Annotated in this window: 54 protein-coding genes, 1 tRNA gene and 1 pseudogene (2 of these 56 running past the window's edge); 23 read left to right on the top strand and 33 right to left on the bottom strand. The window is 69.1% G+C overall.

Translation table 11 applies throughout. The features are described from left to right. On the top strand, positions 1-598 hold the final stretch of the coding sequence (locus ABD156_RS35495) for a bifunctional 3-(3-hydroxy-phenyl)propionate/3-hydroxycinnamic acid hydroxylase (protein ID WP_344284308.1). 965 nt of this gene lie to the left of the window's left edge; the window shows 598 of its 1,563 coding nt (coding positions 966-1,563); its start codon lies off the left edge, out of view; the stop codon is at positions 596-598. Positions 599-616: 18 nt separating this feature from the next. Beyond that, positions 617-1,690 (top strand): amidohydrolase family protein, encoded by a 1,074-nt coding sequence (locus ABD156_RS35490; RefSeq protein WP_344284305.1) that lies wholly within the window; start codon positions 617-619, stop codon positions 1,688-1,690. A 1-nt stretch (position 1,691) separates the two neighbouring features. Here the strand turns inward: ABD156_RS35490 and ABD156_RS35485 are convergent, their stop codons facing one another. Continuing rightward, a complete protein-coding gene (locus tag ABD156_RS35485; RefSeq protein ID WP_344284303.1) occupies positions 1,692-2,351 on the bottom strand; it encodes a TetR/AcrR family transcriptional regulator in 660 nt (219 codons plus the stop codon). 109 nt (positions 2,352-2,460) lie between these two features. On the opposite strand from ABD156_RS35485, the gene ABD156_RS35480 reads away from it, so the two are divergent. Then, entirely contained in the window at positions 2,461-5,172 is a 2,712-nt protein-coding gene (locus tag ABD156_RS35480) for an MMPL family transporter (RefSeq protein WP_344284300.1), read from the top strand. After that, positions 5,172-7,139, top strand: coding sequence for a YhgE/Pip family protein (locus ABD156_RS35475; protein WP_344284297.1), 1,968 nt, complete (start codon positions 5,172-5,174; stop codon positions 7,137-7,139). Before ABD156_RS35480 ends, ABD156_RS35475 begins: the two co-directional genes overlap by 1 nt. A 343-nt stretch (positions 7,140-7,482) precedes the next feature. On the opposite strand, the gene ABD156_RS35470 is transcribed toward ABD156_RS35475, so the two are convergent. Next, positions 7,483-8,100 (bottom strand): TetR/AcrR family transcriptional regulator, encoded by a 618-nt coding sequence (locus ABD156_RS35470; RefSeq protein ID WP_344284294.1) that lies wholly within the window; start codon positions 8,098-8,100, stop codon positions 7,483-7,485. Positions 8,101-8,215: 115 nt separating this feature from the next. On the opposite strand from ABD156_RS35470, the gene ABD156_RS35465 reads away from it, so the two are divergent. Continuing rightward, complete coding sequence (locus tag ABD156_RS35465; protein ID WP_344284292.1) at positions 8,216-9,595, top strand: MFS transporter; 1,380 nt, start codon at positions 8,216-8,218, stop codon at positions 9,593-9,595. Positions 9,596-9,823: 228 nt separating this feature from the next. Here the strand turns inward: ABD156_RS35465 and ABD156_RS35460 are convergent. Together ABD156_RS35460 and ABD156_RS35455 are read right to left on the bottom strand one after the other, a co-directional pair. Continuing rightward, positions 9,824-10,586: pseudogene (locus ABD156_RS35460) on the bottom strand (helix-turn-helix transcriptional regulator). A gap of 335 nt (positions 10,587-10,921) precedes the next feature. Further along, positions 10,922-11,383: an Lrp/AsnC family transcriptional regulator gene (locus tag ABD156_RS35455; protein ID WP_344284289.1), complete on the bottom strand. Its 462-nt coding sequence runs from the start codon at positions 11,381-11,383 to the stop codon at positions 10,922-10,924. A gap of 69 nt (positions 11,384-11,452) precedes the next feature. Between ABD156_RS35455 and ABD156_RS35450 the strand changes: the two genes are divergently transcribed. Beyond that, positions 11,453-12,349: an SMP-30/gluconolactonase/LRE family protein gene (locus ABD156_RS35450; RefSeq protein ID WP_344284286.1), complete on the top strand. Its 897-nt coding sequence runs from the start codon at positions 11,453-11,455 to the stop codon at positions 12,347-12,349. Positions 12,350-12,406: 57 nt separating this feature from the next. On the opposite strand, the gene ABD156_RS35445 is transcribed toward ABD156_RS35450, so the two are convergent. From ABD156_RS35445 to ABD156_RS35425, 5 genes are all read right to left on the bottom strand, one after another. Next, positions 12,407-12,535, bottom strand: coding sequence for a hypothetical protein (locus tag ABD156_RS35445; RefSeq protein WP_344284283.1), 129 nt, complete (start codon positions 12,533-12,535; stop codon positions 12,407-12,409). Positions 12,536-12,633: 98 nt separating this feature from the next. Continuing rightward, positions 12,634-13,500, bottom strand: a complete 867-nt coding sequence (locus tag ABD156_RS35440; RefSeq protein WP_344284280.1) for a hypothetical protein — start codon at positions 13,498-13,500, stop codon at positions 12,634-12,636. Between the two features lie 822 nt (positions 13,501-14,322). Then, the gene (locus tag ABD156_RS35435) at positions 14,323-14,481 is read right to left on the bottom strand and encodes a hypothetical protein (RefSeq protein WP_344284277.1); all 159 of its coding nucleotides are present in this window, start codon (positions 14,479-14,481) and stop codon (positions 14,323-14,325) included. A gap of 143 nt (positions 14,482-14,624) precedes the next feature. Next, positions 14,625-15,383 (bottom strand): LytR/AlgR family response regulator transcription factor, encoded by a 759-nt coding sequence (locus tag ABD156_RS35430; protein ID WP_344284274.1) that lies wholly within the window; start codon positions 15,381-15,383, stop codon positions 14,625-14,627. Next, a complete protein-coding gene (locus ABD156_RS35425) occupies positions 15,380-16,561 on the bottom strand; it encodes a histidine kinase (protein WP_344284271.1) in 1,182 nt (393 codons plus the stop codon). Before ABD156_RS35425 ends, ABD156_RS35430 begins: the two co-directional genes overlap by 4 nt. Positions 16,562-16,824: 263 nt before the next feature. Here ABD156_RS35425 and ABD156_RS35420 point away from each other — a divergent pair, with 263 nt between their 5' ends. After that, the gene (locus ABD156_RS35420) at positions 16,825-17,511 is read left to right on the top strand and encodes a GntR family transcriptional regulator (protein ID WP_344284268.1); all 687 of its coding nucleotides are present in this window, start codon (positions 16,825-16,827) and stop codon (positions 17,509-17,511) included. Between the two features lies 1 nt (position 17,512). Here the strand turns inward: ABD156_RS35420 and ABD156_RS35415 are convergent, their stop codons facing one another. From ABD156_RS35415 to ABD156_RS35395, 5 genes are read right to left on the bottom strand one after another with little or no spacing between them, the layout of a single operon-like run. Beyond that, entirely contained in the window at positions 17,513-18,643 is a 1,131-nt protein-coding gene (locus ABD156_RS35415; RefSeq protein WP_344284265.1) for an ABC transporter ATP-binding protein, read from the bottom strand. Positions 18,644-18,655: 12 nt separating this feature from the next. Further along, the gene (locus tag ABD156_RS35410) at positions 18,656-20,410 is read right to left on the bottom strand and encodes an ABC transporter permease (protein WP_344284262.1); all 1,755 of its coding nucleotides are present in this window, start codon (positions 20,408-20,410) and stop codon (positions 18,656-18,658) included. A 22-nt stretch (positions 20,411-20,432) separates the two neighbouring features. Then, positions 20,433-21,497: an ABC transporter substrate-binding protein gene (locus ABD156_RS35405; RefSeq protein ID WP_344284259.1), complete on the bottom strand. Its 1,065-nt coding sequence runs from the start codon at positions 21,495-21,497 to the stop codon at positions 20,433-20,435. Positions 21,498-21,502: 5 nt separating this feature from the next. Further along, positions 21,503-22,366 (bottom strand): amidohydrolase family protein, encoded by an 864-nt coding sequence (locus tag ABD156_RS35400; RefSeq protein WP_344284256.1) that lies wholly within the window; start codon positions 22,364-22,366, stop codon positions 21,503-21,505. Between the two features lie 19 nt (positions 22,367-22,385). Further along, the gene (locus tag ABD156_RS35395) at positions 22,386-23,276 is read right to left on the bottom strand and encodes a substrate-binding domain-containing protein (RefSeq protein ID WP_344284253.1); all 891 of its coding nucleotides are present in this window, start codon (positions 23,274-23,276) and stop codon (positions 22,386-22,388) included. 400 nt (positions 23,277-23,676) lie between these two features. Between ABD156_RS35395 and ABD156_RS35390 the strand changes: the two genes are divergently transcribed. Genes ABD156_RS35390 through ABD156_RS35350 form a run of 9 tightly spaced genes read left to right on the top strand, consistent with a single transcriptional unit; the run spans position 23,677 to position 31,873 of the window. Beyond that, the gene (locus ABD156_RS35390; RefSeq protein WP_344284250.1) at positions 23,677-24,249 is read left to right on the top strand and encodes an SRPBCC family protein; all 573 of its coding nucleotides are present in this window, start codon (positions 23,677-23,679) and stop codon (positions 24,247-24,249) included. Between the two features lies 1 nt (position 24,250). Further along, the gene (locus tag ABD156_RS35385) at positions 24,251-25,084 is read left to right on the top strand and encodes an HpcH/HpaI aldolase family protein (protein WP_344284247.1); all 834 of its coding nucleotides are present in this window, start codon (positions 24,251-24,253) and stop codon (positions 25,082-25,084) included. Positions 25,085-25,103: 19 nt separating this feature from the next. Then, on the top strand, positions 25,104-26,150 hold the full coding sequence (locus ABD156_RS35380) for an amidohydrolase family protein (protein WP_344284244.1): 1,047 nt from the start codon (positions 25,104-25,106) through the stop codon (positions 26,148-26,150). Beyond that, positions 26,147-27,796, top strand: coding sequence for a thiamine pyrophosphate-binding protein (locus ABD156_RS35375; protein WP_344284241.1), 1,650 nt, complete (start codon positions 26,147-26,149; stop codon positions 27,794-27,796). The genes ABD156_RS35380 and ABD156_RS35375 overlap by 4 nt, the downstream gene beginning before the upstream one ends. A 29-nt stretch (positions 27,797-27,825) precedes the next feature. Then, the gene (locus tag ABD156_RS35370) at positions 27,826-28,680 is read left to right on the top strand and encodes a hypothetical protein (protein ID WP_344284238.1); all 855 of its coding nucleotides are present in this window, start codon (positions 27,826-27,828) and stop codon (positions 28,678-28,680) included. A gap of 22 nt (positions 28,681-28,702) precedes the next feature. Continuing rightward, positions 28,703-29,677 carry a substrate-binding domain-containing protein gene (locus tag ABD156_RS35365; RefSeq protein ID WP_344284235.1) on the top strand — a complete coding sequence of 325 codons (975 nt, stop codon included), beginning with the start codon at positions 28,703-28,705 and terminating at the stop codon, positions 29,675-29,677. Between the two features lie 12 nt (positions 29,678-29,689). Beyond that, positions 29,690-30,538: an amidohydrolase family protein gene (locus ABD156_RS35360; RefSeq protein WP_344284232.1), complete on the top strand. Its 849-nt coding sequence runs from the start codon at positions 29,690-29,692 to the stop codon at positions 30,536-30,538. Between the two features lie 7 nt (positions 30,539-30,545). Then, on the top strand, positions 30,546-31,208 hold the full coding sequence (locus ABD156_RS35355) for a GntR family transcriptional regulator (protein ID WP_344284229.1): 663 nt from the start codon (positions 30,546-30,548) through the stop codon (positions 31,206-31,208). Then, on the top strand, positions 31,205-31,873 hold the full coding sequence (locus ABD156_RS35350) for a universal stress protein (RefSeq protein ID WP_344284227.1): 669 nt from the start codon (positions 31,205-31,207) through the stop codon (positions 31,871-31,873). The genes ABD156_RS35355 and ABD156_RS35350 overlap by 4 nt, the downstream gene beginning before the upstream one ends. Before the next feature lie 180 nt (positions 31,874-32,053). Here ABD156_RS35350 and ABD156_RS35345 read toward each other — a convergent pair whose 3' ends face one another. From ABD156_RS35345 to ABD156_RS35300, 10 genes are all read right to left on the bottom strand, one after another. Beyond that, entirely contained in the window at positions 32,054-34,060 is a 2,007-nt protein-coding gene (locus tag ABD156_RS35345) for a glycosyltransferase (RefSeq protein ID WP_344284224.1), read from the bottom strand. Beyond that, positions 34,057-34,686, bottom strand: a complete 630-nt coding sequence (locus ABD156_RS35340; protein WP_344284221.1) for a DUF998 domain-containing protein — start codon at positions 34,684-34,686, stop codon at positions 34,057-34,059. The genes ABD156_RS35345 and ABD156_RS35340 overlap by 4 nt, the downstream gene beginning before the upstream one ends. Positions 34,687-34,926: 240 nt before the next feature. Beyond that, a complete protein-coding gene (locus ABD156_RS35335) occupies positions 34,927-36,318 on the bottom strand; it encodes an ATP-binding protein (RefSeq protein WP_344284218.1) in 1,392 nt (463 codons plus the stop codon). Next, the gene (locus tag ABD156_RS35330; protein ID WP_344284215.1) at positions 36,315-37,007 is read right to left on the bottom strand and encodes a response regulator transcription factor; all 693 of its coding nucleotides are present in this window, start codon (positions 37,005-37,007) and stop codon (positions 36,315-36,317) included. Before ABD156_RS35330 ends, ABD156_RS35335 begins: the two co-directional genes overlap by 4 nt. A gap of 144 nt (positions 37,008-37,151) precedes the next feature. Then, positions 37,152-37,742 (bottom strand): hypothetical protein, encoded by a 591-nt coding sequence (locus ABD156_RS35325; RefSeq protein WP_344284212.1) that lies wholly within the window; start codon positions 37,740-37,742, stop codon positions 37,152-37,154. Next, on the bottom strand, positions 37,735-38,502 hold the full coding sequence (locus tag ABD156_RS35320; RefSeq protein WP_344284209.1) for a hypothetical protein: 768 nt from the start codon (positions 38,500-38,502) through the stop codon (positions 37,735-37,737). The genes ABD156_RS35325 and ABD156_RS35320 overlap by 8 nt, the downstream gene beginning before the upstream one ends. 120 nt (positions 38,503-38,622) lie before the next feature. Continuing rightward, positions 38,623-39,237, bottom strand: a complete 615-nt coding sequence (locus ABD156_RS35315; protein WP_344284206.1) for a Crp/Fnr family transcriptional regulator — start codon at positions 39,235-39,237, stop codon at positions 38,623-38,625. Positions 39,238-39,363: 126 nt separating this feature from the next. After that, complete coding sequence (locus tag ABD156_RS35310) at positions 39,364-39,990, bottom strand: hypothetical protein (RefSeq protein ID WP_344284203.1); 627 nt, start codon at positions 39,988-39,990, stop codon at positions 39,364-39,366. Positions 39,991-40,326: 336 nt separating this feature from the next. Next, positions 40,327-40,707: a hypothetical protein gene (locus ABD156_RS35305; RefSeq protein ID WP_344284201.1), complete on the bottom strand. Its 381-nt coding sequence runs from the start codon at positions 40,705-40,707 to the stop codon at positions 40,327-40,329. Then, on the bottom strand, positions 40,704-41,480 hold the full coding sequence (locus tag ABD156_RS35300; RefSeq protein ID WP_344284197.1) for an ATP-binding cassette domain-containing protein: 777 nt from the start codon (positions 41,478-41,480) through the stop codon (positions 40,704-40,706). The genes ABD156_RS35305 and ABD156_RS35300 overlap by 4 nt, the downstream gene beginning before the upstream one ends. A gap of 200 nt (positions 41,481-41,680) precedes the next feature. Between ABD156_RS35300 and ABD156_RS35295 the strand changes: the two genes are divergently transcribed. Beyond that, positions 41,681-42,634 carry a sugar-binding transcriptional regulator gene (locus ABD156_RS35295; protein WP_344284194.1) on the top strand — a complete coding sequence of 318 codons (954 nt, stop codon included), beginning with the start codon at positions 41,681-41,683 and terminating at the stop codon, positions 42,632-42,634. Here the strand turns inward: ABD156_RS35295 and ABD156_RS35290 are convergent. Together ABD156_RS35290 and ABD156_RS35285 are read right to left on the bottom strand one after the other, a co-directional pair. Beyond that, complete coding sequence (locus tag ABD156_RS35290; RefSeq protein ID WP_344284191.1) at positions 42,533-43,105, bottom strand: hypothetical protein; 573 nt, start codon at positions 43,103-43,105, stop codon at positions 42,533-42,535. The genes ABD156_RS35295 and ABD156_RS35290 overlap by 102 nt on opposite strands. Positions 43,106-43,238: 133 nt before the next feature. After that, positions 43,239-43,312 (bottom strand) — tRNA-Ile (locus ABD156_RS35285). A gap of 154 nt (positions 43,313-43,466) precedes the next feature. Here ABD156_RS35285 and ABD156_RS35280 point away from each other — a divergent pair. After that, positions 43,467-43,727: a hypothetical protein gene (locus ABD156_RS35280; protein WP_344284188.1), complete on the top strand. Its 261-nt coding sequence runs from the start codon at positions 43,467-43,469 to the stop codon at positions 43,725-43,727. Between the two features lie 17 nt (positions 43,728-43,744). Here ABD156_RS35280 and ABD156_RS35275 read toward each other — a convergent pair whose 3' ends face one another. Beyond that, complete coding sequence (locus tag ABD156_RS35275) at positions 43,745-44,353, bottom strand: TetR/AcrR family transcriptional regulator (RefSeq protein ID WP_344284185.1); 609 nt, start codon at positions 44,351-44,353, stop codon at positions 43,745-43,747. Positions 44,354-44,397: 44 nt separating this feature from the next. Here ABD156_RS35275 and ABD156_RS35270 point away from each other — a divergent pair, with 44 nt between their 5' ends. After that, entirely contained in the window at positions 44,398-44,847 is a 450-nt protein-coding gene (locus ABD156_RS35270) for an SRPBCC family protein (protein WP_344284182.1), read from the top strand. Between the two features lie 52 nt (positions 44,848-44,899). On the opposite strand, the gene infA is transcribed toward ABD156_RS35270, so the two are convergent. The 4 genes from infA to ABD156_RS35250 all read right to left on the bottom strand — a co-directional run bounded on the left by infA (position 44,900) and on the right by ABD156_RS35250 (position 47,644). Further along, positions 44,900-45,121 carry a translation initiation factor IF-1 gene (gene infA, locus ABD156_RS35265; protein ID WP_344284179.1) on the bottom strand — a complete coding sequence of 74 codons (222 nt, stop codon included), beginning with the start codon at positions 45,119-45,121 and terminating at the stop codon, positions 44,900-44,902. Further along, positions 45,111-45,896, bottom strand: coding sequence for a GNAT family N-acetyltransferase (locus tag ABD156_RS35260; protein WP_344284176.1), 786 nt, complete (start codon positions 45,894-45,896; stop codon positions 45,111-45,113). The genes infA and ABD156_RS35260 overlap by 11 nt, the downstream gene beginning before the upstream one ends. Before the next feature lie 180 nt (positions 45,897-46,076). Further along, positions 46,077-47,009 carry an NADP-dependent oxidoreductase gene (locus ABD156_RS35255; RefSeq protein WP_344284173.1) on the bottom strand — a complete coding sequence of 311 codons (933 nt, stop codon included), beginning with the start codon at positions 47,007-47,009 and terminating at the stop codon, positions 46,077-46,079. Further along, positions 47,009-47,644, bottom strand: a complete 636-nt coding sequence (locus ABD156_RS35250) for a DsbA family oxidoreductase (RefSeq protein ID WP_344284170.1) — start codon at positions 47,642-47,644, stop codon at positions 47,009-47,011. Before ABD156_RS35250 ends, ABD156_RS35255 begins: the two co-directional genes overlap by 1 nt. 96 nt (positions 47,645-47,740) lie before the next feature. On the opposite strand from ABD156_RS35250, the gene soxR reads away from it, so the two are divergent. Next, positions 47,741-48,193 carry a redox-sensitive transcriptional activator SoxR gene (gene soxR / locus ABD156_RS35245; RefSeq protein ID WP_344284167.1) on the top strand — a complete coding sequence of 151 codons (453 nt, stop codon included), beginning with the start codon at positions 47,741-47,743 and terminating at the stop codon, positions 48,191-48,193. Between the two features lie 319 nt (positions 48,194-48,512). Here soxR and ABD156_RS35240 read toward each other — a convergent pair whose 3' ends face one another. Next, positions 48,513-50,765 carry an ATP-binding cassette domain-containing protein gene (locus tag ABD156_RS35240; RefSeq protein ID WP_344284164.1) on the bottom strand — a complete coding sequence of 751 codons (2,253 nt, stop codon included), beginning with the start codon at positions 50,763-50,765 and terminating at the stop codon, positions 48,513-48,515. 375 nt (positions 50,766-51,140) lie between these two features. Here ABD156_RS35240 and ABD156_RS35235 point away from each other — a divergent pair, with 375 nt between their 5' ends. Together ABD156_RS35235 and helR are read left to right on the top strand one after the other, a co-directional pair. Beyond that, on the top strand, positions 51,141-52,247 hold the full coding sequence (locus ABD156_RS35235; protein WP_344284161.1) for an aldo/keto reductase: 1,107 nt from the start codon (positions 51,141-51,143) through the stop codon (positions 52,245-52,247). Positions 52,248-53,374: 1,127 nt separating this feature from the next. Further along, on the top strand, positions 53,375-55,558 hold the full coding sequence (gene helR, locus ABD156_RS35230; RefSeq protein WP_344284158.1) for an RNA polymerase recycling motor ATPase HelR: 2,184 nt from the start codon (positions 53,375-53,377) through the stop codon (positions 55,556-55,558). A 3-nt stretch (positions 55,559-55,561) separates the two neighbouring features. On the opposite strand, the gene ABD156_RS35225 is transcribed toward helR, so the two are convergent. Further along, positions 55,562-56,527, bottom strand: coding sequence for an Lrp/AsnC family transcriptional regulator (locus tag ABD156_RS35225; RefSeq protein WP_344284155.1), 966 nt, complete (start codon positions 56,525-56,527; stop codon positions 55,562-55,564). A gap of 111 nt (positions 56,528-56,638) precedes the next feature. On the opposite strand from ABD156_RS35225, the gene ABD156_RS35220 reads away from it, so the two are divergent. Beyond that, positions 56,639-56,666, top strand: partial view of an amidase gene (locus ABD156_RS35220; protein ID WP_344284153.1) — the 5' portion only. It continues 1,385 nt past the right edge of the window; only the first 28 of its 1,413 coding nucleotides appear in the window; the start codon lies at positions 56,639-56,641; its stop codon lies off the right edge, out of view.

Raw genomic sequence — 56,666 nt, 5'->3', positions numbered from 1 at the left:
CGAATTGCCCGAGACCGTGCTGGATTCCTACGAGACCGAGCGCAAACCGCATGTGCGCGAGGTGACGCGCCGCGCGGTACTGGTGGGCCGGATCATCACCGAACGCCGTCGCCGGATCTGCCAGATCCGCGACACGCTGGTGCGTCCTCTATCGCGGCTGTCGCCGGTTCGGCGACTCCTCGTCAAGCTGTCCTGGCTACCCGCGGCGCGCTACCCACGCGGATTCCTCGGCAGCGGCACCCCCGCTGTCGGCCACAAGGTGCCCCAGCCGTGGGTACTCGACAGCGACGGTGCCCGCAGCAGGCTCGACGACGTCCTCGACGGCAAGTGGACCGTGCTGAGCACCTGCGCCGCCGTCCCGGACCCGGCGTGGACCGCCGCCGCTCGCCTGACGGTCCTCCCGTCCGGAGCACAGCCGGAAAACGGATGCGTGGTCGACATCGACAACGCCCTTCTTGCCTGGATGCGGACGCATCGGGCGCACACCTTGGCCCTGCGTCCAGACGGCTTCGTCTACGCCGCCGCAGACGCCACCACCGCACTCTCCCCGCCGCCAGCCGGACTCCGGCCGCTCGACGCTGATCGCCTGCTGTCCTGAGTTGGAAGGACCACCGCCATGAACCGAAAGTTCACTCGTCGCCGCGCTGTCACGAGCGCCGCGGCACTAGTTGGCGCCGGCTTGTTCAGCACGGCGGCCGGGGTGCCTTCCGGCGCCTATCGCATCGACCTGCACGCACACTTCCTGCCGCCTGGCTACCGGGCTTCCTTGCTGAGCCACGGCTATTTCACCATCGGCGGCTACCCCACCCCCGACTGGTCGCCGGAGTCGGCGCTGGACTTCATGGACCGCTACGGGATCGCCGCCCAAGCACTGTCCATTTCGGACCCCGGCGTGTCGTTCCTCCGAGGTGCGGAGGCGCGGGACATGGCCCGGTACTGCAACACCTACGCCGCCGGGTTGTTCAAGTCCCATCCGACTCGCTTCGGCGGCTTCGCGGTGCTGCCCATGCCTGACGTGGCAGCGTCGATCGCCGAACTCGAATACGCGCTGACCGTGTTGAAACTGGACGGCGTCGTGCTGTTGTCCTCGTACGACGGCGTGTATCTCGGCGACCCGCGCTTCGAGCCGCTGATGGCCGCTCTCGACCGGCACAACGCGTACGTTTTCGTCCATCCCGCGTCAGTGTCCCAGGACTCGAAGCCGGAACTGCCCCTCCCGGATTTCCTCTACGAGTTCACCTTCGACACCACCCGCGCCGCGACCATGCTGATGTACACCGGAACGATGCGCCGCTATCCCCGCATCAGGTTCCAGCTCGCGCACGCCGGCGGCACGATTCCCTTCCTGACCTACCGCTTGGGCGTGCTCTCGAAAACCGGGGCCGCCGATTTGTTCCCGCCCGGCGTGCCGCGGCCGTCGGCGTTCGATGTCGCCGAATTGGTCAAGACTTTCTTCTACGACACCGCATTGAGCCCGGCCGCGACGGACCTGCGCAGCGTGCTCGCGGCCGGGCAGCAATCCCGCGTCGTTTTCGGCAGTGACTGGCCGTTCTCCCAGTTGACCCTCACCGGTTCCGGAGATCCGCAGCCCGAACTCAATCAGACTTTCACCGCCGGCGACCGGCTTGAGGTCGAGCGTGCCAATGCCTTGCGCGAGCTGCCTCGGCTGGCGCAAGCCGTCGGGTCCTAGGTCACCGGCTCGCAGTGGTGAGAGCCGTGAACAGCCGAGGGAGCACGTCGGTCAGATAACGGCTGTCGGCCTTGTCGGGGAGTTCGTCGAGGATCGCGCGTTCGAGCATGGTCTCGTAGAGCGCCACGATCGCGACGACGGCACTGTGCGGATCGACGGTCAGCCGCATCTCCAGGCGGTCGAGCAGGTTGTGCAGGATGTCGGCGAGAGTCTCGTGGAAGCGGCGCTCGGCGGCCGCGACCGGCGCGCGCAGGTCCGGCTGGCGGAGCGCCTGTGCCCGGAACTCGGCGTTGAGCAGGTACCACGTCTCGTCCGCCGCGAGGGACTCCATGAAAAGCAGACCGGCTTTTCGCAGCACCTCGTCGACGGAACCGGGCGCGGCCCGGCCGGCTGCCTCTTCGACGGCCGCGCGCAGCCGCTCGGCGCGCTCCCGCATCTCCACTTCGTAGATCGCCAGGAACAGTTCTTCTTTGCTGGCGAAGTTCGAGTAGAAGGCGCCGCGGGTGAACCCGGCTCGCTCGCAGATCAGCTCGACGGGAGCGTCTCGAATGCCCGTCTCGGCGAACACCTCGTAGGCGGCGGCCATGACGCGCCGCCGCGTTTCCGCACGCCGGCGGGTCATGCGCTTCGGGGTTTCCAGGCTCACGCCGGTCGTCGCCATGTCGCTCACCCTATCTCCGCCGCTCCCCCGACCAGGTGATCGGATACACGTTGCATCGGATGCACACTGCATTACGATACACGTTGTATCCGACCTGTTGGGAGCACCCGTGTCGTCCTTCCTCTACCGGCTGGGCCGCACCGCCGCCCGGGCCCGCGTACTCGTGGTGGCGCTGTGGGTCGTCATCCTGGCCGCGGCCGGCGGCGCGGCGCTCGTGGCCAATCAAGGCACCGACGACGCCTTCGCCATTCCAGGTTCGGAGTCCCAAGACGCCCTCGACCACCTCGGCCGCGTCTTTCCGGAGGTCAGCGGCACGTCCGCGCAACTGGTGCTCGTGGCGCCGGAGGGCGCGAAGGCCGATACCCCGCGGATCCGGGCCGCGGTCGCCCAAGCGGTGAGCCGGATCGGGAAGCTGGACCAGGTCGCCACGGTCGTGAACCCGTTCGACAAAGGCGTCAACGGCGCTGTGTCGAAGGACGGCCGGGCCGCGCTGATCGCCGTGCCGCTGAAAGTGCAGCTCGCCGAAGTCGACCCGGCCACCAAGACGCAGGTCTCCGGGATCGCCGCCGACCTCGCGAAGGCAACCGGCGCGGAGGTCCACACCGGCGGCGACGCGTTTTCCGACCGGGTCCCGAAGCTCAGCCCGACCGAGGGCATCGGCCTGGTCATCGCCTTGCTGGTGCTGGTGCTGATGTTCCGGTCGCTGATCGCCGCGGCGATGCCGCTGGCCACCGCGGTCCTCGGCGTCGGCGTCGCGGGCGGCCTGATCTTCCTGGCCACACTGGTCACTCCGATCTCCTCGACCGCGCCGATGCTGGCGGTGATGATCGGGCTCGCTGTCGGCATCGACTACGCCCTGTTCCTGCTCTCCCGGCATCGCGACCAGCTGGCGGAAGGCCTCGACGTCGAAGAGTCGATCGCCCGGGCCACGGCCACCGCCGGGTCGGCAGTGATCTTCGCCGGGCTGACCGTGGTCATCGCCTTGCTGGGGCTGGCGGTCGCGGGAATACCTTTTCTGACCACCATGGGCGTTGCCGCCGCCGTCGCCGTCGCGTTGGCCGTCGCGATCGCCGTCACGCTGGTGCCTGCTCTGATGTCCTTTGCCGGCAAGCGGTTGCGGCCGCGGGTCAAGAAACCGCGGCGGCGGACCCGGCAGCGTCAGAAGCCGCAGATCGCGCGCGGGTGGGTCCGGCTCGCGACCAAGGCGCCACTGGTCACCGTGCTGGTCGTGGTGGCCGGTCTGGCGGTCTGCGCGATCCCGGCCCTGTCGTTGCGCCTGGCATTGCCGGACAGCGGAACCGAAGAACACGGCAGCCCCGCGCGCGACACCTACGACGTCGTCAGCGACCATTTCGGGCCCGGCTACAACGGCCCGCTGATCGTCACGGCGGACATCATCACCAGCACCGATCCGATCGGGCTGATGAACAAGCTCGCCGAGGAGATCCGGCACGTGCCCGGCGTCGCCTCGGTGCCGCTGGCCACGCCGAATCCCAAGGGCGACACCGGCATCGTGCAGGTCATCCCCGCGACCGCGCCGGACTCCGTGCAGACCGACGACCTCGTCGCCCGGCTGCGCGGGATGGAGCCGCACTTCCGGGAAACCTACGGCGCGCAGACCGCGGTCACCGGGATCACCGCGGTCGGGATTGACGTGTCCGCGCAACTCGGCGACGCACTTGTGCCGTTCGGGATCCTGGTGGTCGGTCTCTCGCTGATCCTGCTGGCCATGGTGTTCCGGTCGATCTGGGTTCCGATCAAAGCGACCGCGGGCTATCTGCTTTCCGTCGCCGCGGCTTTCGGCGCGACGTCGTTCGTGTTCGTGCAGGGACATCTCGCGGACGTCCTCAACGTGACTCATGTCGGAAGCGTGATCAGCTTTCTGCCGATCATCCTCATGGGTGTCCTTTTCGGACTGGCCATGGATTACGAGGTCTTCCTCGTCTCGCGAATCCGCGAGGACTACGTCCACCAGGGCGATCCGCACCACGCCATCGAATCCGGGTTCGTTTCCGCGTCGCGGGTGGTCGTCGCGGCCGCGGTGATCATGCTCGCGGTCTTCGCCGCGTTCGTGCCCGACGGCAGCGCCACGATCAAGCCGATCGCCTTCAGCCTCGCGGTCGGCGTCTTCATCGACGCCTTCATCGTCCGCATGACCCTGGTGCCCGCGGTCCTCGCGCTGCTGGGCCGCCGAGCCTGGGGGCTGCCGCCGAAGCTCGACCGCGCCCTGCCGGTATTCGACGCGGAAGGCGACGCGCTCGTCCACGAACTGCGCCTGGCCGACTGGCCCGAGCCGGGCAGCACTGAGGCGGTCAGCGCCCGCGCTCTCCGGCTCGAAGACGACCGGGGCGCTCCGGTCTACTCAGGAATCGAGCTGCACCTCCAGAGCGGAGAAGTCCTTGTGCTGCACGGCACCGGCGCTTGCGGCAAAACAGCATTGCTGTACACGCTCGCCGGACGGGTCACGAAGTTCACCGGCGACCTGAAGGTGCTCGGGCGCGTCCTGCCGCAGCACGCACACGCCCTCCGCCGCGACGTCGCCGTCGTTCCCTGCCGCGACGAGGAAAACCCGGCGCGCCAGATCGCTGAAGCTCTTCGGAGCGACGCCGGGCTCATCGTCGTCGACGACGTCGATCTCGTGCTCCGCACGGATATCCGAGACCAGGTGCGCGCTCTGCTCGGCGATCGCCGCACCCGCTCCGGCGAAGCCGCCACCTTCGTGCTCACCTGCCAGGATCCCGACCGCATCCGGGACCTGCTGCCCGCTGGAGCCACCCGCCTCCACGGTCTCACCGCCGCCAAGCCCGCCGAGGTCCGCTGATGCTGAAGCCGTTCGCCAACTCTGCCCGCGCACTGGCCGCCGGGCCGCTGACCTGGCGCACCTGGGCCGGTCTCATCGCCGTGCCGCTGATCGTCATGGGCTTGCTCACCTGGGCGTTCTGGACGCCGGACGCCAATCACGGCACCGCGAAGGCGGCCGTGGTGAACAACGACGAACCGGTGCAGGTCAACGGCCAGACCATCCCGCTCGGCCGTCAGCTCGCCGGATACCTGACCCACAGCGAGGATTCCGCGTACACGTGGGTGCTCACCGATGCCGACGACGCCGCCTCCGGTCTGGCCGACGGCAGCTACGCGGCCACCGTCACGATCCCGAAGGACTTCTCGGCCCGCGCCACCTCCAGTGCCACCGGCAAACCGCTCGACGCACGGCAGGCGCGGCTGCAGGTGCAGACGTCCGACGCCGCCGGGGTCACCGATCCCAGCCTGGCGACGCACATCGCCAAGGCCACCCAGCAAACTCTCAATCAGCAAGTCGTGGAAACCTATCTGGACAACGTGTATGTCGGGTTCACGACGCTGCACCAGCAGGTCGGCCAGGCGGCCGACGGGGCGGCCCAGCTGGCCGACGGGAACCGGCAGCTGGCCGAGGCCGCCGGTCAGCTCAACGAAGGCGCGGGCCAGCTCGCCAACGGGACCGAACAGCTCGCCGCCGGATCCGGGAAGCTCTCCTCCGGGCTCACCCAAGCCGAGCGGGACACCGCGCAACTGCCCTCACTGACCCGGCAACTGGCCGACGGGGCCGATCAGGTCGCCGACGGCAACGAACAACTCGCCAGCGTCGTCGTGCCGCTGGCCAACCGGATCATCGCCGCCATCGACGCCCTCCCGTCGGCCGGCAAGGCCGCGCAGCAGTTCCGGCAGCTAGCCGACCAGTGCCCCGCCAACGGCGGCTCGCCCTCCTTCTGCAACGACCTGAGCCAGACCGCAGACCGGTTCACAACCGACGCACAGAAGATCGACGATGCGAAGGCCGCCGTCCGCGCGAACGCCGTCAAGGCTCGCGACTCCATCCAGGCCTTGGCCACCGGAGCCCGCAAGGTCGCCGACGGAAATGCCCAGCTGGCCGAGAAATCCGAACAGCTCGCCGCCGGAATCGCGTCCGCCGCGGACGGCGCCCGCCAGCTCGACACCGGTGTCCGGCAAGCAAATTCCGGTGCCCACAAGCTCGCCACCGGCACCGGGCAACTGACCGACGGTGCCAAGAAGGCCGACCACGGCGCCCACGAACTGGCCACCCAGCTCGACAAGGGCCGCGACCAAGTGCCCAGCTACACCGACGCTGAACGCGCACATCTCAAGACCGTCGCCGCCGCCCCGAGCACCTCAGCCGCCGACGGAACCCCGACCGGAACCTTGGCCCTGACGCTGTTCGCCGCTTTGGGCCTGTGGGCGCTGGCACTGGCCACCTACCTCATCACCCGCGCCGTTCCCGACGCAGTGCTCACCGCCCGCGAACCCACCTGGCGAATCATCCTGCGCGCCGCCATCCCCGGCGCGACCGCCGCCGCCCTCGCCGCCGTCGCCATCACCGCGATCGCGGTCCCCGTGCTCAAACTCGGCCTCGGCAGCACCGTCGGGTTCTTGCTGATCGCACTGCTGGCCGCGTCGGCGTTCGTGGCCCTCAACCAGGCAGCGACGGCGATCTTCGGCCGGGCCGGCCGGATAGCCTCACTGGCGGTACTGGTCCTGGCCGGAGCAACCGGTGTGCTCTCGACACTTCCGGGACCGCTGTACGCACTCGCCGACTACCTGCCCACCCATGGCGCGGTACTCGCGTTGCGAGCCGCCGCCACCGACGGCACCGGGCTGGCCACGGGTGTCGCCCAGCTCGCGGCGTGGCTGCTGGTCGGCGGTCTGGTTTCGATTCTGGTCACCGATCGCCGCCGGTACCTTTCCGCCAGAAGCATCCGCCTCCGGCGGACTCGTGCGCTGTCCGCCACTTGATAGGGAGAACGCGGCGGAGCTACGGCAGCCGTGGGTCCGAAGCGTGCTTCCCGAGAGCGGCTCCGGCCCTGCCGACAGCCAGTGCCGCAATACGTCTTCCGGCGCCGGGCCGTTGTGCATCAGCAACACGGACAGCAAGTGCCGCACCTGGCCGCGCGGCAATCTCAGCGCACGGCCGTCGTCGTCGGTCACCATGACCGGGCCCACAACTTGAAACCGGAATGTACCCCCCAGATATCACGGCAAGGCCTGCTGAATACTCGCAGTTCTCCTTATCCGTCAAATGGATGACGGAACAGTACGTTAGGCCACACTTTTCTTAATCGGACATACGCGGCGCATATCAGCGTTCCGGACGAGCCGTTTCCAGCAGCTGAGAAACAGCCTTGACCGATTGACGAAACGGTTCGTCGCTGTCCGCAAGCCGCGCCAGCGTGTACGCGCCCTGGCGAATAGCCAGAATTGTCACCGCGAGCGCCCGGACGTCGGCATCCGGGCGCAACTCGCCCTGTTCGACTCCTTCGGCGAGCACCTCTTCCAGCCGTTCTTGGATCCAGCCGTACGTTTCGGCGATCGGAGCCATGAGCTCCGGAGTGCTCGCGACTTCTTCCTCCTGGACCAGCCTGCCGAGCCGGCAGCCCCGCGTCACGACCCCGTCGGGAGCCAAGTACGCCTCGATCCGCCCGAGCAAGCTCCGCTGCCCGGCGAAGCGTTGCTCCACCTCGCGTTTGAGATCCTCGCCCATTCCGAGCTCCGCGGCACGCGCGAGCTCGGCTTTGCCTCGGAAAAAGTGGTACATGCTGCCCTGCCCGGCCCCCGCACGCCGCTGCACTTCGGCCGGGGTGGCGCCCGCGTAGCCGCGCTCCCAGAGCAGCTCTTGCATGCTTTGAACCAGCAGCTCCCCCTTGTTCCGCCGCTTGCCGCTCGCGGCGTCGACGCCCGGGCCGGTCTTCGCATCCATGTCGGCAGGCTACCACTTTGTACTTGCGGATACAGTGTACCTCAGAGTACATTGTACTTGCAGGTACAAGGCTCTGGCGACGCCTGGCACCCGCCGTTCAGGAGGAGGGACCGGAATGGGAACGGTCGAGCAGGCGCGAGCAGGCGCGCCGCCGAAGCACGCACGAGGTGCCGCGTTCGCGCTGTTTTCAGTGTGTTTGGGCTACTTCATGGTGTTGCTGGACGGCAGTGCCCTGAACATCGCACTGCCGTCCATTCAGCACGACATCCACGGATCGCTGGCCACCCTTCAGTGGCTGGTGAACATCTACACGATCCCGTTGGCCTGCTTGCTGTTGTCCTCGGGCGTGCTCGCGGACCGCGCCGGTTCGCGCCGGGTGTTCATGGTGGCGCTGACCGCATTCGTCCTGATGTCGCTCGCGTGCGCTCTCAGCGTCAACGTCGGAATGTTGATTGTTTGCCGGGCACTGCAGGGCATCAGCGCGGCCGGGGTGCTGCCGACGACGCTGGCGATCATCGCCCGCAGCTATCCCGACCTGGCCGAACGCGCCAAGGCGATCACCGCGTGGGGCGCGACCGGCGGCATCGCCCTCGTTCTCGGGCCGATCGGCGGCGGCTGGCTGACCCAATCGCTGGGGTGGCGCTCGATCTTTTTGGTCAACGTGCCGGTCGGCCTCCTCGCGTTGTGGCTTTCGTTCCGGTACGCCAAGGAAACCGAACGCCGCGACGCGGCGTCGTATGACTTGCTCGGCCAGGTGTGCGCGATCGCGGGCCTCGGCCTCGTCGTGGCCGCGCTGATCGAAGGCGGCGCGTTGGGCTGGGGAGACCCGGTCACGCTCGCACTCGGCGCGGCAGGAGTTCTCGCGCTCGCCTTGTTCGTCTACATCGAGAAAAAAGTCGCTTCCCCGATGCTGCCGTTCGGAATGTTTCGCAGGCCCGCCTTCACCGCCGCGGTGGTTTCGGGTTTCGCGTTCCAGTTCGGCACTTTCGGGCTGCAATTCATCGTCGCCATTTTCGTCGAAGAGGCATGGGGATACTCGCCGGTGCAGGCCGGTTTTCTTCTGCTGCCCTTCGCCGTCCTGCTGACTGTCGGAACCTCGTTCCTCAACCGGCTGTGGAAGGCACGCGGGATGCGCTGGCTGCTCATCAACGGCTCCTGCGTGGCGACTCTCGGCACCCTTGCCTGCCTTGCCGCTTCGACACCGTCGACGTGGCCCGCGCTGACGATCGGCTTCGCCTTCACCGGTCTGGGCGCGGGGATCCTCGCGCCCAGCATCAACGGGGCCGCACTGGCCGAAGTGGACAGTCAATTCGCCGGGCTGGCCTCGGGAGTGCTCAACACGTTCCGCCAGATGGGTCTCGCGGTCGGGGTCGCCGTGCTGGGCGCTGTCCTGAGCACTGCCGGGTCTTCAGCCGGTCTGCGCATCGACCTCGTCGTCGGCGTCGTGTGCTTCTTTACCGTCATCGTGCTCGCCGCCCGGTACATTCGCCGCTGATAATGCGCTCAACCATCATCCGGGCCGCCCGATTCCGCGAAGAAGAACTCAGTTAGGACGCTGCCCGGTCACATACCAGACATCCGTCCCTCGAATATCCTTTCAACCGAAGCGGTCGCCGGTCTCAAGACCGGCGGCCGCTTCGGCTTGCTGGAGTGCGCCACGACTTATCGCGAGGAACCCGCACGGGAGCGCGTTACACCCGATTCCGTGCTGACCTTGTTCTTTTCAGCGGGCTCGCTCGGGAGACCGCTGCGGCAGAAACCGCAGCGCTTCCTCGCTCGGCGAACCCGGTTCCGCGGTGTAGGCGACCAGCAACTGCTCCGGATGAGTGTCCACTGTGAACTGCTGGACGTCGAGTTCAAGCTTCCCGGCCACCGGATGACGATAGACCTTCGACAGCGCACGCGGCCCGCGTACCTGGTGATCCGCCCACCACCGCCGGAAATCCCGGTCCCGCACACTCAGCTCGCCGACCAGCGCTCGGCCCCGGCCAGTCCGCGTACAGCGACCGGAACGATTCGTCCACAAAGGTCAGCCGGATCAGGTTTCGTTCGACTACCGGCAATTTCCCGAAATCGGTCAGCAATGCGGCGCTCCCGCGGTTCCAGGCCAGCACGTCCATCCGGCGGTGCGGCACCATCGCCGGAATGTCGCGCATCGTGTCCAGCAACTGCCGCAACCGGGGCGCGACCTCGGGCCGGGCCGGTTGCCGTGGGGAGACCGGCGCGACGTCGGCGACCGTGAAGGGGTACGCGCGTTCGTCCGGCGCGAGCTGCAGGGCATCGGCCAGCGCGTCGAGCACCGACCGGGAAACGCGGTTCGTGCGGCCCTGTTCGAGCCACACGACGTAGTCGACGCTGAGGTGTGCGAGCTGGTCGCGGCTTTGGACCGCGCCGAAGCTGGAGACAGGCGAACCGACGTCTCCTTCCCCAGCAACAACCTCCGCATCGCAGCCCACCTCTATCTCCCGGACACCCCTGGCCCGCATCCCGCGCTGGTCGTCGGGCACCCGGGCACCGGTGTCAAGGAACAGACCGCGGGCTCGTACGCCGAACTGATGACCGCGCACGGCTACGCCGCTCTCGCCTTCGACCCAGCCCGGCTCGGTTTGCTCGGCATCCGCGCGTCCGGCGGTGTTCGACGCGATACTGACCGCTTCCCGCGGCCCGCCGGTCTTCCCCGCGAACGAACAGGAAGCCCGTGCCGCCGGCCAGCACGCTTACGAGGGCTGGGAGTACTACTGCACCCCACGTGGCGCGCACTCCGGAGTTCTTCGGCAAGCACCTGTGATCGTCGGGCGGCACGGTCCTGCGCGCCGCAGGTCTACTGTCCGGCGATCCCGGAAGCAGTGTCGAGCGGACGTTCGAAGAAGGTCTCCAGGACGACGATCGCCTGGGTGCTCGTGACTCCGTCGATCGCGTAGAGGCGGCGAAGCGATGCCTGCAGCTCCTCCGTAGTCGACGTGCGGATCTTCACCAGCAGGGCCGCCGGGCCCGCGATGACATGCGCCTCGACGACCTCGGGGAGCGCCTCGATCGCTTCGCTCGTCGGCGAGTCGCCCATCCAGGCGTTGGCCTCCACCAGCACGAACGCCGCCACTCCCCGGCCGACCGACGACGGATCGACGTCGACGGTGGTGCGCCGGATGACGCCCTGTTCGCGCAGCTTCCGCACTCGCTCGTGCGCGGCGCCCGCGGACAGTCCCACGGCCTGCCCCAGCGCGCTGTAGGCCTGGGTGGCGTCGCGCTGCAGCTCGTCGAGAAGTCTGCGATCCAAGTCATCCACAGCTTGACGATATCAGGTTCAGCAAGACAAGCTATTGGCGAGATATCATTCAGAATCTGGGGGTAGTCAGTGGACGCGATCAAGACTGAGTTCGCCGTGCTCGACGAGAGGTTCGCGCGCTGCAACGGCGACGAGTGGATGCGGCGACTGCACACCGGGTGCCGCTGGACCGAGGGGCCGGTCTACTTCCCAGCCGGCCGGTACCTCGTGTTCAGCGACATCCCGAACGACCGGACCTTGCGCTGGGACGAGACCACCGGCCAGGTCGGCGTGTTCCGGCAGCCTTCGGGCTATGCCAACGGCCACACCAGGGACCGCGCGGGGCGGCTGATCAGCTGCGAGCAGGGCCACCGCCGAGTCACGCGCACCGAGCCGGACGGCAGCGTGACCGTGCTCGCGGAGCGTTATCGCGGCCGGCGGCTCAACAGCCCCAACGACGTCGTCGAACGGTCCGACGGGTCCATCTGGTTCACCGACCCGAGCTACGGCATCGACAGCGACTACGAGGGCTACCAAGCGGAAAGCGAGATCGGTGCCTGCCACGTCTACCGAGTCGACCCGGCGGACGGAGAGGTCCGGATCGTGGCGGACGACTTCGAACGGCCCAACGGACTGGCTTTCTCCGCCGACGAGAGCAAACTCTACATCGCGGACACGAGGCAGAATCCCAGCCACATCAGGGTTTTCGACGTCACCGACGACGGCAAGCTCACCGGCGGCGAGGTGTTCGGCACCTGCGACAACGGCGCCTTCGACGGGATCAGAGCGGACACCGCCGGACGAGTCTGGGCAGCCGCCCACGACGGCCTGCACTGTTTCGCACCGGACGGCGCCCGCATCGGCAAACTGCTGATGTCCGAGATCTGCTCGAACCTGACCTTCGGCGGACCGCGCCGCAACGAACTGTTCATCACCGCGTCCAGTTCGGTCTACACCCTGCGCGTCAACTTCAACGGGGCTCGCTGACCGGAGCCCGCCCGGGCAGCGGCCGATCACTGTCGCCGACGGCCAGCGCGAGAGCGGTCATTCCAGGGTCATTCCGGCGATGGCGGTCGCGACGGCACGCGGGGCGAGCCTCACCGCGACCGCGCTGGTCGCGTTCAGCTGTCCGGTGACGATTCCGGCGGCGGGGACGGTCGAGTTTCGAAACATCCCACCCGGCTCACTCCACTACGATCCGACGTCAGACCGACGGTTGAGCATTTGGCCGCGGATGCTGGCCTCGAGTGTTGGCGTATGAGTGCGGGCGATCAAACTACGGCCCCTGGGCTTTCCCACTGCGCCCTGTTCACCCCGTCCGAGTCCGGCACCACGGCGCACCAATCGCCCATCACTCTGTCCGCCACCATGAGGGAGAAACCCGCGCCCGTAACCGCAGAGAGCGTATCGGCACCACCGGGGTAGGCCCGATAGCGCAACTCACTGGGCAGCAATGGGGCTACGAAGGCCGTGAAGTCGTCCTCCACTAGCTCAGGCCTGGGTTGCAACGCCGGATCGCTTATCACGCAAACCAGTGAACGCGGTCGCATGAGTCGGGCCACCTCGGCTGCGTTCTCCCGGCTTACGCGGAACCATCGGCACCCGGAGGCACCGTACGCCCAGCGCTCGCACAACAAGGTGAAGCGCTCGGAGACCTTCGCCACCGTCTCCCAAAAGTTCTCGTCCGCTACGGCACCAACAGGATTCAAGACCGCTGTGGGCTCAGGAGCTGCGTCGCGCCACTGGAGAATCGCGTCCTGGCAACGGAGTCTCGCCAGATCAGCGGCCGCCGCCCGCGTCATGTAGACGTGTATAGCCCCGTCCCATCCCGACTCGATCTGAAGCCGCCCCTGGATGGAAAGCCGACAATACGGCCCGCGCCCCGCTGCCATTCCCTCGACAAGGTCGATCGCCTGCGGGAAATGGACCTCCGCGCCGTTGCGAAGGCCGAGGTGCCTGTCCGGAAGGGGTTCATTCACCAGCAGCTCGCCGACCTCCAGAAAGTCAATGCCGCTCTTCGCGACCACCGCTCCGAGCACCTGGCGCAGTGCTGCCGCGTACGAACTCCAGGCACCTGCGTCTGCCAACTCCTCTCTCACTCGCTCACTGCGAGGGCTGATGATCAACTCCTTGCTCATTTCGCCAGTTTCGCAGTGGCCCGCAGCGCCTTCAACTTCGGAATACCGCTCCTGCTCCCGCCGTCCGATCTCCGGAGTCGGCATCGAGATGCCATCGGGCTCGAGCACCCCCGCAGGCGCCTCAACGGCGGTCAGGAAAACAGGCTTACTCGAACAATCCCTTGGTTTGCCAGCGCCGTGCTCGTCTCCGGCGCTCCCGCGAGGCCTCGGTTCAAGATCGTTTACGAGACCGTTTCAGCAGATCACACCCTGTGAAAAGGGGAGGCAGAGTGGGCCGGGTCGGGCTCGAATCGACGGCCAAGGGATTATGAGTCCTCCTGGGTCGAGCGGTGTGCTGACCTGCGAAAACACAGGTCAGCGACGAGCATCCACGGCAAAATCCGTTGGGTTTGGGAAGATCCCCCGAATCGGGGATCGCAGCCCATCGTCCACCATACCCCTCAGAGGGGCCCGCGCCGCCGAGAACGGAGCGCGCTGCAGCACGGCGCGAGCAACCGTCGGCGGGCTGTCGACCGCAGTGCTCACGTCTGGCCGGAGCGTCGCACTCGCCCACACCACGCGCTGTCAACCGCGCCAACGCAGCCCGTTGTCGATCTGCGGTCAACAAGGTCAGGTCTCGACCGAGCAACCACATACGACCCGAAGCGAATGGTCCGGCAGACCGCATCCGATCTCCCTGACCGGATCGGAGTAATACAGGCGATGCATGGCTCAGCCTCGATACAGGAGAGGATCCGAACGCCGCCTTCACTACGGTAATACGTCACTGCGAACCCCTGGGTATTAGAGTTGCCCGCGCACTGACCGAAGATCGACCATACCTCACGACTTCTGCGCCTTATCTCGCTGATTGTTGTCGGGGCTGGACTCGAGCCGGAAGCCGAAGACGGCGAGGCGCAGCGTTCGCTTGGATTTCGCGCAAATGTGCAGGGCGGCAAGGCAGGACAGCAGAATCATCGCCACGAGGAGGACATACATCATTGTGAGTTCTTTTCTGGATCGGGGATTGCCGGGTGATCACCAGGCTAGAGAGCCCGCAGTGCGCACTGCACCTCCGACCGATTTCTGCCCTGGCCGGGACGACGAGCGGTCAACCAGCGGTACGAACGGGCTCACGAGCGGCGTCAGTGCTCGGGTTCGTCCGTCCGCGCGGCCTCGAACAGCCGCTCGCGCACGGCCCGGGCGTGCCGTCGGCTGACCGGGACGTCGCCGAGTTCGGTGTGGGCGACCAGGCCGCCGACGGGGTCGCTGCGCAGTTCGGTGATCGCCGCGACGGCGGCGAGGTAGCTGCGGTGGGTGCGGACGAAACCGGCCTCCTCCCAGGATTCGGCCAGCTGAGCGAGCGGCATCCGCACGGTGTGGACACCGGAGGAGGTGTGCAGTTTGACCGTGTCCCGGCAGGCCTCGACGAAGAGGACCTCGCGTCGCTTGACGTAACGAGTCCGGCCCCGCGCTTCGACGGGCAGCGCGGCGAACGCGTCCGGAACCAGTTTCGGCGCCAGCTCGGCCGACGGCAGCATCTTGAGCACTCGGTTCACCGCGGTGGCCAGCCGATCGGCGCTGACCGGCTTCCGGATGTAGTCGACCGCGCCGAGGTCGTAGGCGTCGGCAGCGTGTTCCTCGTAGCCGGTGACGAAGACGATCAGCGGAGGCGCGGCCAGCCTCGCCAGGACCCGGCCGAGGTCGAGGCCGCTCAGCCCGGGCATCTGGATGTCGATGAAGGCCACGTCGAGAGGCACGCCCATGACCAGCTTCAGCGCCTCGCTGGCATCGTCGGCCGCGCTGACCTCGGCAATGCGAGGGTTCTCGCGCAGCAGCCTGATGAGCCGCTCCAGCGCGAGCGGGGAGTCGTCCACCGCGAGCGCCCGCAAGCCCGGGCTCACGGTTCGTCCGGCAGGTTGAGGCGCGGGCGCGCTCCGAGGTTGAACTTCGGCACCCGCAGGATGACCTTCGTGCCCGCGCCGGGCGCGGTCTCGACCGTCAAGGCGTGGTTTTCGCCGAATATGCTCCGCATCCGGTGATTGACGTTGCCGAGACCGACGTGGCTGCCGGCTTTGAGATGGCGGGTGACCTCCTGGAGTTGCCGAGGGTCCATCCCGACGCCGTCGTCCTCGACGCTCACGACCGCCTCCGCACCGGCGTCTTCGGCGATAATCGTGACCGTGCCGCCCCGCGGCCGCCGGGAAAGCCCGTGCCGGACCGCGTTCTCGACCAGCGGCTGAACGGTCAGGTAAGGCACCACGACGCTGAGCACCTCGGGTGCGACCTTCATCCGCACCGTGAGCTTTCCGCCGCGGACTGCATTCTCGATGGTCAGATACCGGTCGATGTTGCGGAATTCCTCCGCCAACGTGGTGTATGTCCCGGGAGCGCGGAACGAGTACCTGCAGAAGTCGGCGAAATCCATCAGCAGTTCTCTCGCCTCGTCCGGATCTTTTCGGATGAGCTCGGCGATTGCCGTCAGTGCGTTGAAGACGAAATGCGGGGACATCTGCGCGCGCAGGGCGTTGATCTCCGCCGTCTGCCGTTCCGCCTTGGCTTCTTCCAACCCAGCCAACTCAAGCTGGACGCCGACGATCCGCGCGACCGCCTCCGCGTGCGCCATCGCTTGCCGGCTGTGGCTGTCGACCACCACGATCAGCGCGGCAGCGGTCTCCCCGTCGACAACCAGCGGAACGACCACGGCCGCCCGCATTCCGCACGAGCGGCCGTCCGGACACGGCAATTGGCTGTGCGCCACCAACCGCCGGTGTCCGGTGCGGCATGCGGCGTCGAGGTCGAAGGCCAGGTCGGCATAGTGCTGAGCGGCACCGCCTTCCCAGCTCAGCAATGTCCCGTCGGCGTCGGCGAGGCCGACCGCGACGCAGCCCAGCACGTCGTGGAGTCGCTGAGCGACCCGACCGGCCGCGTCCGCCGTCAAGCCTTCCTGCAGGATCGGTGCCGCGCGCAGCAGCTTGTACACGGCCTCCGGGGATACCTCATTCCGACGTCGGCCACGGAGGTAGAACCAGACCGCGGCAGCAGTCGACACCGCCGACAGCACAGCGAGCGCGACAACCACGGCACCTCCCTGCAGCCAAGCGTAACGAAGAGCCACCTTCGACGGAGAAGGCTCCATCAGCGACCGCGGCGTCTACCCGGTAACCGCCGACGGCCCGGCCAGGTTTCCGCTGGAACCCGACAAACCCGAGACCTTGCCGACGCCCTCCAGAGCGTCCGGAACGTCTCGGCCGCGATCTCCTGCCGAACGGGCACGGCCGCGAACAGAGACCGCACGACGTAGGATCTTGCGATCGGACGGACGGCGACGGAGGGATGCCTGCCATGACGGCGGACAGCGCACAGGACCCGCGCGCGGACGGCGCGGATCCGGGCGCCACCCGGACCGCGCGGGCCTACCGTGATCTTCGCGAGCTGATTCTTTCCGGGCAGTACGCGCCCGACGCGCGGTTGACCGAGTCCGAGCTGACCAGCCGGCTCGAGGTTTCGCGGGGCACTATCCGGTCGGTGCTGGCCCGGCTCGCGCAGGAGGGTTACGTCACCGCGGAGGCGAACCGCAGTGCGCGGACGCGGTCGTTTTCCGAGGACGAGGCGATCGAGATCCTCGAGACCCGCGAGATCCTGGAGGCGGCGCTCGCGGCGAAGGCGGCCGAGCGGGCCACGGACGAGGACATTGCCGCGATGACCGCGACCTGCGAGCGGATGTGGGCGGGCCGGGAATCCGACGGCCGGGACGAGTACTCCGCGCTCAACCGTTCCTTCCACGAGCAGGTGCGCGAGGCGGCACGGCAGTCGACGCTCACCCGGTTCGTCGACAGCCTGCTGTATCCGCTGGTGCTGCGGCAGTACCGCGACATGGACCGCTCGCGGCCGCGGGCGACGGTCGTCCACGAGCACGAAGCGATCCTCGCCGCGGTGGTCACGCACAATCCGGAGGCGGCGGCCGCGGCGATGCGCCATCACCTGTCCGCGGTCCGCCGCGCTCTCCAGCTGACGTTCTCGGGCGAGTAGGTCAGGACCAGAGCGCCACTGTCCACTCGGGATCCAGTACCACGCCGACGTCGTCGCCGGGGCGGATCCGCAGGTGCGCGTCGGCGTGGGCGCGGAATTCGACGTCTCCTACGGCGGCGACCACTTCGCGCCGGTCGCCGAGGTATTCGGTTGAGGTGACGCGTGCCGGGAACCGGTTGGCCTCGCCGGTGTCCGTGGTCGCGGGGACGATCCGGACGTGCTCGGGGCGGATGCACACGTGCACGTCCCCGGTCTGCGCGGGCGGCGTCGCAAACCGCGCACAGCGCAGGACTCCGAGGGCGGTTTTCACTTCGACCATCCGGTCTCCGGCGCGCGGCGTGCGGTCGGCGACTCCGGGGACGAGGTTCGCGCTGCCGACGAAATCGGCCACGAACCGCGAGGCGGGCGAGTCGTAGATTTCGTCCGGCGTGCCGATCTGCTCGACGCGGCCGCGGTTCATCACCACGATCGTGTCCGACATGGCGAGTGCTTCGCCCTGGTCGTGCGTGACGTAGATGGTCGTGACGCCGAACTTCTGCTGGAACGACCGCAACTCGGCGCGCAGCTGGGCACGGAGCTTGGCGTCCAGATTGGACAGTGGTTCGTCCAGCAGCAGGACTTCCGGTTCGCACAGCAGGGCGCGCGCCAGTGCCAGGCGCTGCTGCTGCCCGCCGCTCAGCTGCGTCGACCAGCGGTCCGCGTATTCGGACAGGCCCACCTGCTCGAGCATCGCCAGCACGCGGGTCCGCGCCTCGCCGCGCGAGCAGGTCTTGCGGCCGTAGCGGAGCGGGAAAGCCGCGTTGTCGAATACCTTCATGTGCGGCCAGATCCCGTACGACTGCGGCACCATCGCGATCGGGCGGTCCTCGGGCGCGACGTCGCGGCGGGCCGCCGAGGAGAAGACGGCCTTGCCGTTCATGGAGATTTCGCCGCGGTCGGCGCTTTCCAGGCCGGCGAGGCAGCGCAGCGTGGTGGTCTTGCCGCAGCCGCTCGGGCCGAGCATCGTGAAGAAACCGCCGCGGGGAACGGTGAAACCGACGTTGTCGACGGCGAGGCTCACCTCGTCGGACTGCTTCCGGGCGAACCGCTTTTCGAGGCCGGAGATCGCCACGGCGTGCTCGGTGGTCTGCATGGTCACGACACCTCAGATGTGTTGTTGGAAGCCGCGGCGGTTGACCCACCACACGGAACCGGCGGAAACGGCGAGCAGGAGCACGGCCAGCGCGCTGGCCTCGGGGTAGTTCGCGCTCTCGCCGATCATGTCCCACAGCAGCACGACGACAGTGCGGTTGTCCGAATTGGACAGCAGCAGCGCGATCGGGAGTTCTCCCAGCGCGTTCGCGAAAACCCAGAGCCAGGTGCGCGTCACCGACGGCGCGACGAGCGGGAGCACCACCCGGCGCAGCACGGTGCCGTGGCGTGCGCCGGAAACCCGGCCCACCTCTTCGAGCCCGCCGTCGAGCTGCAGCAGGGAGGTCTGCAGCATCCGCGACGCGCGCGGGATGTAGCGCGTGGTGAGCGCGATGACGATGATCCAGATCGTGCCGTAGACCGGGATCGGCAGGAACAGGTAGAGGAACAGCACCGCGACGCCGAGCACGACGCTCGGCACCGCGAACACGAGGAACGACAGGTCGAACAGCGCCCTTCCGGCGCGCCCGCCTCGCGACGAGGCCAGCGCGAGCCACAGGCCGAACGCGGCGGTGAGCGTCGCAGTGACGAGGCTGATGACCAGAGTGTTGACCACGGCGTGGGTCAGGTTCGGGTCGGTGAAGATCGTTCCGTAGTTCGCGAAGCCGAGACTGCCGAGACTGTGCGGGCTGATCGGCTGCAGGAACGGCGTGAGGCTCGTCCACACGAGAGTGAGGATCGGGACGACGATCGCGACGAGCACGTAGAGCGCCACGATCGCGGCCGCCGGGTAGCGCCAGCGGCCCAGCCGCACCGGAGCTGACCGGTATCCCTTGCCGGTGACCACCTTGAAGCGGTGCGATTCCCGCGTCTGGCGCCGGTAGAGCGCGATCATCACCAGGGACAGCAACACCAGCAGGACGCCGTAGGCGCTCGCCAGCCCGTAGTCCGACATGCCCGACGGCGGTTGCAGCGCCGCCTGCACGAGACTGCTGAACACGAAGATCTGGTGCGGCGTGCCGAGAATCGACGGGATCGCGAACTCTTCGAGCGCGATGACCGCCAGGAGCATCGCGGCCGCGCTCATCCCCGGCAGCGTGAGCGGGAGAACGATCTTGCGGGTGCGGGTCAGCCAGCCGGCTCCCGAAGTCGCGGCGGCCTCCTCGAATTCGAGGTTGAGGCGGGCGAAGGTCGGCGCGAGCATCAGGTACATGCTGGGGACGCCGAAGATCCCGGCCACCAGGATCATGCCGGGCAGCGAGTAGATGTCGACCGAGAGCCCGAACACGCGCTCGACGAGCAGCGCGAGCGGGCCGTTGGCGGGGTTGGCCGCGAGCACCCACGCCACCGCCATCACGGTGGCGGGCACGCCCATCGGCGCCAGCGCGCTCGGCGCCAGCACGCGGCGGCCCGGCATGTCGGTGCGTTCGAAGAGATAGGCCAGGCTGACACTGATCGCGAGCGCTACCGCGACGGTGCCGACCACGAAGATCGCCGAGTTGAGGGCGACTTCGAGCACGCGCGGCGAGGAGAAGATCTTGACGAAGTTGTCGAACGTGAACCCGGGGATGTCGAAGGGCAGCTTCAGTTCGCTGCTCTTGAGGCTGCTGTAGACCAGCATGCCGAGCGGGAACACCACGAGGTAGGCGAGGAACACGCCGACGGCGATGTTGACGCAGGTGCGGACGCGGCCGCGGCGGCGCGGGCGGACGGGATCGGCTGGCGGGCGCGGGGGTGCGGCGGGGGCGGCCCTGGTGGCGGACTGCATCGTCGGAGTCTCCAAGGGGATTTCAGTGCACGTCGGTGCCCAGGGCCTTCTCGACCTGGGGGAAGAAATCGGCGAACCGCTGGTACTGCTGGACATCGGTCTCGCTGCGCCACTGGACCCCGGCGGCGCAGAGCGCGCGGACGACGCGGTTGGCGGTGGCCGTCTTCGAGCAGTCGGTTTCGGTCGGGATGATCGAGTTGTAGCTGCCGGCGAGCGCCTTCTGCCCTTCGGCGGAGGCGAGGAAAGCCGTGAGCAGCCGTCCGGCCGCCGGGTGCGGCGAACCCTCGGGCACGAACAGGTAGGCCTTGTTGGCGTTGGTCGGCCCGATCGGGGCGACCGCGACCGGTGCGCCCTTGGCCTTGTCGGCCAGCACGAGGTTGATCAGATCGGTGCCGAGCGGGGTCTGCCCGGACACGATGTTCGTGTGCGCCTGCGTCGTGTTGTCGGTGTAGTGCGGGCTCTGCTTGGCCAGCTTCGCGGAGAACGCCAGCCCGGGACCGGTGCCGAGCGCCTTGTCCTGCGCCCACACCGTCATGAACGAACCGCGCGACTCGATCGTCAGCTTGCCGCCGCCCCACCTCGGGTCAAGCACGTCATTCCAGCTGTGCGGGGCGGAGGCGGCGGGCACCGCGGTCGTGTTGTACGCCCAGACCTTCGGCACGGCCCACACGTAGACGAAGTTGCCGTCGAAGATCTGGTTCCCTGGCACGCGGTACTGCGCCCAGTCGACCTTCGCGGCCATGTCCACCGAGGGCAGCACAGTGAGCCCGCCCGCGTTGGACACGTCGAAGCTGACGCGTCGCGCGGCCTGTTCGACGTTGAGCTGGGTGACGAGGTCGGGGGCTTTCTTGTTGGTGTATTTGACCGTGATGCCGGGATACTTCTTCTCGAACGCCTTGATCGCGGGCCGCATCTGGGCTTCCGGTTTCGGCGCGAACCAGATGACCTGGCCCTCTTTCTTCGCCGCCTGGTAAAGGTCGGCGAGGTTGTGCGCGTCCGGCGCGGGCGGCGGTTTGCTGCACGCCGCGCCGAGCAGCGTGAGCACGGCCGCCAAGGCGGCCAGCACGGGTTTCCGACGGGTACGCACGGTTCTCACTCTCCCCCCGCCGCGGCCGTCACGCCGTACAACCGGGCGGCGGTACCGCCCGTGACCAGGGCTTGCTGTGCGTCGTCGAGCGCTGGAAGCTGCGCCAGCACGAGGTCCGCCAGCTCGCCGAGCGAGCCCGCCGAGGCAGGGAAGTTCGAGCCCCACAGGACGTGGTCGGCACCGAATTCCTCCACGAGCATGCGGATGACCGGCGCGGCGGACCCGGCTTCGCGCTGGGCTCGCAGGACCGCTGGCGGAGTGAGCTTCACGAAGACCCGTCCGCTGTCGCGCAGCCGCGCGAGCGCCGGATACGGCGGTGTCCCGTCGCCGAGGTCGGGGCGGGCAGCGTGGTCGAGCACGACGGTCAGGCCCGGGTACTGATCGAGCAGTCCGGCCAGGATCGTGGTGTGCTTGGCGTGCATCTGGACGCAGACCGGGACGCGGCGGTCGGAGAGGAACTGCCACACCGGCGCCATCCGCTCGTCGTCGAGGCCGCGGCCGGGGGTCGGCACGGCGGTCGTCCCGTCGGCGGCTCGGATGCGGACGCCGGAGAACCCGCGTTCGTCGATCCAGTGCGAGAGGTCGTCGACGGCCTTGGGCGAGAGGAAGTCGACCGAGCAGACGCCGCTGAGCCGGTCGGGGCGCCGGGCCAGCTGGTCGGCGACGTAGCTGTTGTCGAAGCCGTAGACCGTCGAGGCCTGCACGACCACGAGGTGCTCCGCCCCGGCGGCGTCCGCCTCGCGCAGCAGGCCGTCGATGTCGGCCGGGCGTTCGCGGGACCAGTCGGAGCGGTGCCCACCGAGCGGCGCGGCGGGATACGCGGCGGGGTCCGGGGAAATGATGTGCGTGTGCGTGTCGACGCGGAACATGGCTCTGCTTTCGGTCGGCTCAGGCGAGGCGGGAGAAGTCGTCGAGGAGTTCGGCGACCGTCACCGGGGTGCGGATGACGTTCTGCTGCAGCGCGTAGTCGATCGCGACCTGCAGCCCGGCGACGAGTTCGTCGGTGACGCCGAAACGCAGCGCGCGCACGCGCGGGCCGGGATCGGGGTCCGCGACCTTGCGCTCCGCGATCCGGGCGCCGAACGCCTCGTAGAGTTCGGCGACGGTGCCGGGCTCGGCTTCGAGCAGATCCCGCCGGACGGTGAGCAGGTGGTTGATCGGCACCGTCCCGTGCCGGGCGCCCCAGGCTTCTTCGGCCGCGTGCCAGTCCGGGATGACCGGCACCAGCGGGCCTTCCGCACCGTCGAGCGCGGGCGGGCCGAGGACGGCGGCGGAGACCTCGCCGCGACGCAGGACGTCGAGCACCTTTCCTTCGGTCCGCTCGACGTTCGCCGGCTCGGCGTACTCGGCGACGTGCGGGCCCTCGGTGGTCACCCAGGTGACGTCCTTGGCGTCGAGGCCGTACTCCTCGTGCAGGATGCCGCGCACCCACAGGCCGGTGGTCTGGCTGTAGGCGCGGACCCCGACCCGCTTCCCGGCCAGGTCGGCGGGGGCGAATTCGGCCGAGCCGGGCCAGCGGGTCAGCGAGTGGTGGTGGAAGTCGCCGCTGAGCACGACGGGAAGCAGAGCGATCGGCACGCCCGCTTCGCGCGCCTGCAGGAACGTGGCGAGGGCGAGTTCGCTGACGTCGTAACGGAGTTCCCGCACCATCGGCGCGAACGCCCGGTAGATCGGATCGACGTGCGAGACCTCGACGGGACGGCCGCCGGCGGCGAATCCGGAGGCGAGGAACTCCGTGTGCGGGTAGGCCTTCACCGCGACGGACAAGGTCCTGGACATGGGGGACGACTCCTTTGGCGCGCTGGAGCGGAAGGGTGCCGGCGGCGGGCGCAGCGACCGGGCGGACACCCGAAATGTCGAACAGTGTCAGCGACCGTACGCGCCGAACCTCGGTGTTTCAACCTCTCCGGACTCAAATCGTCTAACAATCCAGCCCGCCTCGTGATGCACTGACTCCACTCGGCTCGCCGCGATCATGCCTTCCACCTGCGGAAAGCTCGGCTTCGACTCTTGTCCTACAAGATTATCCAGAGCTTTCCAGATGGCTGAGCAAGATCCTTGTACAAAAATGACTTCTTGCAGTCTGTCGCGACCGCCTGCTACGGTCCGCCGCAAAGTTGTTAAACAATCTGGTGGCCGCCTCCCCTGCGGGACGGAGCCGCCGAGCGAGGGCAGAGCTGTGATCGAGATCGACGAGGAGATCCCCGTTCCCGCACCGCCGGAGCGGGTGTGGGCGGTCGTGTCCGACCCCGAAGCGGTGGTGTCGTGCATCAACGGAGCCGAACTCGGCGCCTCGCACGAGGACGGATCGTTCGACGGGACGCTGGTCGTCAAGTTCGGCGCGGTGCGCGTGCGGTTCGGTGCCCGCGTCGCGCTGGACCTGGACGAACCCGAGCGGGAAGGACGGCTGTCGGCGAAGGGCCGTGACGGGCAGGGGGCCACCCGCTTCTCCGCGAACGCGACCTTCCGGGTCGTCCCGGATCCGGCCGCGGGCGGTTCGCGCGTCCGCGTGACCGGCCAGGTGAGCCTCGCGGGGAAGCTCGCGTCGCTCATCGAGGCAGGGGCAGGCGCGGTGGTTTCCCGGATGACCAAAGACTTTTCCGCCGAACTGGTGCGCAAGTGCACAGGCGGGACCGCGACCGAACCGCCCGCCCGTCCCTCGCTGTGGGCCCGGCTGCGGGATTGGTGGCAGCGGATTGTCCACAAGCGACAGAACGAGCGGAGCGAGGTGCGCAGTGGCCAGGCTGAATAGCGTGATCGGAGCCCTGGAGTCGGGGAAACCCGCCTTCGCGGCGTTCGCCCCGCCCGAGCCGTCGGCGGCGCTCGACTTCGCCGGCTCGGCCTACGACGGACTGGTCTTCGAGGCCGAGCACAAACCGTGGGACGCCGTGAACCTGCGGGACAGCCTGCAGTACCTGCTCGACCGGCGGCGCATCTTCGAGTCCGGGACCCTCGCGCCGTCACCGACCCCGTTCGTCCGGGTGCCGGTCAACGGCGCGGAACAGGGCCAATGGCACGCGAAGCAGGCGCTCGACCTGGGCGCGTACGGCATCGTCTGGCCGCATGTCTCCCGCGTCGAGGAAGCCCGCAACGCGGTGGCGGCCTGCCGCTACCCGAGCCTGCCCGGAACCGAACGCTTCGAACCGGCGGGCCTGCGCGGCGACGCGCCGGCCGCCGCCGCGCGCTACTGGGGACTGTCCACGCAGGACTACTACGCGAAGGCCGGCGTCTGGCCGCTCGACCCGGACGGCGAGATCCTCGTCGTGATCCAGATCGAGGACCAGCTCGGCATCGAGAACCTGCCCGCGATTCTCGGCGAGGTGCCGGGCATCGGGCTCGTGCTCATCGGCGAGGGCGACCTCAGCCAGGAACTCGGCGTGCCGCGGCAGCTGGAGCACCCGCTGATGGTCGAGGCCCGGCAGCGGATCGTCGCGATCTGCCGGGAGCACGACGTCGTCGTCGGGCATCCGCACGTCACCGCCCGCAACGCCGAACAGGTCCTCGACGAGGGCTACCGCTTCCTCATGACCGCACCGGTCCGCAGCTATCCCGGCCTCGACCGGGCCCGCGAGCTGGCCGGTCGCTGACCCATTTCGGGAGGAACCCATGATCATCGACTGCCACGGCCACTTCACGACTGCTCCGGCCGCGCTCGGTCAATGGCGCGAACGGCAGATCGCAAAGTTCGAAGCCACCGGTGCGCGCCACTCCCCCGACGAGTTGCGCATCGAAGACGAGGAGATCCGCGCCGCGATCGAGAACGGCCAGCTCAAGCTGCAGCGCGAGCGCGGCACCGACGTCACGCTGTTCTCGCCCGGTGCCGGGAAAATGGCGCACCATTACGGCGACGCCGAGACCAGCCGGGTGTGGTCGCGGGTGAGCAACGACCTCATCGCCCGTGTCTGCGGCCTGTTCCCGGACAACTTCGTCGGCGTGTGCCAGCTGCCGCAGTCGCCCGGGGACGCGCTCGCCGAGTCCGTCCGCGCGTCGGCCGCCGAGCTGGAGCGCTGCGTGACGGAACTCGGATTCGTCGGCTGCCTGCTCAACCCCGACCCGTCCGACGGGTACTGGCAGGCGCCGCCGCTGACCGACCGCGTCTACTACCCGCTCTACGAGAAGATGGCGGAGCTGGACGTACCCGCGATGGTCCACGTCGCGATGTCGCGCAACCCAGCTGTGCAAGGCACCTGCGCGCACTACCTCAACGGCGACACCTCGGCGTTCATGCAGCTGTGCGAATCCGATCTGTTCACCGATTTCCCGACGCTGCGGCTGATCCTGCCGCACGGCGGCGGCGCGGTCCCGTATCACTGGGGCCGCTACCGGGGCATGATGCTCGACCGCGGCCGGCCGCCGCTCGAAGAAGCCTTGCTGGGCAACGTTTTCTTCGACACCTGCGTGTACCACCGGCGCGGACTGGAACTGCTCACCGACATCGTGCCCTCCGCGAACATCCTGTTCGCCTCGGAGATGATCGGCGCCGTCCGTTCGGTCGACCCCGAAACCGGGCACCGGTTCGACGACACCCTCGCGCTGCTGAATTCCCTCGATTCCCTCGGCCCCGCCGAACGGGAAGCCATCTACGGCGGCAACGCGCTGCGGGTGTTCCCGCGCCTCGCCCGCCGCTTCGCGAAGCAGGAGGCCGCGCGGTGAAGGTCTACGAAGCACTGGCCGCGGCGTTCGCAGCCGAAGGCGTCACGGACGTGTTCGGCATGATGGGCGACGCCAACATGCATTGGATGAACGCGTTGGCCGGGCACGGAACCCAGCTCTACGAGGTGCGTCACGAGGGCGCGGGGCTCAGCATGGCGCACGGTTTCGCCCGCGCGTCGGGCCGTCCCGGCGTCGTCACCACGACGAGCGGGCCGGGGACCGCGCAGCTGGCCACCTCGATGCTGGTGGCCAGCCGCGCCCGTATCCCTCTCGTCGCGTTCTGCGGCGAAACCCCGCTCGGGGACGAAAGTGCGGTGCAGTACCTGGACCAGCGCCGGTTCGCCGCCGCGATCGAGTGCGAGTTCCTGCAGGTCGCGAAGGCGGACTCGGCCGAGGAAATCGTGCGGCGCGCGTTCTATCTCGCGCGCACCGAGTCCCGGCCGGTCATGATCAGCGCGCCGATCGACGTGCAACTGCAGGAATTCGAGGACGTCCTGCCGTATTCGCCGTCCACCGAACTGCTGCGGACCCCGGCGCTGTTGCCGAATCCGGCGAGCGTCGAGCAGGCCGCGGAACTGCTCGCGGCAAGCAAACGGCCGGTGCTCATCGCCGGACGCGGCGCCCGGAGCGCAGACGCAGCGGCGCAGGTCCTCGCGCTGCAACGGCAAACCGGTGCGCTCTTGGCGACTACGTTGCAGGCGAAGAACTGGCTGTACGGGCAGACCGAGTACCACGTCGGAATCGCCGGGCTGTTCGGCAGCAAGGTCGCGATGGAACTGCTGCAGGAAGCCGATTGCGTCGTCGCGGTCGGCGCGAGCCTGAACCACTACACGATCGAAAGCGGCTATCTCTTCCCGGACGCGAAATTCGTGCAGATCGACACCGCGCCGCACGTCGTGATGGGCAACGGCCGCGTCGCGGACAGCTACGTCCAGGCGGACGCGGTGACCGGGCTGGACGCACTGTCCACCGCGCTGGAACGACGCGGCGTCGAACTCGAAGGCTTCCACACCGCCGAGGTGCACGCCCGGCTCACCGCCCCGCTCGTGGACCCGGCCGAATACCGCCGCGAACCCGGCCTCCTCGACCCGCGCGAAGCGATCGCCGTGGTCGACGCCGAACTACCCGGCGAGATCGGGCTCGTGCTCGGCAGCGGGCACCAGACGGACTTCGGCACGATGCTGTTCCAGCGTTCGCGCGAGGTCACGTCCAACTACGGGATGTTCGGCGCGATCGGACAGGCCCCGCTGCTGACCATCGGCGCCGCGGTCGCCAAGCGCGAACCGATGTTCGTCGTCGAAGGCGACGCGAGTTTCCTCATGCACCTGCCCGAATTCGAGACCGCCTGCCGCTACGACCTGCCGGTGCTCGTCGTCGTGATGAACGACGAGGGCCTCGGCGCCGAGTACCACAAGGCGAGCGCCAAGGGACTCGATCCCGCACTCGCCGTCATCCCGACGCCCGAACTCGGCGCGGTAGCCCGGGCACTGGGCGGTGGCGGCGCGACCGTCCGCAGCGTCGAGGAACTTCGCGCCGCGCTGGGCGAATACGTCCGCGAACCGCGGCCGACCGTGATCGACGTCCGGATCACCCGTGACGTGCTGAGCGTGCCCTACCGCCGGATCCAGTACGGCGAGGACGTGTGAGCGTGCCCGACCAGGAGAGGAACCCCGACATGAAGATCGTGCTGGGCCGCGACGACCTCGCGGCCGCCGCGCTGGAAGCCGCCGAGACCGCCGGGGCGTCCCCCGAACGCCTCGGCATCCGTCCCGTGCACAAAGCCTCGCGCGGATTCGTCAACGACGGAACCGCCGACGTGTGCGAACTGGCTATCGTGACGCTTCTGCAGGGGGTCGCGTACGGCAAACCGGTAGCGCTGCTGCCGATCACCGCGCTCGGCCGCCACCAGCACCAGACCCTGGTGACGCTCGGCGAGGCCGGATTGGCCGGCGTGCGCGGGAAAACCGTCGGCGTGCGATCGTGGAGCCAGACCACCGGCGTGTGGCTGCGCGGGTTCCTCGCCGACGACTACGGCCTCGATCTGTCCGAAGTGGACTGGATCACCTACGAGGACGGCCATGTGCCCGAGTACACCGATCCGTCGTGGACGAAGCGGGCTCCCGAAGGCTCGAAGCTGCCCGCCGACTTCCTCGACGGCAAGCTGGACTACGGGATCATGGGCAACGAACTGCCCTCGGACGACCGCATCCGCACCGCGATCCCGGATGCGCTGGCGGTGGCCGAGAAGTGGGCCGAGCGCAAGGGTTTCGCCCCGATCAACCACGTCGTCGCGTTCGATCCGGCGGCCGACGCCAAGGCTGTCCTCGCGATCTACGACGCACTGGCCGCGCAAGTGCGCACCGGCCCGGCCGAGCTCAATCCCGTCGGGTTCGAGGGGCTGCGTGGACCGGTCACCGAGGTCGCCCGCTACGCCTTCGAACAACAGGTGCTCCCCCGCGCCGTCTCGTTCGACGAACTCGTGGACCGGACGTGCGAAGCGCTGGGCGTGTCCGCATCGCGGCTCGGCTGAACCCAGAAAAGAAAGGCACGACATGGAAAAGCTTTCGATGGTCCTCGGGGACTACGCACACGGACGCGCGCTGCTGAACGGCGATGTCGAGATTCCCGGCCGCGCGGTGGAACCGGTCGAGGTGACGCCGGTGATCGGCGCGTACCGCCGGATGATCCGCGACCTCGAGTTCGACGTATGCGAACTCGCGCCCACCTCCTACCTGATGGCCCGGCAGGCAGGCGTCGCGCTGACCGCGATCCCGGTCTTCCTCAACCGTCGCTTCCACCACGCCGACGTGCAGTGCGGCGCGGCGTCCGGAATCCGTTTCCCCGCCGATCTGGCGGGCACCCGGATCGGCGTGCGCGCCTACACCGTCACCACCGGCGTCTGGGTGCGCGGGATCCTCCACGACGAATACGGCCTCGACCTCGGCTCGGTGACCTGGGTCGTCGACGACGAGGACCACATCGAGGGCCGCGCACCGTCGAACGTCGAGCACGTCACCGACGGCCGGTCGCTCAGCGAGCTGCTGCGCGCCGGGGAGATCGACGCCGCGCTGAGCGGCAACGCGGGCACGGGCCGGGCCGGTGCGCCGCGAGCCGGATGGTCGGCACCGGCAGAGTCCACAGAGGACGGTCCTTATCCGCTGTTCCCCGACCACGAGGTGCTCGCCCTCGATTGGCATCTGCGCACCGGGATCTACCCCCTGCACTCGGTGATCGCGGTACGCAGCGAGCTGGTCGAACGCGACCCGGACCTGCCGACCGCGCTGTACGCCGCCTTCGCCGAGAGCAAGCGCCGCCAGGTCGAAGCGGATCCGGAATGGTCGGCACTGCCCCGACTGGGCAAGCAAGCCCGCCAGCTCGGCGCCGATCCGATCCCGTACGGCCTGGGTGCCAACGACGCGAGCCTGCGGGCGCTTGTGGAGTTCTCGCGGGCACAGGGTCTGCTCGACGCCGACTTCCCCGCCGAACCGCGGCAATTGTTCGCCGACGGCGACTACCCGGACGCCTGAAAGGTGCTGTTCATGGACATCATCGACACCCACTGCCACGTCGTCTCCGCCGACCTCGCCCACTATCCGCGCGCTCCGCTGGGCGGCAAGCAGTCGGGCTGGGCGACGACCCGTCCGGTCACCGCCGACGGGATGGCGCAGCGGATGGACGAGGCAGGCATCGCGCACGCGGTGCTGGTCCAAGCCACGACCGCGTACGGCTACGACAACTCCTACGTCCTCGACAGCCGAGCCCAGCGTCCGGACCGGTTCCTCGCGGTCGGCACCGTGGACCCGCTGCGACCGGACGCGGCCGAACATCTTGAGAAGGTCACCAGCGGCGGTCTGTCCGGCGTGCGGCTGTTCACCAGCGGCAGCACCGTTCCCACTCAGGGCGAGTGGTTCGCCGCCCCGGAAAGCTTCCCGTTCTGGGAAAAAGCCGCCGAACTCGGCGTGACAGTGTGCCTGCAGATGCGGCTCGGCCCGGCGACCGCGCAGCTGGACGCACTGCTGGACCGATTCCCTTCGGTCCAGGTCTTGCTGGACCACCTCGGCTACCCGGACATCGCGGCCTCGCCGGGAGACGCCGGTTCGGCGGTCGCGAAGCTGGCCGTGCACCCGGGCCTGCACCTCAAGCTGACCCACCGCAACCTCGAACCCCTGCACGCGGCCGGAAAGGAAGCGGCGGCGTTCCTCGACCCCGTCCTGACGTCGTTCGGCGCGCGACGGATCGCGTGGGGCTCGAATCTCCCCGCGGCGGAGCAATCCCTGCCCGAACTCGTCGCGCTCGCCGACGAGGTCCTCGCCGACGTCCCGGAGCCCGAGCGGCACGAGATTTTCGGCGGCACCGCGCGGCGGCTGTATCCAGGACTGCCGGGCTAGGCGCCGCATGGTCGACAGCGACAGCCGCACGACGCGCTACAGCCAGGTCTACGAGGAGCTGCGGACCGTGCTGCTCTCCGGTGCCTACGAGCCGAACACCCGGCTGACGGAAGCGGATCTGACCACCAGGTTCGAGGTCTCCCGCGGCACGATCCGTTCGGTGCTGGTGCGGCTGGCGCAGGAGGGATACGTCACCAGCGAGGCCAACCGCGGGGTCCGCACGCGCAGCTTCACCCTGTCGGAGGCCGCGGACATCCTCGAAGCCCGCGAAACCCTGGAGGCGGCGCTGGCGGGCAAAGCGGCGGAGCGGGCGACCGACCGGGAGATCGCCGAACTGCGCGCGACGCTGGAGGGAATGGAAGCGGCGCAGGGAAAGAGCGACCAGGCCGCCTATTCGAGGGGCAACCGGGCGTTCCACCAGCAGGTCAAAGCGGCCGCGCACCAGGCGACGCTGGCACGGACGTACGACACGCTGCTCTATCCCTTGGTGATGCGCCAGTATCGCAACATCTCGGCGCAGCACCCGCGAGCAGGTTCCCTCGCCGAGCACCGCGCGATCCTGCTGGCCATCATCACCCGCAACCCGGACGCGGCGGCCGCGGCGATGCGCCACCACGTCGGTTCCGCTCGGCGCGCGCTGCTGCTCGACCGGGGCCCGGTCCGGGAATGAACGGACCGGTCCTCGTCGCGTTCGACGGCACCCCGGCAGCGGAGCACGCGCTGTCGTGGGCAGCCGCGGCGGCCGTACGCCGTGGCTGCGAACTCGTCGTCGCCAGAACGACCTGGTGGCCCATCACTCTCGAGCCTGCTCTCCCAGCAGTGTGTTTGGTGCCGGAAGCCCGCGTCGACCACGCGGTCGAGCAGGCGGTCGCAGCCTGGCCCGCGCTGCGGGTGTCCGGCGCCGAGTCCGGCGGGACCGCAGAACTGCTCGCCATTGGTGCCAGGCTGGACTCCTCGCTGATCGTGGCACCCGCGTGCGCCCAGGTTCCGTGGCGAGCGCTCCTCCGCGGCGTGGGCAGACCGCTCGCATTCGCGGGCTCCCGCTGCGGGCCAGTGGTGTCCGAGATGCGTTCCCGGCAAGCGCACCTCGGCACACTGGCGCTCGCTTTCGACCTCGCCCGCTCCGGCGGAGCAGACCTGCATGTCCTGCACACCGCCGCTATCCGGCATCGCGCCTGTTCAGCGGACTTAGCCGGCTTCGCGGTGAGTGCACTGGCGGACTGGCTGGTGTCGTGCCCGGACGTCGCCATCACCTACCGGCTCGCCACCTCTTCGCGGATACAAGCCCTCAAGCACAGCGTGCGCTCGGGCGGAGTGCTGCTGCCGGCTCCGTAGACCGCCGAGGAGACCGTTGATGTGCCGCTGCTCAAGGCAGTCTCGGGCATCCGAGCATCTGGCTGTGATGGCAGCCAGATGCTCGGTGTGCGACTGAACGACCGGACAGCGGTTGCCGAGACTCCGATCGAATGCGCGGTGGTTCGGCCGACTTCCGCGGCCCTTCACAGGCTTGCCGGGTTACGCTGCCTGGCCGGTCACCGGGGTGTGCGGAAGCGCCCCAGTCGCGGCTCGGTAGAGATCCTCGTAGGCGTCCAGGGTCCGGGCTATTCCGTGCCTGGCAACGGCTTCCTGACCGGCTCGGCCCATTCTCGCGCGCAGGGCGGGATCGGCGGTCAGTTCCAGCAGGCGCTCCCCCAGCACCTCCGTCTCGCCGGGCGGGTAGAGCCACCCGGTCCGGCCCGGGGTCACCAGGTGGGGCAGGGCCATCGCGTCGGCGGCGAGCACCGGGAGGCCGGCGGCCATCGCTTCCATCGTCGCCAGGCTTTGCAGTTCGGCGGTGCCCGGCATGCAGAAGAGGTGGCTGGTCCGGTACGCGCGCACCAGTTCGGCGTCCGGCACGAAACCGCGGAACGTCACCCGGTCCGCGACGTCCAGGCGGGCGGCGAGGTGTTCCAGTTCCGTCCGGCACGAACCGTCGCCGATGAGGGTGGCGTGCAGGGTCGGGACTTTCGGCAGTGCCCGGAGGAGGTCGTCCACGTTCTTCTCCGCGTCCAGGCGGCCGACGAACAGGACGCGGACGGGATCGGCGGGCGCGGGTTCGGCCGGGACGTAGTGGCCCAGGTCGATTCCGCACGAGACGACTGCTACCGGGCCGGGGAAACCCTTTTCCTCCAGCAATTGCGCGGCGCGCGGGGTCGGCGTGGTGACGACCCCGGCGCGGCGGAAGACCCGGACGAAGTCGCGCCAGGCCCAGCGGGTCAGCGCTGACGTCACCGGTTCGGGCAGCGATACGAAGCCGAGCAGGTTTTCCGGCATGAAGTGGTTTGTCGCGACGGCGGGGACGCGACGTTCTTCGGCGGCGGCCAGCAGACCGCGGCCGACCGAGAAGTGCGACTGGACGTGGACGACGTCGGGGCGGAGTTCGTCCAGCAGTTCGGCGGCGGTGCGACGGGCGCGGCGCGGTGTGCTGAAGCGGAACGTCGGGTGGAAGGGCGTGCGGTGGGACGGCACGTAATGGAGCGCGTAGCCGGCGTCCGGATCGGGGACCTCGGCGCGCTGCGGGGTGAGGATGTGGACCTCGTGGCCGCGGGCGCTCAATCCGCGGGCCAGGCGTTCGGCGAAGTGGGCGGCGCCGTTCACATCGGGAGGGAAGGTGTCGGCGCCGATGACGATACGCAACCGGGAATGCGGCATGGGACGCTCCTGAACAGTTCGAGGTGACGGTTTCGCGTAGGCCAGCACGACGACGCCGGCGATGGCGACGGCGGCCAGTCCGATTTGGACAGTGGCGGCGACGGGCGACACGACTGGTCGCTCGCCGAACAGCAAGGCGCTGGCGAGGATTGCGGTGAACGGGTCCACGACAGTTGTCGCCGCGACAGCGACCGCGGCGGGACCGCTGGCGTAGGCCCGGTGCATCAGCCAGCCGCCGGCCAGCAGGAGCAGTCCGGCTTCGGCGGCCACTACCGCGCCCGTCCCGGGAGTCCCGTGGACAAAATGCAGGGCAGCGACGCGCATCGTGGCGGAGCCGAGTCCGAAAAGGACTGCCGCGGCGGCGGCTTGGGTCAGGCATTTCGCTCTGCCGCGGACAAACCATGCTCCGGCGGCCGCGCACGCTCCGGCCAGCAGCGCCGGTTGGGCGCTGGCGAGGCTGGGGATAGCGGCGACTCCGACGGACGTGGCGGAGAGCAGGACGAATCCGCCGACTCCCGCACATACCGCGACGGTCGCAGCGACTGCCCGGCTGGAGCGGTCCGGGTTTCGGAACCCGACGGTCAAAACCAGGCTGAGCACGCCGGTCGGCTGGACAACCGCCAGCGGCGCCAGCGAAAGCGCGATCAGGTGCAGCGCGCTGCCCAGAACGGCGAGGCTGGTGCCGCCGAGCCAGATCGGATTGCGGAGGACTGCGCTGACGACGCGCAAACCGGTCCCGTCGGCGGTTTCGACCGATCGGTGCTGAAAGCGGACGGCGGCGGCGAAGAAACACGCGGCAAGCACCGCCAGCGCGATCGCGACGAGGGTCATCGGCCCGCCCTTCCGATCGCGCGGGCGCCGGTGATCAGGATGGCCAGTTCCGCGGTGAGCGCGACGCGTTCGAGCAATCCGGCCGGCAATGCCGTGACGAACTGGGCGGCGCCGAAACCAGCGGCGGTGACCAGGCCCGCGATCGCGCAACCGGTGAGGCGGCGCGCGGTCCTCGCCCAATGCGGCTTGGCGCTCAGCCGTCGCCCCAGCGACGCGCAAGCCACCGGCAACGCTCCGAAAAGGACAGCGCCGCCGATCCGGTGAACAGTGCCGTGAAAGGTCGATTCGCCCACCGCCGCGTTTCCCTGGAACACCAGCTCGATCACCAGCGCGACGCCCCACAGTCCGAAAAGGACGATGGTGGTGCGCCCGGCGGGCAACGCCGTGGCCCGGGCGGCCGCGACGAGCAGGACTCCGGCGGTCAGCACGAGGAGCACGGCCAGGGCGAACCAGATCCGGGCGACCCGGTGCAGGGCGTAGTCGCTGACCGGGTCGCGGAACGGGTCGACGGTCGGGTCGAAGGCGAACGACAGCGTGCCGATCAGCGAAAGCGCGGCCGTGGTGAGGCCGATCGCCCACCAGGCGAGCCGCTTCGCGGGAGTGGCGCTGACAAGGCTTCCGGTCACCTGCCCCACGGTGGGCGGGCCGGATGAGAAGCTGATGAGAATTCCCCGGGGTTCGGTTAAGAAGCGCTCGGCGGGGTTCGGACGCGGGGGCGGAATCGGCCGATTCCGGTGTCGGACAGGAGAATTCGCGGCGGATTCGCCCGGCGCGGCGAGTCCTTCAGCGGCACGAGCGGATCCGGCCGGTTCGGGCAGGATGCCGCATTCCGCTCAACCGTCGCCCTGCGACCTCGGCTGACCCGATCACGCGCCCGCGGCCGGGAACGCCAGCTCGAACCGCGCGCCCCCGCCGTCGGCGGATCCGGCGCGGACCGTCCCGCCGTGCTGGCCGACCACCTGCTCCACGATCGCCAACCCCAGCCCGGACCCCGGCTTCGACCGCGCCGCTTCGGCCCGGTAGAACCGCTCGAACACGTGCGGCAGGTCGACCTCGGCGATGCCCGGTCCCTGGTCCGAGACGACGATCGCCGGGATCTCCGGCAGCACCGCCGCCCGGACCGTCCCGCCCGGCGGGCTCCACTTCGCGGCGTTGTCGAGCACGTTCAGCACCGCCCGCTCCAGCGCCCCGGCCCGGCCCTTCACCTCGGCGCTCGCCAGCGTCACGGCGAACCCCACCTGCGGCGACCGGGCCCGGACCCGGTCCGCGGCGGCGGCGAGCACGTCCGCGAGATCGACCCGGTCCACCGGTTCCGGCTCCCGCTCGCCAGTGGACAGGTCCACCAGCTCGCCGACCAAAGTGGTGAGTTCGACCGACTGGACATCGAGGTCCGCGAGCAGCCGGGTCCGGTCCTCCGGCGGCAGCGCCCGGTCCTGGCCCTCGGCGTGGATCAGCAGCTCGATGTTGTTGCGCAGGCTGGTCAACGGAGTCCGCAGCTCGTGCCCGGCGTCCTGCACGAGCCGCCGCTGCTCGTCGCGCGAAAGGCGGAGCGCGCCGAGCATTTCGTTGAACGCGTCGGCCAGCCGCGCCAGTTCGTCCTTGCCCGCGACGGTGATGCCGGCGGCGAGTTCCTGAGTCCTGGCGACGTCTTCGGCGGCGACCGTCAGCGCGGCGACCGGACGCAGCGCGGTCTTGGCGATCGCGCGCCCGGCCAGCGCCGCACCGGCGACACCGACCAGCCCGGCCAGCGTCAGCCACCCGCCGAGTTCGGCGAGAGTTCCTTCCAGGCCTTCGGAATTGCGCGCGACCAGCACCGCTCCCCCACCGGGCCGCGGCACGCTGCGCACCCGGTAGCGATCCCCGCCGATGCGTTCGACGTCGAAGCCGAGCGCCGCGTCCCCCGCCGCGACGAATCGGGCCTGCGGGCCAGTCGGAAACGGCGGCGCGCCAGCCACGCCGACGCTCGCCCCGTCCGCGTCCACGAACTCCACCGCCATCGCCTCGGCCCGCCCGGAACCTGGACCCGACTTGTCCTGCTGCACCGCACGCAGCGTGGCCAGCGCCTCCGCCGGGTCCGCGGCCTTCGCGGCGACCTGCGCGTAAGTCTGCAGCTGGGCGTCGAACTGCTGATACAGGTTTGCCCGGGTCAGGAACCACGCGGCCGAGAACGTCGCGACCACCGCGACGGCCATGGCGAGCGCGACCATCGCGGTGAGCCGGGTGCGCAGCGAGCGCTCCCGCCACCGCAGCCGGTTCACAGCGGGTCGTCCCGCAGCACGTAGCCGACCCCGCGCACGGTGTGCAGCAGCCGGGATTCGCCGCCCTCTTCGAGTTTCCGGCGCAGATAGCTGACGTAGACGTCCAGGCCGTTGGACGAACTGCCGAAGTCGTAGCCCCACACCTGGTCGAACATCGCCGTCCGGGTCAGCACGATCCGCGGATGCCGCAGGAACGCCTCCAGCATCGCGAACTCGGTGCGGGTCAGCCGGATCGGCCGGTCGCCCCGGCGAACCTCCCGGGTCTCCGGGTCCAGGACCAGGTCGGCGAAGGAGAGCGCGGACCCGGCCGGACGCGCCGGAGCGTCGTACTCGACCCGGCGCAGCAGCGCCCGCACCCGCGCCAGCAATTCCCGCAGCGCGAACGGTTTCACCAGGTAGTCGTCGGCACCCGCGTCGAGACCCGCGACCCGGTCCGTGACGCCCGTGCGCGCGGTCAGCATCAGGATCGGCACGAAGTTGCCCTCGGCACGCAGCACTCGACAGCTGTCCAGGCCGTCGAGCACCGGCATCATCACGTCGAGCACGACACCGTCCGGCTTCTCCGCCCGGATCACGTCGAGACCTTCCGCCCCGTCCCGCGCGAGCGAAACGGTATAGCCCTCGAACCGCAGCGTCCGCGACAGCGAATCCCGGACCGCTTCCTCGTCGTCGACCACGACCAAATGCACCGCCGCCTCCTTCCGCCTGGCCCCACTCTCCCGCACGAAAATGAGAACTCAGTGAGAAGTCGCCCGTTCCGGGAGTTCGGTACCAGCCGCGCGCCAGCCGCCAAACCTGTTCCCTCGGATCGGGCCGAAGACAGTGCGCCGCGTTCAGAACGGGTTGGTTGTTTCCGTTTGTCCCCTGCCGGGTGGATCGTCGGCAGGCGGGTCGTGAAGATAACGGTGCAGCCAGGCGTCGAGGCCGGCTCGCCAAGGCTTTCCGACATGCCGGACGTCGGCGCGGATCGCGGTGAGTTTCCAGGTGCATCCGGCCGTGGTGCGAGTGGTTGTGCCGCGAAGGCGTTCTTCGACGTGCCGACGGACAGCGAGCAGTTCCGGACTTGGACTGATCCGCGCGAACGCGCTGACCGTCCGTGTGATGTCGTGGTGCAACTGCTTGCGCGCGTCGCTGGGCGCGGTGGACAGGAGCAGGTACGGGTCATGGATCCACCAGTCGGCTTCCACCGTCAGCCAGCGGCGTTCTGTTTCTCTGGCGGGCAAAGCAACCCGGAAGCTGTCGGTCTGCAGTCTCCGGTCGATGAGGTAGAAGCGTTCGCCGGAGTTGACGCTCAGCCCGGCAGTGGCCGCGCGGTGGGCGACGACGGCGACGTGCTGGCCGCGCAGCCTGGCCCTAGTGCGCGCGATCGCGCTGCTGATGCTGTAGCCGAGGACAGGGCGAGCGTCAGGGCGGAACCTAGGCACCGTGGGCCAGTCCGTTGTCGGCGTGGCCGTTGCTGCTCGGACTGCCGAAGTCGGCGTCGTCGACGGAGTTCAAATGAGTGAGCCGGAGTCCCTGCGGCGGCAGCGGCGGAAGCGCCGCGACGGGAGGATCCTGCAAGCTGATGACGGTGCCGGCGGTGTCGAGGCCAGGCAGGTGGATCCACGCGTCGCCGGTGAAGTCGCCGGTGCTCACGTGGATCGGCGCGCAGCGGGCCGGCGGGACCAGGCCGACGGTGAACGGTTCGACCACCGCCCGCCAGATCGCCTCGGACATCACCAGCGCTGCCCCGAACCGCTCGCCGGTCGGGTCGGCGTGGCACCAGTGCCGCACGACCTCGCCGAACGCGGCGGAATTGAGCAGCCGGGTCAGGGTGATGTACGTGCGGTGGTAGCGCCGGTCGTCCGCCATCGGCCCCAGGTGCACCGCGACCCGCGCCCGCATCGGGAACCGGTGGTACCGGTTACGCGACCGCAGCAGGTGGTCGAGGTGGAACACGACCTCCACCAGCCGTCCGGCCTCGTGATCGGGAAAGGCGAGCATCGAGCCGTCGCCGGTCTCGCGCGGGTGCCCGGCCTCGTCCCAGGACAGGCCAGTCGTGGCCAGCGCCTGTGCGAGCAGGGATTCCATCTCGGTTTTCATCGGGTCGAGCAGGTCGTCGCTGGCCCGCGACGAACCCACGATGTCGACCACGATGACCGCCCGCGTGCGCGCGGCGTAGTGACTCGACGTGAACGCGCTCATCGGTGTTCTCCCCCTGCACTGTCATCATTTGGTAACAGGCAGGAGTGTCACGACTACCCGGCATCGAGTTCTGTTCACCGGTGCACAGAACCGCGCATCAGTTGTCGCCGGATGGGTGATCTAGGTCATCTCGGCGAGGGACTGCAACCGGGGGACGTCGATCACGGTCAGCGACCGCCGTCCGGTCGCGATCACGTTCTGGCTCCGCAACTGCTTCAGCGCTTTCGCGAGGGTGCCGCGGGAGACGGGGATGAATGCCGCCTGCTCCTCCTGGGTCAGCGGCGCGTCCACCGACCATCCCCCGTCCCGCTCGCTCGCGCAGACGTCGACCAGGTACAGCAACCGCCGCGCGATCTGGACAGTCATGTCCGGCGTACGGGTGTTGGTGCGTTCCCGCTGCGCGTTCCACAACCGCTCGCTCTGCAGGACACTGATCTGATAGGTGGTTTCCGGATTCTCGTGGAGGAACCGGCGGAACGTCTCGGCGTCGATCCGCCGCAGCGCCACGTCGTCCAGCGCGACCACGTCGGCCATCCGCGGCAGCCGGGTCATCACCGCGGCCTCGCCGTAGATGTCGCCTGGGCCGCCGACGTCCAGAATGACCTGCCGGGCCTCGTGATCGGTCGAGGTCACCTTCACGTGCCCCTGCTCCAGCACGACCACGTCGACGCCTGCCTTGCCCACCGCCAGCACCGGTTCCCGCGGCCGCAGCCGCTGCCGACTGCCCAAGGACATCAGCCTCGTCTTGTCCCGTTCCGGCAACCGGTTCAGAAACGACGGCTTCCGCCCGCCCCCTGCTCCCCGCCCCACGCACCCTCCGCTCCACGCGCCCGTCCGAGCACGGAGCCTAAGCGCGGACGATCACCCACGCTCGGCAGCCGGACCGGTGAACACCCGCAGCCGCACGAGTTCGCCGCGCACCCAGCCGGCCAGCCGGTTCAACGGCCCGTCCGCCGGCTCGGCGCGCCACTGCTCCATCAGCACGCCATCGGGACCGTGCCCGGCAGACCACCACAACGCGCTGCGGACCTCCCCCGCGGTCAACGGCACGATCCGCCGTCCCGGCACCGGCCGCACCATGGACTTCACCCCCATCACCGCCGCCACCGCCTCGGCGAACGTGAACTGATGCTCCACCACAACCTCCTGGGCCGCGCCCTCGCCCCGACCGCCCGCAGCCGCGGCGGGGAACATCCCCAGCCGAACCAATTGACCCCGCACCCGCGCCGTCTGGAAACGCCGAACGACGGACTCCGCATCAACCGGCAGCGCCCGCATTCCGCCGGACTGCCGCCCGCGCCCGGCGCGTCTCAGATCCGCGCGCACGCCCCGCACCGACAACTCCCCCACGGCCACGCTGAGCGAGCCGCCATAGGCAGCCGCGTGCGAAGCCAGCACGGCCTCGACCGCCTCGTTCACCGTGAACTGATGACGCACCCACACCGCCACCCGTTCCTGCCCGCCGACCGCCCGTTTCGCAAAACCCACCCGGCCACCACAGCAGATCCGGCATGAGAGTTCCGTCCACCGCCGGACAAAGCCGGACTTCGATGTGCGAATGCGCGATTGAATCGAACTGCCCGCGCCCGGCTGTGCTCAACGAGCCGCGACCTTCATCGTCAGCCCCCGGGGGGCGCGGAAGCAGACCCGCCACATGCCGGCGTTCGGGCCTTCGGCGAGCACGCTCGGTCCCGGTCCGATGCAGGTGATGTCGTCCCTCGCCGCCAAGTAGTCCCACACGGCCTCGATGTCGAATGAGCCGTCTGCTCAACCTGGTGTCACCCCGCGAAAGACCGCCGAATCCACGTTTGCCGTCGACCCGGTTCACGACCGAGCGCCACCGAGCACGCACGCGTGAAGGCAGGCCGCGAGCCGGATCCGGAGGCCTCGCAGATCCCGCAATGCCACCAGCACCGAGCCGACCGACAGGTCGATGCCGCCGGTGGCGAGCACGAACGTCTGCCCGATCGCCATCACCCCGACCACCGACGCGGCGAGCGCGATGCTGCGGAAGTTGTACGCGCCGAGGAACGCCTCCGGCCGCATCAGCGAGAAGACCGCCACCAGCACGAACAGGATCGCGACCATGCCCGTGCTCGGCCGGCCCAGCAGCCGGCGGGCCAGCGACGGGACCCGCGCACCGCCTGCGTCCCCGGTGACCCGGGCGATCGTGGCCCCCACCGAGCTGTCGTTCTTGACCGTCATGATGCCTTCGCCTCCGCCGGAGTTCCGCTGGTCATGGCCTGCACGAGGTCGGGCACCTCCGCCTCGCCGCGGGCGAACGACGCGACCCGCTGCCCCAGGCGCAGCACCTGGATCGAGTCCGCCACCGACAGCACGTCGGGCATGTTGTGGCTGATCAGGATCACCGCGATGCCCTGGTCGGCGACCCGCCGGATCAGCTCCAGGACGCTGCGCGTCTGCGCGACGCCGAGCGCCGCGGTCGGCTCGTCCATCATCACCAGGTGCCGGGCCCACATCGCGGCCCGCGCGATCGCGACGCTCTGCTGCTGCCCGCCGGACAACGCCGCCACCGGCGCACCCTGGTCCTTGATCCGCACGTCGAGGCCGCGGAACGTCTCCTCGGCCCGGGCCCGCATCGTCCGCCGGTCGACCAGCCGCAGCGGCGCCAGCGGCCCGCCGCGGAAGATCTCCCGGCCCATGAACACGTTCTCGTACGGAGTCAGGTCGGTCGCCAGGGCGAGGTCCTGGTAGACCGTCTCGATCCCGTGCTCTCGCAGATCCGCCGGAGAGCTGAGCCGGACGGGCTTGCCGTCGATCCGCAACTCGCCCTCGTCCGGGACATACACCCCGGACAGGACCTTCACCAGCGAACTCTTCCCGGCTCCGTTGTCCCCGATCAACGCGGTGACCTCGCCGGCCTTGGCCTCGAAGTCCACCCCGCGCAGCGCTTCGACGTGGCCGAACGCCTTCCGGATTCCTCGCGCCTGCACGACGTACTGGGCAGCGGTGTCCACTCCTCCTCCTTCGTTGGGGGGCTGGATGTGACGGACAGCAGACCCCGAGTTCGCCCATCTGGCCATTGAGCCGCCCATCTGAGCACTCGAACTCTGTGTCAGGTATGACAGCTCTCTCGCGCCCGTCTGTCAAAGAGTGCGCCCATATGGGCACACGCGCGCTACAGTGGGCGGCACCGCAGCAGCAGGAGGAGGAATCCATGGGCCCGGCCGAGCTCGTCCAGGCGACCGCGATCGCGCGGCAGTACTACCTCGAAGGCATGGCGAAGACCGACATCGCCGCCCAGCACGGGATCTCCCGGTACAAGGTCGCGCGCATCCTCGACGCGTGCGTCGCCGAGGGCATCGTCCGCATCGAAATCACCGGCAGCGCCGCGGTCGACACCGAACTCTCCGAACGGCTGCGCCGCCACTACCGGCTCAAGCACGCCCTCGTCGTCTCCGGGCCGTTCCCGGACGGCGAGGGACTGCGCGACGCGCTCGGCCGCGCGGCCGCCGACCTGCTCGCCGAGACCCTCACCGAAGACGACGTGCTCGGGGTCGCCTGGGGACGGACGCTGGACGCGATGGCCCGCCAGGTCAAGGATCTTCCCCCGTGCCGTCTCGTGCAGATGACCGGCATCGCCGGAGCCGTCCAGGCCAGTTCGGTGGACCTGATCCGGCAGCTGACGTCGGTCACCCGCGGCCCGCACCACCCCATTTACGCGCCGCTCATGGTGTCCGACCGGCACACCGGCGAAGCACTGCGCCGGCAAGCGGGCATCCACGCGGCAGTCTCCCGGTGGCCCGACATCACCGTCGCCGTCGTCGCGGTCGACGGCTGGTCATCGCACGGCTCGCAGGTCTACGACGTGCTCACCGACGACGACCGCGAAGAACTCGCGAACCTCGACGTCGCCAGCGAAATGTGCTCGATCTTCTTCGACCGCGACGGACGTCCGGTGCCGACCACGCTCGCCGAACGCACCATGGCCATCCCCCACTCACAGCTCGGACGCATCCCGGAGGTCATCGCGGTCGCCGGCGGAACCGAGAAAACCGAAGCGCTCCAATCAGTTCTGCGAGGCAGCACTGTCACGTCCGTGGTCACCGACGCCGCGGTGGCGACTGAACTGCTCGCCCGCGAGCCGGAAACCGAGCACGAACGCCGGTAGGTCGCGACGCCGACGACGTGTTCCAGACGCCAGCCGTTCCCGGCCATGTGCTCCGTTCGCCTGTTCAGCTTTCCCTTTTGTAGTGGCAAGAAGCGCTTTCAACTCTTTTTCGCGAAAGACCGTCGGATAATTGTCCGGGAGGTGCGGCACCTCCATTTTGTAAAACGGGGACAACTCGACAATCTCTTGCTTGGCGATGTAACTGTGCGACAGCGACTCCCCGGCGCGGAAATTCGGCCGTTGGCGGAGATATTCGAAATACCGCTCCAGCTCCCGACGACCGATGTCGGGAGCCACCATCGAGATGTCTTCGTCGTCGAGGCAGTTGACCAGCATGGCCATGCTGTCGAGGTAGGCGTCGATCGTGGAGTCGGCGCGGTTCTTGGCCCTCAGATGCGTTCTCCAGTCCGAGACGAACTCCCGGATGCCATCGGGCTCCCGCACCTCCAGCGGTGCCTCAACGGCGGTCATGAAAACAGGCTTACTCGAACAATCCCTTGGCCTACCAGCGCTGTGCTCGTTTCCAGCGCTTCCGCGATACCGCTCCTCAAGGTCATTTTGAGGGCGTTTTCGCAGGTCAGACCCTATATAAAGGGAGGCAGAGTGGGCCGGGTCGGGCTCGAACCGACGGCCAAGGGATTATGAGTCCCCTGCTCTAACCAACTGAGCTACCGGCCCCTGGGTTCGCTTCCGCAGGTCGATCCCCCCAGTTCAGGTCAACTTAGCACAGGGCCCGCGCGGGCCGGGGAGCGTAGGCCGATCGGGTCGGGAACCCTCGCGCGGGCCGTCAGTCGCCTAGATTGCTGGGGGTCGGGTCCGAGAGGAGACCGCCATGCCCATCCCAGCACGGGTTCCGCTCGCGCTTCTCGATGCTCTCGCCGCCGGGCTCGGGCTGGGCTACCTCGCCCGCGACTACCGGGACACCCTCGTCTCGCACGGGGCGGTCCTGTCGGTCGCCGCGGTCGTCGGGGTTGCGGTAATCGTGGTGGCATACCGGGGATACCGTGCTCTTCGCAGTGCGAACACCCGCCTGGACGCGATAATCGCGGACGAGCTGTCACGGCGCAAGCCGTCGCCGCGGCCGCGGCGGTAACGCGGATTCCGTTGCGGTTACGTGGGAAAATGAGCAACGCCGCCCAACCCGGCAATGGCGCCGTACAAACCGGGTGCGAGCGCCTCGGCGAGACCGCCGGACGGCACCGCTTCCCGCAAAAGGTGCAGCCACGCGAAGACGGAACCGAGCAGCATCGCGTGCACTACGGGCACTTCGGGGCGGCGAAGCAGCTCGCCGCGGTTGACTGCGCGGTCTAGCACCTCCACCAGGTACGCCCGTTCCCGCACCAGGAACAATTCGCCGAGCCGGGCCGTGGGTGCGTCTTCGGCGCGGAGGTCGACAAGCAGGCCAGGCAACGCGTTTCGCACTTGCGGTCCGTCCAAAGCGGACTGAATGTCGGCGAGAACGCCCGCCACGTCACCGCGCAGAGTGCCGGTGTCGGGCGGGGCTGCCAGTGCGTCGTCGTGCACGACGGCAGCGAAGACGAGTTCCGCCTTCGACTTCCAGCGCCGGTAGAGCGCCGCCTTGCCGACGCCGGCGCGTGCGGCGATCGCGTCGACCGTGCATCGCTGGTAGCCGACTTCCTCCAGCAGTTCGTTGACCGCGGCCCGCACCGCCTCGTCGATTCCCTGCTCTCGCGGCCGTCCGCGCCGGTTGTTCGTCATGGCGCACAGTTTACGAGACTGGCAGTTCCGTATATCTTCGGGGCATGACCTGGGACAAAACCTCCACCCGGACCCTCGCCGTCGACCCGGCCGCGCTCTGGGACGTCCTCGCCGACGTCCAGAACTGGCCGCGCTGGGACCCGGACGTCGCGCGCGTCGAACTGCACGGGCCGATCACCGCCGGATCGACCGGATTCCTTTACCCCAGCGGCGGATTCCGCGGCAGCGTGCACGCGAAAATCGCGAAGGACTTCACCTTCACGGCCTGGCGGCCCGGACACGAGTTCACGCTCCGCCAGCCCGTTCCGCTCGGCCGGATGGACCTCCGGCTGAGCGTCGCGGCCGTCCCCGGCGGGGCCGAGCTGACCCAGCGCGTCGTCCTCGACACGCCGCTGCGGGCGGTCATGGTGCGGATCATCGGCGCGGACATCGTGGCGAACTTCGGCCGGAAATGCGACGCGCTGGCCCGGCTCGCCACCGCGAACGCGACCTGACCGCCCCCGCGGTCCCGGCCGGAGCACCAGGACCGCGGGCGGGCGGACCGGACTAGTTCCGGTACCGGAACAGGATCCGGCCCCGGTCGAGGTCGTACGGGCTCAGCTCCACCAAAACCCGGTCATACGGCACGATCTTGATGAAGTTCTTCCTGATCTTGCCGCTGATGTGGGCCAGCACGTGGTGCCCGTTCGGCAATTCGACGGTGAACCGGGCGTCGCGCAGGCACTCGACCACGGTTCCCTCGACTTCGATCCCGCCCTTACCGGCCATGGCGCATCAACTCCACCGTGCTGTTCGCCCGCCGCGCGCCGATGCCCTCGAACAGCGCCGTCGCCGCCGCGTTGGCCTCGTTCACCTCGGCCGACGCCGTCTTGATCCCTGCTCGGTGCAGGACGTCGAGTGTGTGCATCACCAGCCCGCGAGCGATGCCCCGGCGTTGCCGGTCAGCGCGGACGGCGACGAGCCCGATCCGGGGCAGGCGCGTCACCTGAACCACGCGAATCAGACCCACGTATTCGCCGTCCTCGACAGCCACGGCGTACTTCGACGGATCCACGACAGTGTCGCCAGCCGGGTGCGGCAACACCTCAGCCGGCATCTCCGACCAGCCGACAGTCGCCTCGACCTCGGCGCGAACGACGCGGTCCAGCTCGCGCAACGGACCCTCTTCAGCGGATCCGGCGGGCACGATCGCGACGCCCGGCGGCGGGACAACCGGCCCGGCAGCGCGCGTGGGCACGACGTACTCCCATTCGCGGCGGCGGATCGTCAGACCGGCCTGCTGCCAGCCGTCCAGCAGTTCGCGGTCGGTTTCGTCGACCACGGTGTGGAGGGGGTCCGGCAGGGTCGCCAGCATTTCGCGGGCGAGCTGGTCGAAGACGGAGCGGTGCCAGGCGTCGACGCTCAGGAAAACCCGCCCGTCGGGCCGGGTGGTGGCCTCGCCGCGACCGGCCGGCCTGCCGTCGTCCGACGCTTGCCACAGTCCGGGTTCGACCCGGGTGATGCTCACCGCGGGTTCGCCCTCGGTGAAACGCACAGTGTCCATGATGGTCACCTTTCGGAGTGCCTTCAGCTCAAGGCGCTCCTGGCAACCCCTACGTCAGTCGCCCGACCGTGACGACACGGGGAGCACCCACATCGAAACAGCGTTCATGGGGCTCACCTCCCGGCGTCGAGTCACGGTCGGGACGAACCATAACGGTGCCTGATGACCCCGTCCACCGATTTAATTCATCCGCAGCACTACCTTGCCGCGACCATGTCCGACAGCCACCTCGCGATGGGCGCTCGCGGCGTCGTCGAGCGGGTACTCCGCCCGGACGGTCACCCGCAGTTCGCCTCGCGCGCACAGGTCGAGCAGCTCGCCGAGCCGCCGAGCGGACCGGTCGCTGGTGATCCACTGTCCGCCGAGTTCGGCGGCCAATGCTGGCTCCACAATGGATCCGATCCGGCCGCGCTCGGCCACGATCTCCGCCGCAGTGCGAAGGGTTCCTTGCCCGGCGGTATCGAGAGCGAGGTCTATACCAGCTGGGGCGGCTTCACGGAGGCGTTCGATTTCGCCTTCGCCGTAGGTCACTGGTATCGCACCAAGCGCGCGGAGATACTCGTGGTTCTGCGCGCTGCCGGTCCCGATCACGCGCAGCCCGCGATAGCGCGCCAACTGGACGGCCATCGAGCCGACGCCGCCAGCCGCCCCGTGGATCAGGATCGTCTCGCCGGAGCGTGCACCGAGCCGTTCCAACGCGGTGTGCGCCGTCTGTCCAGAAGCAGACAGCGCTCCTGCCGTCAGCCAATCGACCTTCTCCGGTTTGAGAGTTACTTGGCTGGCTGGCGCGCTGACGTACTCGGCATAGCAGCCCAGCACCCGGAACCCGGAAACCTGTTGTCCGGTCTCGAATTCGGTCGCCCCGGCGCCGACCTGGACGATCGTCCCCGCGAACTCGTTGCCCAGAACCTGCGGAAACTCGATGGTCGCGCCCGGCGGCGTCCAGCCGTCCCGAATCGCGACGTCGGTCGGCTGAACGCCAGCAGCCTCGACGCGCACCAGCACCTCCCCGGGCCCGGCGACTGGCGTCGGCAACCGGTGAAGGGTCAGCCGTTCGGCAGGTCCGAACTCGTCGATCGCGGCAGCACGCATCACCGACGGGATCTTGGACATCACGCCACCGCCTTCGCTGCCGACCGGACGAATTCCGTCAACTCCTGGACACTGCTCGCCCCGGCGACAAGGCGGTCGCCATGCACGATCGTCGGCACAGAACGGATCCCCAGCGACCGTCCTTCTTCGTGATCCGCCAGCACTTCCGCCGCGTAGTCCTCATTCTCGCCGAGCGCGAGCACCTCGTCGCGCTGCAGCCCGGTCTTCAAGTCCGCCAGCACGTTCCAATCCGCCAGATCGAGGTTGTCCCGCAGATGCGCGGCGAACATCGCCTCCCACGCAACGGTTTCGGCGAGTCCCCGCGCGGCGGCCAGCTTGAGCACCCGATGGGCGGGCCGGGAATCGAGCGCCCACGCGGTGTCCATGCGAATCGTCAGCCCGTCCGCGCGCCCCGCCTGCTCGATCCGGTCCCGGCGGCGTCCCCATTCCGCCTCGCTGATCCCCCATTCGACCGCGGCGACCTCGCCGATCCGCCGCCGCCGCGGACCAGGACCTTCCGGAGCCAGAAGAAAACTCCGATGCTCGACGCGGGCCGGGACACCCGACTCCGCAATCGCTTGCGCGAGGCGGCGATGTCCCATCCAGCACCACGGACACAGCACGTCGGCCCATACCCGCAGGGTCGTAGTCGTCACAAAATCCCCTTCACGCGCGATCACCGCCGCCGTCCGGGCGGTGCCTACAGTGGACTTCATCAAGCGGACTTGATGTCAAGCACGGAAAGAGCTGCCATGCCCCAGATCACGCGCGAGGTCGTCTGGCTGAAGCCGGGACAGATCGCCGAACGCGCCGGCGTGAGCGTCCCGACGCTGCACTATTACGAGAGCCGCGGGCTCATCGCGAGCAGGCGCACGAGCGGCAACCGGCGCGAGTACCGCCGCGACACGCTGCGCATGATCGCCTTCATCCGTACCGCGCAGCGCGTCGGGGTGTCGCTGGAGGAGATCAAGGACGCGCTCGCCGAACTGCCGGACCAGCGCATCCCGACCAAACGAGACTGGGAGCGCATCTCCCGCCGCTGGCACGACCGCCTCACCGCCCGGATCGAGGAACTGACCGCGCTGCGGGACCGCTTCACCGACTGCATCGGCTGCGGCTGCCTGTCGCTGAAATCCTGCCCGTACTCGAATCCGGACGACGTCCTCGGCCAGGGCGGCGCGGGGGCGCGCCGGTTTCCGCATTAGGCGCCCGCGCGCTCCGCGTGCCTCCCGCCTTCCCGCGCGCTCTCCACTTCGCGGGTCGCGGGTCGCGGGTCGCGGGTCGCGGGTCGCGGGTCGCGGGTCGCGGGTCGCGGGTCGCGGGTCGTGAGGGTTCCCCTCACGGACCCAGAGTCCGTGAAGGTGGCCCTCACGGACTTCGACGGGTCCTGAGGAAAGACTCCGACGGGCTCTGAGTCGGCGAGGGGTTCCCTCAACGGACCCGAACTGCCGTAAAAGTGGCTCTCACGGAATCAGCGGGCCAGGGCAGCGCGCCAGCAACGGGCCTCGCACCATTGGGTCGCCGCTATCCGCCGAGCGCCGCCCGGAAATACCGCCCCGTCGCGCCGTCGTGCTCGGCGAGTCCCTTCGGCGTGCCGGTGTAGAGCACCTGGCCGCCGTTCTCGCCCGCGCCGGGGCCGAGGTCGAGCACCCAGTCCGCGGCGGCGACCACGTGCAGCGAATGCTCGACCACGACGAGCGTCCGGCCTTCGTCGACGAGCCGGTCCAGCAGCGCCACCATCCGCGTGGTGTCGCTGGGATGCAGGCCCGCGGTGGGTTCGTCGACGAGCAGGTCGTCGCTGGTCGAGTCGAGCTGCCGGGCGAGTTTCAGCCGTTGCCGCTCGCCGCCGGAGAGCGTGTCGAGCGTGCGGCCGCTCGCCAGGTGCCCGAGCCCCAGTTCGCCGAGCAGCGCGGCCAGCCGGACCACGTCCGGATGCGGCACGTACCGGGCCAGCGCCGACATCGGCGTGCCCAGCACCTCCAGCACCGTCCGCCCTTCGAGCCGCGTTTCCAGCGCCTCAGCACGGAATCCGGTCGCGTCGCACTCCTCGCACGGCGTGTCGACATCCTCCAGGAACGCCAGGTCCGTCCGCCGGACGCCGGTGCCTCGACACGCCGGGCACCCGCCCTGCGAACGCGGGTTGAACAGCTTCGGCGACTCCCCGCTCACCTCCGCGAACGCGCGCTGCACCGGGTCGGCCAGCCCGAGCCAGGTGCCGACCGTCGATCGCGACGTCGCGACGATCTGGCTCTGATCGACCACCGTGAACCGCGGGTGCCGCTCGGCGAGTTCGCCCGCCAGCGTCGACTTCCCGGACCCGGCCACCCCGGTGATCACCGTGAGCACGCCGGTCGGCACATCGACGTCGATGTCGCGCAGCGTGTGCCGGTCCAGCCCGCGCAACGGCAGCCAGCCGGTCGGTTCCCGCAGCGTGTCCTTGAGCCGGACGCCCGTGCGCAACGCCCGCGCGGTCGTCGTGTCCGCCTTCCGCAGCTCCGCCGGCGGACCGTGGAACACCACGCGTCCGCCAGCTTCCCCCGCTCCCGGCCCCAGGTCGATCACGTGGTCCGCTGCGACCATCACCGCTTCGTGGTGATCCACCACCAGCACCGTGTTGCCATGATCACGCAACCGCCGGAGTACATCAACGAGGGACGCGACGTCGGCCGGATGCAGCCCGTCCGTCGGCTCGTCGAGCACGTACGTGAGGTCGGTGAGGCTCGATCCCAAGTGGCGCACCAGTTTCAGCCGCTGCGATTCGCCGCCGGACAACGTCGGCGTCGCGCGGTAGCAGTGCAGGTGGCCGAGGCCGAGCGTGATCATCGATTCCAGCCGCAACCGCAGCGCCGCCACCAGCGGACGCGCCCACTCGTGCTCGAGCCCGGCGCAGAATTCCAGCAATCCGGCCGCGTCGCGATACCCGAGGTCCACAATGGACACTCCGTTGATCCGGCTCTCCCGAGCGGCCGGCGCGAGCCTGCTGCCGCCGCAGTCCGGACACGGCCGTTGCCGGGTCACGTCGGCGAGCGCCGCCCGCACCGCCGGCCCCATCTTGGCCTCGCGTTCGACGAGCAGCCGCCGGATCCGCGGCACCATCGACTGGTATTTCGCGCTGGCCGGAAAGCGAGGCAACGGATTCGGCGGCTTCTGCGTCGGCCCGTGCAGCAGGAACTGCACCAGTTCCTCAGGCCACTCCCGCAACGGCAGATCGTTGTCGAAAAATCCCGAGTAGACATAGCGCTTCCAGATCCAGCTGTCGACCGCGAAGCTGGGGAAGACCATCGCCCCGTCGTTGAGCGAACGGCCGCGGTCGATCATCCGCTCGCCGTCGATGTCGGTGACCGTGCCGAGCCCCGCGCAAGCCGGGCACATGCCGGACGGATCGTTGAACGAGTAGGCGGGCGAATACCCCGCGGACGGTTCGCCCAGGCGGGAGAACAACATCCGCAGCATCGTCCACACCTCGGTGGCGGTGCCGACCGTCGACCGCGAATTCGTGCCGAGCGGCCGCTGATCCACCACGACGACGGTCGTCAGCCCGCTCAGCGAACTGGCCTCGGGAGCCGGATCGTGCGGCAGTTTGGTCCGCACGAACGCGGGCATCGTCGAGTACAACTGCCGCCGCGACTCGGCCGCGAGCGTCGCGAACGCCAGCGACGATTTGCCGGACCCGGAAACGCCGGTGACCGCGACCAGCTGGTGCTTGGGAATGTCGACGTCCACGTCGGCGAGGTTGTGCGTGCGCACCCCGCGGAGGCTGATCATGTTCGACGGCATGTCCCGCAGCCTACGTCCCGGCGGGGGTTCGGGTGGGGTGGGTTGAGCTGCTCTGGGGCGGGGCGAGCCGGGTGAGGCACGGCTCGGCTAGCAGGGACAGCGGGCCGCGACCGGGTGAGGCACAGATCGGCTGGGCGACCCACGGGTCGACGGGTCGTGGTCGGACAGGCCGCAGCTGGGCAAGTAGCGACGGGGCAGGGCGAGGTTCGCTGGGTCGCGGCTAGGCCAGCTTGTTCGCGGCCAGCCCAACCGTTTCCGCCCACCCGGCGCCCTCCACCAGTTTCTGGACTTGCTGGTCCATTTTTCCGAAGGCACCCTGGCCGAGCCAGGCGGGCGCGGCCCGCGCGTGTTTTCGGGAACGGAGCGGTGACCCCGATGTCTCTTGACCAGTATTACCTGCTCGGCCGGTCCGGATTGCGGGTCAGCAGGCTCGCGCTCGGCACGATGAATTTCGGCACCGACGGGTTCCACGCCGCCTACGGGAAGTCCGAGGAACAGGCGCGGCCGATCTTTCGCAAGTACGTCGAGGAAGGCGGCAATTTCGTCGACACTGCGGACTTCTACACAGCCGGGGAGAGCGAGCGGCTGCTCGGCAAGTTCATCGCCGAGACGGGCGAACGGGACCGGCTGGTGCTGACGTCGAAGTTCACCAACAGCGTCGACCCGGGCGATCCGAACGCGGGCGGCAACAGCCGCAAGCACATGATCCGGTCGGTGGAGGCGTCGCTGCGCCGGCTGGGCACCGATTATCTCGACCTGTTCCTGCTGCACACCTGGGACCGGATCACGCCGGTCGAGGAAGTGCTGCGGACGTTCGACGATCTGGTGCGGGCGGGGAAGATCCGGTACGCCGGGCTGTCCGACGTGCCCGCGTGGTACGCGAGCCGCGCGCAGACTCTCGCCGACGCGCATTCACTGCCGCCGATGATCAGCCTTCAGCTGCCGTATTCGCTGATCGAGCGGACGATCGAGACCGAGCACGTCCCAGCAGGGCAGGAGCTGGGCCTGGGAATCACCGCGTGGAGCCCGCTCGGCGGCGGGTTCCTGAGCGGTAAATACCGCAGTTCGTCGGCTGGGCTGAGCGGCGAAGGACGGCTGACCGGCGAGGGTGCCGCTGGGACCTGGACGGCGCGGCAGTGGGAACTGCTGAAGACGCTCGAGACGGTCGCCGACGAGCTGAACGTCACGATGGCGCAGGTCGCGATCAACTGGGTGGCGACCCAGCCGGGCATCGCGTCGGCGATCGTCGGGGCGAGCAGCGCGGATCAATTGGACGCGACGATGCACGCGCTCGACTTCACTCTGCCCGCCGGCCTGCGCGACGCCCTGGACCGCGCGAGCGAGGTGCCGCCGGCTGGGCCGTACCGGATGTTCACGCCGGAGTACCAGTCGTGGCTGATCAACCCTGGCGCGAAGGTGGGCGACAAGCCGGAGGGCTATCGGCCGGTGGTGCGCAACTGGGTGTCGGCGAAGCAGCCGTGAACCGCGCGGGATTCCGCGTATTGTGAAAGATGATTTCCCTCGCCCTTTCTAAGATATAGCGCACCCCGGGGCTTGCCGCAAGCCCCGGGGGATGCCGCAGAATCGCTGCTCGATTACGAAAATCGAGCTGCGGGGAGCGGGCGTGCGATTGTTGCGGGCAAGGTCAAGGGTTGAGGTGTGCGGGGAAGTTGTGCCGTCGGCGGTGAGCCCGGTGCGACTGTTGGGGGCGCGTTCCCGTGGCTCCTTAAGCCTCCATTCATTCGGAGCGAGCGCACGGCCGCCACCGACGAGCGGCGTAAACTCCGCGAGCCGACCGGGACTCGTCTGCTCGGCAACGCGGAGTACGCCCGGATATGCCTGGCCCGCCTGGCAATTGCCCACTCCGCTCGGCTCGAGCAGATCCAGTCCGCCTTCGCCTGGCCCGATTCACCCGGCCAACCGCGGTGACCCGGAGCGTTCGCCGTCGGCCGGCCTGCCGTTGCCAGGCGAGTGACGCCGCCGCCAAGCGTGCGACACCGGGGCCTGGCCGACCGCGGCTGGACCCGCCCAGTCGCCCCGGCTCAAGGCCCTGCCCGCTACGCCATGGCCCGGGTGCGGCGCCGGACCTGGCTCGGCTGCCGCGATTCGACCCGCTCCCCCACTGTGCCACGATCCGAGGAACCTGAGGGCTCGGTTCAGCCAGCCCCGACCAACCCCGGCGCGTCTGGCCATCCGGCAAACCTGGCACCCGGACTCGCGTCGAGCCGCCGCCCGGCCACGCGCGACGGCTCGGCTCGGCTCGGCTCGGCTCGGCTCGGCTCGGCTCGGCTCGGCTCGGCTCGGCTCGGCTCGGCTCGGCTCGGCTCGGCTCGGCTCGGCTCGGCTCGGCTCGGCTCGGCTCGGCTCGGGAAAGCATGCCCCCAGCCACCGCAACCCGCCAGCCACCGCAACCCGCCAGCCACCGCAACCCGCCAGCCACCGCAACCCGCCAGCCACCGCAACGCGACTCCCGGCAAGAAAAGCCGGAAAAGCACCAGCCCAACCCCGCCACTTGACAGAAGGTGGACAATAAAAAATCGACGCGTCTTCACCAAGAAATCAGAAGTTCGCGCCGAATCTGGGTTCAGAATAACAGCAGCGAGGGGCACGTGTCAACTCAGGGGTACGAAGAAGAACTGCGGTCCGAACAGGACTACGTCGCCGGTCTGTACCGGCGGCTCGACGACGAGCGCGAGCGGGCCGCCGCGCGCTACACCGCTGCCCTCAAGCGAAACGACGAGACTCCGGGCGAGCGCGACGTCGAGGTGCGCGCTCTCACGAGGGAAACGCGGCGGTTGTCGGTCGCCGACTCCGGGTTGTGTTTCGGGCGGCTCGACACGCTCGAAGGCGACCATTCCTACATCGGCCGGATCGGGCTTTTCGACCAGGACGACGAGTACAAACCCGTCCTTCTCGACTGGCGTGCGCCCGCGTCGAGCGCGTTTTACACCGCTACCGCCGCCACCCCGGAGGACATGCGGCGACGGCGGCAGTTCCACACGCACGGCCGGCGAGTCACGTCCTTCACCGACGAGGTCTTCGGGCGTGGCGGCGGCAGCGACGAGGAGAACGACGCCGACGCCGCGCTGCTCGCCGCGGTCAACGCGCCGCGCGGCGAGGGGATGCGGGACATCGTCGCGACGATCCAGGCCGAGCAGGACCGCATCATCCGGCTCGACCATCCTGGCGTCCTGGTCATCGAGGGAGGACCGGGAACCGGGAAAACCGTCGTGGCGCTCCACCGCGTCGCGTATCTGCTCTACACCCAGCGCGAGCGGATGGAGCGCCACGGCGTCCTCGTCCTCGGGCCGAATCCGTCGTTCCTGAACCACATCGGCCGCGTGCTGCCGTCGCTCGGCGAGTCCGACGTGGTGTTCACCACGCCGGGCGGGCTGCTTCCGGGGCTGCGGACAAACGCCGAGGACGAGCCGGAAATCGCGCGGTTCAAGGGATCTCTGCGGATGCTCGACGTCCTCGAAGCGGCGGTCGCGGACCGGCAGGAGCTGCCGCCGGAACCCATCCTGATCGAACTCCGCGACACCACGGTCCGCATCGACGCGGCGACCGCCGAGTGGGCCCGCGACGAGGCGCGGCAGAGCGGGCGGCCGCACAACGAGGCGCGGGCGGTGTTCGTCGAGATCGTCACGTACGTGCTCACCGAACGCGCCATGGCCCGCATCGGGCGCGGTTGGCTCACGCGCGACGACAAGGAGGAGTGGGAGGACCTCCGTTCCACGCTCGTCAAGGAACTCCTCGCCGACAGCGCGTTCGTCAAGGCGATCGACCGCCTCTGGCCGATCCTGACTCCGGAAAGCCTGCTGACCACGCTGTACTCCTCCCCCGCGCGGCTCGCCGCGGCCGGCGCCAGCCAGGCGCTGCTGCGCGAGCCGGGCGAGGGCTGGACGGTGTCGGACGTCCCGCTCCTGGACGAGCTGATCGACCTCCTGGGCAAGGCGCCGGACCGGGCGAAGCAGAAGGAGGACAAGGCCGAACGCGAGGCGGAGGCCGAGTACGCGGCGGGCGTGCTGGACATCATGCGGCTCGACCGCGAGGAGATGGACGAGGACATCGGCCTGTCCGCGGAGCACCTGCTCTACGACACCGATCTGGCCGAGCGGTTCGTCGAGTACGACACCCGCGACCTCGCCGAACGCGCCGCCGCGGACCGGGACTGGACCTACCGGCACGTCGTGGTCGACGAGGCCCAGGAACTGTCCGAAATGGACTGGCGGGTGCTCATGCGGCGGTGCCCGAGCCGGTCGTTCACCGTGGTCGGCGACCTGGCGCAGCGCCGGTCGGCGGCGGGGGCGACCGACTGGGGCACGATGCTGGATTCCTACGTCCCGGGCCGCTGGGTCTACCGGTCGCTCACCGTCAACTACCGCACCCCGGCGGAAATCATGGCTGTCGCGGGCGCGGTGCTGGCCGAGTTCGCGCCGGGGGTCGAGCCGCCGGAATCGGTTCGCGCGTGCGGGGTCCGGCCGTGGTCGAGGAAGGTCACCGACGACGAATTGCCTGCCGCAGTGGAGGAATTCGTCCGCGACGAGGCGGGCCGGGAAGGGACCAGCGTCGTGATCGGACCGCCGGACGTCGCGGGTGCGGTGCAAGCGTCCGAGACGAAGGGGCTGGAGTACGACGCCGTGCTTCTCGTGGACCCGGACCGGATTCTCGCGGACGGTCCGCGCGGCGCGGCCGAGCTGTACGTCGCGCTTACCCGGGCGACGCAACGGCTCGGCGTGCTGCACCGCGGCGCGTTGCCGTCGGTGCTGAGCGGATTGGAAGAGCGGATCTAACCGTCAGGAGCGCAGCTCGGGAGCGAGGACGCTGCTGCGCTTCAACGCCTTCAGCACCACCCCGGTATGCACCGAATCCGCCTGCCGGGACCATCCGGAGCTGCCGACGAACTCGTGCAACGCGGCGATGTCGGGCAAGGTCACGTCAGCCAGCAGCTGATACTCGCCCGTCATCGCCGCCGCGTACCGCACGTACGGCGAGGCCAGCAACGCCCGGCCGATGTCGTCGACGTCGTGCGGGCGGCACCGGATCCACAGCAGCGCCTCGACCGGCAGCCCGAGCACGGCCGGCTCCACCACTGCCCGGATGAACACCTTTTCCTCTCGCCGCAACGCTTCCACCCGGCGGCGGACGGTCGATTCCGAGATCCCGGCGGCGCGGGCGAGCTCCTCGTGGGTCCGCCGGCCGTCCTCGCGCAGCGCGCGCACGATGGCGCGTTCGTCGCTGCTGAAGGCGACGCCGTCGGGCTGCCGGGGCTGCGGGGTCGGCTGCGGCAGCGAGGAGATCGCCGACGTCTCGGACGGGCTGAGCAGGCCGGGCTGCCATTCGTGGATGGTGCGGTAGTAGCGGGTGACGGTATCGGCCGTCAGATCGAGCAGGCCGGGGATTGCCGCCATCTCGTCGAACATGAAGGTCGGCAGCCGGTCGCGGTCGCAGAAGATCTCGGCGACCAGTTCGCCCTGTCCGGTGATGAGGTAGCAGAAGCTCGTCTCGGGCCGTCCCGCGAGCGCGGTGCCCGCGGGACGGCCGAGCCCGGCCCGGCAGCGACCGCGGACCAGCAGCGGCACCCCGTGCGGCGAAACGGCGACAACCGTCACGACGCCGGTGCGCAGCAGGTGCGTCCCGCGACGGGCCACCGTGCGCTCGGGCGCGTCCAGCACCTCGGCGATCCGCCGCCAGGACGCGCGGCCGTCGACTTGCAGCGCGCCGGCGATCCGGCGGTCGAGCGGGTCCAGCCGTGCGGTCATCAGCCAATACTGTGGCTGATTCCGTCATTTGTCGAGCAGCTCTTGTCCAACTTCAGCACCAAGGGCGAAGCTGACGTCTCGAACGGACACCGGGGTCAGGAAGGACAATCAGTGAGCGCCGAGGAGATCTGTTACCTGC

Origin of the sequence: Amycolatopsis albidoflavus (genome assembly GCF_039525725.1) — a bacterium.
Classification (GTDB): domain Bacteria; phylum Actinomycetota; class Actinomycetes; order Mycobacteriales; family Pseudonocardiaceae; genus Amycolatopsis; species Amycolatopsis albidoflava.
The sequence above is the reverse complement of the archived record's forward strand: the minus strand, read 5'-3'. Positions and strand labels throughout refer to the sequence as shown.

Excerpts from the sequence above, each read along its gene's own strand:
- ABD156_RS35490 (WP_344284305.1), top strand. The coding sequence starts at position 617 with ATGAACCGAAAGTTCACTCGTCGCCGCGCTGTCACGAGCGCCGCGGCA.
- ABD156_RS35485 (WP_344284303.1), bottom strand. The coding sequence starts at position 2,351 with ATGGCGACGACCGGCGTGAGCCTGGAAACCCCGAAGCGCATGACCCGC.
- ABD156_RS35475 (WP_344284297.1), top strand. The coding sequence starts at position 5,172 with ATGCTGAAGCCGTTCGCCAACTCTGCCCGCGCACTGGCCGCCGGGCCG.
- ABD156_RS35470 (WP_344284294.1), bottom strand. The coding sequence starts at position 8,100 with ATGGATGCGAAGACCGGCCCGGGCGTCGACGCCGCGAGCGGCAAGCGG.
- ABD156_RS35465 (WP_344284292.1), top strand. The coding sequence starts at position 8,216 with ATGGGAACGGTCGAGCAGGCGCGAGCAGGCGCGCCGCCGAAGCACGCA.
- ABD156_RS35445 (WP_344284283.1), bottom strand. The coding sequence starts at position 12,535 with ATGTTTCGAAACTCGACCGTCCCCGCCGCCGGAATCGTCACCGGACAG.
- ABD156_RS35440 (WP_344284280.1), bottom strand. The coding sequence starts at position 13,500 with ATGAGCAAGGAGTTGATCATCAGCCCTCGCAGTGAGCGAGTGAGAGAG.
- ABD156_RS35435 (WP_344284277.1), bottom strand. The coding sequence starts at position 14,481 with ATGATGTATGTCCTCCTCGTGGCGATGATTCTGCTGTCCTGCCTTGCC.
- ABD156_RS35420 (WP_344284268.1), top strand. The coding sequence starts at position 16,825 with ATGACGGCGGACAGCGCACAGGACCCGCGCGCGGACGGCGCGGATCCG.
- ABD156_RS35415 (WP_344284265.1), bottom strand. The coding sequence starts at position 18,643 with ATGCAGACCACCGAGCACGCCGTGGCGATCTCCGGCCTCGAAAAGCGG.
- ABD156_RS35410 (WP_344284262.1), bottom strand. The coding sequence starts at position 20,410 with ATGCAGTCCGCCACCAGGGCCGCCCCCGCCGCACCCCCGCGCCCGCCA.
- ABD156_RS35400 (WP_344284256.1), bottom strand. The coding sequence starts at position 22,366 with ATGTTCCGCGTCGACACGCACACGCACATCATTTCCCCGGACCCCGCC.
- ABD156_RS35395 (WP_344284253.1), bottom strand. The coding sequence starts at position 23,276 with ATGTCCAGGACCTTGTCCGTCGCGGTGAAGGCCTACCCGCACACGGAG.
- ABD156_RS35380 (WP_344284244.1), top strand. The coding sequence starts at position 25,104 with ATGATCATCGACTGCCACGGCCACTTCACGACTGCTCCGGCCGCGCTC.
- ABD156_RS35370 (WP_344284238.1), top strand. The coding sequence starts at position 27,826 with ATGAAGATCGTGCTGGGCCGCGACGACCTCGCGGCCGCCGCGCTGGAA.
- ABD156_RS35365 (WP_344284235.1), top strand. The coding sequence starts at position 28,703 with ATGGAAAAGCTTTCGATGGTCCTCGGGGACTACGCACACGGACGCGCG.
- ABD156_RS35360 (WP_344284232.1), top strand. The coding sequence starts at position 29,690 with ATGGACATCATCGACACCCACTGCCACGTCGTCTCCGCCGACCTCGCC.
- ABD156_RS35355 (WP_344284229.1), top strand. The coding sequence starts at position 30,546 with ATGGTCGACAGCGACAGCCGCACGACGCGCTACAGCCAGGTCTACGAG.
- ABD156_RS35350 (WP_344284227.1), top strand. The coding sequence starts at position 31,205 with ATGAACGGACCGGTCCTCGTCGCGTTCGACGGCACCCCGGCAGCGGAG.
- ABD156_RS35345 (WP_344284224.1), bottom strand. The coding sequence starts at position 34,060 with ATGACCCTCGTCGCGATCGCGCTGGCGGTGCTTGCCGCGTGTTTCTTC.
- ABD156_RS35320 (WP_344284209.1), bottom strand. The coding sequence starts at position 38,502 with ATGAGCGCGTTCACGTCGAGTCACTACGCCGCGCGCACGCGGGCGGTC.
- ABD156_RS35315 (WP_344284206.1), bottom strand. The coding sequence starts at position 39,237 with ATGTCCTTGGGCAGTCGGCAGCGGCTGCGGCCGCGGGAACCGGTGCTG.
- ABD156_RS35305 (WP_344284201.1), bottom strand. The coding sequence starts at position 40,707 with ATGACGGTCAAGAACGACAGCTCGGTGGGGGCCACGATCGCCCGGGTC.
- ABD156_RS35295 (WP_344284194.1), top strand. The coding sequence starts at position 41,681 with ATGGGCCCGGCCGAGCTCGTCCAGGCGACCGCGATCGCGCGGCAGTAC.
- ABD156_RS35290 (WP_344284191.1), bottom strand. The coding sequence starts at position 43,105 with ATGACCGCCGTTGAGGCACCGCTGGAGGTGCGGGAGCCCGATGGCATC.
- ABD156_RS35280 (WP_344284188.1), top strand. The coding sequence starts at position 43,467 with ATGCCCATCCCAGCACGGGTTCCGCTCGCGCTTCTCGATGCTCTCGCC.
- ABD156_RS35275 (WP_344284185.1), bottom strand. The coding sequence starts at position 44,353 with ATGACGAACAACCGGCGCGGACGGCCGCGAGAGCAGGGAATCGACGAG.
- ABD156_RS35270 (WP_344284182.1), top strand. The coding sequence starts at position 44,398 with ATGACCTGGGACAAAACCTCCACCCGGACCCTCGCCGTCGACCCGGCC.
- infA (WP_344284179.1), bottom strand. The coding sequence starts at position 45,121 with ATGGCCGGTAAGGGCGGGATCGAAGTCGAGGGAACCGTGGTCGAGTGC.
- ABD156_RS35260 (WP_344284176.1), bottom strand. The coding sequence starts at position 45,896 with ATGGACACTGTGCGTTTCACCGAGGGCGAACCCGCGGTGAGCATCACC.
- ABD156_RS35255 (WP_344284173.1), bottom strand. The coding sequence starts at position 47,009 with ATGTCCAAGATCCCGTCGGTGATGCGTGCTGCCGCGATCGACGAGTTC.
- soxR (WP_344284167.1), top strand. The coding sequence starts at position 47,741 with ATGCCCCAGATCACGCGCGAGGTCGTCTGGCTGAAGCCGGGACAGATC.
- ABD156_RS35240 (WP_344284164.1), bottom strand. The coding sequence starts at position 50,765 with ATGCCGTCGAACATGATCAGCCTCCGCGGGGTGCGCACGCACAACCTC.
- ABD156_RS35235 (WP_344284161.1), top strand. The coding sequence starts at position 51,141 with ATGTCTCTTGACCAGTATTACCTGCTCGGCCGGTCCGGATTGCGGGTC.
- ABD156_RS35225 (WP_344284155.1), bottom strand. The coding sequence starts at position 56,527 with ATGACCGCACGGCTGGACCCGCTCGACCGCCGGATCGCCGGCGCGCTG.